Origin of the sequence: Pseudoalteromonas piratica (genome assembly GCF_000788395.1) — a bacterium.
In the GTDB taxonomy this organism is placed as follows: Bacteria; Pseudomonadota; Gammaproteobacteria; order Enterobacterales; family Alteromonadaceae; genus Pseudoalteromonas; species Pseudoalteromonas piratica.
In genome coordinates this window covers 1,757,401-1,815,071 of record NZ_CP009888.1, presented here as the reverse complement: position 1 = coordinate 1,815,071, position 57,671 = coordinate 1,757,401, and the positions used below count along the sequence as shown (strand labels likewise).

Annotated in this window: 48 protein-coding genes (2 of these 48 only partly in view); 29 read left to right on the top strand and 19 right to left on the bottom strand. The window is 40.7% G+C overall.

What is annotated here, in order from left to right:
• On the top strand, positions 1–970 hold the 3' portion of the coding sequence (locus OM33_RS08290) for a sodium-dependent transporter (protein ID WP_038640780.1). It extends 380 nt beyond the left edge of the window; only the last 970 of its 1,350 coding nucleotides appear in the window; the start codon falls outside the window, past its left edge; its stop codon occupies positions 968–970.
• A 72-nt stretch (positions 971–1,042) separates the two neighbouring features.
• Here the strand turns inward: OM33_RS08290 and OM33_RS08285 are convergent, their stop codons facing one another.
• Entirely contained in the window at positions 1,043–1,495 is a 453-nt protein-coding gene (locus tag OM33_RS08285) for a GNAT family N-acetyltransferase (protein ID WP_038640778.1), read from the bottom strand.
• Positions 1,496–1,548: 53 nt separating this feature from the next.
• A complete protein-coding gene (locus OM33_RS08280; RefSeq protein ID WP_038640776.1) occupies positions 1,549–2,292 on the bottom strand; it encodes a sporulation protein in 744 nt (247 codons plus the stop codon).
• A gap of 137 nt (positions 2,293–2,429) precedes the next feature.
• Between OM33_RS08280 and OM33_RS08275 the strand changes: the two genes are divergently transcribed.
• The 5 genes from OM33_RS08275 (at position 2,430) to OM33_RS08255 (ending at position 6,836) form a co-directional block, all read left to right on the top strand.
• Positions 2,430–3,119 (top strand): DUF3313 domain-containing protein, encoded by a 690-nt coding sequence (locus OM33_RS08275; RefSeq protein WP_038640775.1) that lies wholly within the window; start codon positions 2,430–2,432, stop codon positions 3,117–3,119.
• Positions 3,120–3,175: 56 nt separating this feature from the next.
• On the top strand, positions 3,176–4,765 hold the full coding sequence (locus tag OM33_RS08270; protein ID WP_038640773.1) for a cation:proton antiporter family protein: 1,590 nt from the start codon (positions 3,176–3,178) through the stop codon (positions 4,763–4,765).
• Between the two features lie 94 nt (positions 4,766–4,859).
• Entirely contained in the window at positions 4,860–5,111 is a 252-nt protein-coding gene (locus OM33_RS08265; RefSeq protein WP_038640772.1) for a hypothetical protein, read from the top strand.
• 39 nt (positions 5,112–5,150) lie between these two features.
• Complete coding sequence (locus OM33_RS08260) at positions 5,151–5,366, top strand: DUF3820 family protein (RefSeq protein WP_038640770.1); 216 nt, start codon at positions 5,151–5,153, stop codon at positions 5,364–5,366.
• 15 nt (positions 5,367–5,381) lie between these two features.
• The gene (locus tag OM33_RS08255) at positions 5,382–6,836 is read left to right on the top strand and encodes an aminoacyl-histidine dipeptidase (RefSeq protein ID WP_038640768.1); all 1,455 of its coding nucleotides are present in this window, start codon (positions 5,382–5,384) and stop codon (positions 6,834–6,836) included.
• 14 nt (positions 6,837–6,850) lie between these two features.
• Here OM33_RS08255 and OM33_RS08250 read toward each other — a convergent pair whose 3' ends face one another.
• From OM33_RS08250 to ilvY, 9 genes are all read right to left on the bottom strand, one after another.
• Positions 6,851–7,855: a sterol desaturase family protein gene (locus OM33_RS08250; RefSeq protein ID WP_038640765.1), complete on the bottom strand. Its 1,005-nt coding sequence runs from the start codon at positions 7,853–7,855 to the stop codon at positions 6,851–6,853.
• A gap of 54 nt (positions 7,856–7,909) precedes the next feature.
• Positions 7,910–10,117: a TonB-dependent receptor family protein gene (locus tag OM33_RS08245; protein ID WP_081991124.1), complete on the bottom strand. Its 2,208-nt coding sequence runs from the start codon at positions 10,115–10,117 to the stop codon at positions 7,910–7,912.
• 12 nt (positions 10,118–10,129) lie between these two features.
• Positions 10,130–11,413 (bottom strand): imelysin family protein, encoded by a 1,284-nt coding sequence (locus OM33_RS08240; protein ID WP_038640760.1) that lies wholly within the window; start codon positions 11,411–11,413, stop codon positions 10,130–10,132.
• Between the two features lie 89 nt (positions 11,414–11,502).
• A complete protein-coding gene (locus OM33_RS08235) occupies positions 11,503–13,293 on the bottom strand; it encodes a DUF4856 domain-containing protein (protein WP_038640758.1) in 1,791 nt (596 codons plus the stop codon).
• A gap of 174 nt (positions 13,294–13,467) precedes the next feature.
• The gene (locus tag OM33_RS08230) at positions 13,468–14,718 is read right to left on the bottom strand and encodes an ATP-binding protein (RefSeq protein WP_038640756.1); all 1,251 of its coding nucleotides are present in this window, start codon (positions 14,716–14,718) and stop codon (positions 13,468–13,470) included.
• A gap of 22 nt (positions 14,719–14,740) precedes the next feature.
• On the bottom strand, positions 14,741–15,427 hold the full coding sequence (locus OM33_RS08225) for a response regulator (protein ID WP_038640754.1): 687 nt from the start codon (positions 15,425–15,427) through the stop codon (positions 14,741–14,743).
• 9 nt (positions 15,428–15,436) lie between these two features.
• Positions 15,437–15,820, bottom strand: a complete 384-nt coding sequence (locus OM33_RS08220; protein ID WP_052140944.1) for a DUF3019 domain-containing protein — start codon at positions 15,818–15,820, stop codon at positions 15,437–15,439.
• Complete coding sequence (locus OM33_RS08215; RefSeq protein ID WP_038640752.1) at positions 15,810–16,619, bottom strand: MipA/OmpV family protein; 810 nt, start codon at positions 16,617–16,619, stop codon at positions 15,810–15,812. The genes OM33_RS08220 and OM33_RS08215 overlap by 11 nt, the downstream gene beginning before the upstream one ends.
• A gap of 120 nt (positions 16,620–16,739) precedes the next feature.
• A complete protein-coding gene (gene ilvY, locus OM33_RS08210) occupies positions 16,740–17,630 on the bottom strand; it encodes an HTH-type transcriptional activator IlvY (RefSeq protein WP_038640750.1) in 891 nt (296 codons plus the stop codon).
• A 128-nt stretch (positions 17,631–17,758) separates the two neighbouring features.
• Between ilvY and ilvC the strand changes: the two genes are divergently transcribed.
• From ilvC to OM33_RS08190, 4 genes are all read left to right on the top strand, one after another.
• Entirely contained in the window at positions 17,759–19,234 is a 1,476-nt protein-coding gene (ilvC, locus tag OM33_RS08205) for a ketol-acid reductoisomerase (protein ID WP_038640749.1), read from the top strand.
• Between the two features lie 312 nt (positions 19,235–19,546).
• Positions 19,547–20,446 (top strand): Dyp-type peroxidase, encoded by a 900-nt coding sequence (locus OM33_RS08200; protein ID WP_038640747.1) that lies wholly within the window; start codon positions 19,547–19,549, stop codon positions 20,444–20,446.
• A gap of 80 nt (positions 20,447–20,526) precedes the next feature.
• Positions 20,527–21,687: a tetratricopeptide repeat protein gene (locus OM33_RS08195; protein ID WP_038640745.1), complete on the top strand. Its 1,161-nt coding sequence runs from the start codon at positions 20,527–20,529 to the stop codon at positions 21,685–21,687.
• A complete protein-coding gene (locus OM33_RS08190) occupies positions 21,684–22,604 on the top strand; it encodes a M28 family peptidase (protein ID WP_038640743.1) in 921 nt (306 codons plus the stop codon). The genes OM33_RS08195 and OM33_RS08190 overlap by 4 nt, the downstream gene beginning before the upstream one ends.
• Here the strand turns inward: OM33_RS08190 and OM33_RS22325 are convergent.
• Positions 22,543–22,869, bottom strand: coding sequence for a GIY-YIG nuclease family protein (locus tag OM33_RS22325; RefSeq protein WP_081991032.1), 327 nt, complete (start codon positions 22,867–22,869; stop codon positions 22,543–22,545). The two genes, OM33_RS08190 and OM33_RS22325, sit on opposite strands and share 62 nt — an antisense overlap.
• Before the next feature lie 111 nt (positions 22,870–22,980).
• On the opposite strand from OM33_RS22325, the gene OM33_RS08185 reads away from it, so the two are divergent.
• Positions 22,981–23,328: an outer membrane protein assembly factor BamE gene (locus OM33_RS08185; protein WP_038640741.1), complete on the top strand. Its 348-nt coding sequence runs from the start codon at positions 22,981–22,983 to the stop codon at positions 23,326–23,328.
• A 39-nt stretch (positions 23,329–23,367) separates the two neighbouring features.
• Here OM33_RS08185 and OM33_RS08180 read toward each other — a convergent pair whose 3' ends face one another.
• Together OM33_RS08180 and OM33_RS08175 are read right to left on the bottom strand one after the other, a co-directional pair.
• Positions 23,368–23,697 carry an RnfH family protein gene (locus OM33_RS08180; protein ID WP_038640739.1) on the bottom strand — a complete coding sequence of 110 codons (330 nt, stop codon included), beginning with the start codon at positions 23,695–23,697 and terminating at the stop codon, positions 23,368–23,370.
• Entirely contained in the window at positions 23,697–24,128 is a 432-nt protein-coding gene (locus OM33_RS08175) for an SRPBCC family protein (protein WP_038640737.1), read from the bottom strand. Before OM33_RS08175 ends, OM33_RS08180 begins: the two co-directional genes overlap by 1 nt.
• Before the next feature lie 119 nt (positions 24,129–24,247).
• Here OM33_RS08175 and smpB point away from each other — a divergent pair, with 119 nt between their 5' ends.
• Both smpB and OM33_RS08165 read left to right on the top strand, forming a co-directional pair.
• Positions 24,248–24,730 carry an SsrA-binding protein SmpB gene (gene smpB, locus OM33_RS08170; RefSeq protein WP_038640735.1) on the top strand — a complete coding sequence of 161 codons (483 nt, stop codon included), beginning with the start codon at positions 24,248–24,250 and terminating at the stop codon, positions 24,728–24,730.
• Positions 24,731–24,995: 265 nt separating this feature from the next.
• Entirely contained in the window at positions 24,996–27,608 is a 2,613-nt protein-coding gene (locus OM33_RS08165) for a TonB-dependent receptor plug domain-containing protein (protein ID WP_038640733.1), read from the top strand.
• Between the two features lie 52 nt (positions 27,609–27,660).
• Here OM33_RS08165 and OM33_RS08160 read toward each other — a convergent pair whose 3' ends face one another.
• Entirely contained in the window at positions 27,661–28,194 is a 534-nt protein-coding gene (locus tag OM33_RS08160) for a thioesterase family protein (RefSeq protein ID WP_038640731.1), read from the bottom strand.
• 84 nt (positions 28,195–28,278) lie between these two features.
• On the opposite strand from OM33_RS08160, the gene OM33_RS08155 reads away from it, so the two are divergent.
• Positions 28,279–28,764: a hypothetical protein gene (locus tag OM33_RS08155; protein WP_038640729.1), complete on the top strand. Its 486-nt coding sequence runs from the start codon at positions 28,279–28,281 to the stop codon at positions 28,762–28,764.
• 16 nt (positions 28,765–28,780) lie between these two features.
• Here OM33_RS08155 and tyrR read toward each other — a convergent pair whose 3' ends face one another.
• From tyrR to bcsE, 3 genes are all read right to left on the bottom strand, one after another.
• A complete protein-coding gene (tyrR, locus tag OM33_RS08150) occupies positions 28,781–30,328 on the bottom strand; it encodes a transcriptional regulator TyrR (RefSeq protein WP_038640727.1) in 1,548 nt (515 codons plus the stop codon).
• Positions 30,329–30,487: 159 nt separating this feature from the next.
• Entirely contained in the window at positions 30,488–32,098 is a 1,611-nt protein-coding gene (bcsG, locus tag OM33_RS08145; RefSeq protein WP_052140943.1) for a cellulose biosynthesis protein BcsG, read from the bottom strand.
• Positions 32,099–32,266: 168 nt separating this feature from the next.
• The gene (gene bcsE / locus OM33_RS08140) at positions 32,267–33,856 is read right to left on the bottom strand and encodes a cellulose biosynthesis protein BcsE (RefSeq protein WP_199922424.1); all 1,590 of its coding nucleotides are present in this window, start codon (positions 33,854–33,856) and stop codon (positions 32,267–32,269) included.
• 320 nt (positions 33,857–34,176) lie between these two features.
• Between bcsE and OM33_RS22505 the strand changes: the two genes are divergently transcribed.
• Genes OM33_RS22505 through OM33_RS08115 form a run of 6 tightly spaced genes read left to right on the top strand, consistent with a single transcriptional unit; the run spans position 34,177 to position 44,942 of the window.
• Entirely contained in the window at positions 34,177–34,353 is a 177-nt protein-coding gene (locus OM33_RS22505) for a hypothetical protein (protein ID WP_199922423.1), read from the top strand.
• Between the two features lie 30 nt (positions 34,354–34,383).
• On the top strand, positions 34,384–35,097 hold the full coding sequence (gene bcsQ / locus OM33_RS08135; RefSeq protein WP_038640725.1) for a cellulose biosynthesis protein BcsQ: 714 nt from the start codon (positions 34,384–34,386) through the stop codon (positions 35,095–35,097).
• The gene (bcsA, locus tag OM33_RS08130) at positions 35,094–37,721 is read left to right on the top strand and encodes a UDP-forming cellulose synthase catalytic subunit (RefSeq protein ID WP_052140942.1); all 2,628 of its coding nucleotides are present in this window, start codon (positions 35,094–35,096) and stop codon (positions 37,719–37,721) included. Before bcsQ ends, bcsA begins: the two co-directional genes overlap by 4 nt.
• Positions 37,705–40,017, top strand: a complete 2,313-nt coding sequence (gene bcsB, locus OM33_RS08125; RefSeq protein WP_038640723.1) for a cellulose biosynthesis cyclic di-GMP-binding regulatory protein BcsB — start codon at positions 37,705–37,707, stop codon at positions 40,015–40,017. The genes bcsA and bcsB overlap by 17 nt, the downstream gene beginning before the upstream one ends.
• A gap of 3 nt (positions 40,018–40,020) precedes the next feature.
• A complete protein-coding gene (bcsZ, locus tag OM33_RS08120; RefSeq protein WP_038640721.1) occupies positions 40,021–41,139 on the top strand; it encodes a cellulose synthase complex periplasmic endoglucanase BcsZ in 1,119 nt (372 codons plus the stop codon).
• On the top strand, positions 41,130–44,942 hold the full coding sequence (locus OM33_RS08115; protein WP_038640720.1) for a cellulose synthase subunit BcsC-related outer membrane protein: 3,813 nt from the start codon (positions 41,130–41,132) through the stop codon (positions 44,940–44,942). Before bcsZ ends, OM33_RS08115 begins: the two co-directional genes overlap by 10 nt.
• A 45-nt stretch (positions 44,943–44,987) precedes the next feature.
• On the opposite strand, the gene OM33_RS08110 is transcribed toward OM33_RS08115, so the two are convergent.
• The gene (locus OM33_RS08110) at positions 44,988–46,760 is read right to left on the bottom strand and encodes an ABCB family ABC transporter ATP-binding protein/permease (RefSeq protein ID WP_038640718.1); all 1,773 of its coding nucleotides are present in this window, start codon (positions 46,758–46,760) and stop codon (positions 44,988–44,990) included.
• Between the two features lie 40 nt (positions 46,761–46,800).
• Here OM33_RS08110 and OM33_RS08105 point away from each other — a divergent pair, with 40 nt between their 5' ends.
• The 9 genes from OM33_RS08105 to OM33_RS08065 all read left to right on the top strand — a co-directional run.
• Complete coding sequence (locus OM33_RS08105; protein WP_038640716.1) at positions 46,801–47,568, top strand: ATP adenylyltransferase family protein; 768 nt, start codon at positions 46,801–46,803, stop codon at positions 47,566–47,568.
• 264 nt (positions 47,569–47,832) lie between these two features.
• On the top strand, positions 47,833–49,281 hold the full coding sequence (locus OM33_RS08100) for a peptide MFS transporter (protein ID WP_038640714.1): 1,449 nt from the start codon (positions 47,833–47,835) through the stop codon (positions 49,279–49,281).
• Positions 49,282–49,409: 128 nt separating this feature from the next.
• On the top strand, positions 49,410–52,124 hold the full coding sequence (locus tag OM33_RS08095) for a metallophosphoesterase (RefSeq protein WP_038640712.1): 2,715 nt from the start codon (positions 49,410–49,412) through the stop codon (positions 52,122–52,124).
• A gap of 400 nt (positions 52,125–52,524) precedes the next feature.
• Positions 52,525–53,571: a 4-hydroxyphenylpyruvate dioxygenase gene (gene hppD, locus OM33_RS08090; RefSeq protein ID WP_038640711.1), complete on the top strand. Its 1,047-nt coding sequence runs from the start codon at positions 52,525–52,527 to the stop codon at positions 53,569–53,571.
• A gap of 133 nt (positions 53,572–53,704) precedes the next feature.
• Complete coding sequence (fahA, locus tag OM33_RS08085) at positions 53,705–55,018, top strand: fumarylacetoacetase (RefSeq protein WP_038640709.1); 1,314 nt, start codon at positions 53,705–53,707, stop codon at positions 55,016–55,018.
• Positions 55,019–55,190: 172 nt separating this feature from the next.
• Complete coding sequence (locus OM33_RS22020; protein ID WP_052140941.1) at positions 55,191–56,438, top strand: peptidoglycan DD-metalloendopeptidase family protein; 1,248 nt, start codon at positions 55,191–55,193, stop codon at positions 56,436–56,438.
• Positions 56,428–56,814 carry a bactofilin family protein gene (locus OM33_RS08075; RefSeq protein WP_038640707.1) on the top strand — a complete coding sequence of 129 codons (387 nt, stop codon included), beginning with the start codon at positions 56,428–56,430 and terminating at the stop codon, positions 56,812–56,814. Before OM33_RS22020 ends, OM33_RS08075 begins: the two co-directional genes overlap by 11 nt.
• Positions 56,815–57,462: a peptidylprolyl isomerase gene (locus tag OM33_RS08070; protein ID WP_038640706.1), complete on the top strand. Its 648-nt coding sequence runs from the start codon at positions 56,815–56,817 to the stop codon at positions 57,460–57,462. It begins immediately after the preceding gene.
• Between the two features lie 93 nt (positions 57,463–57,555).
• On the top strand, positions 57,556–57,671 hold the beginning of the coding sequence (locus OM33_RS08065; protein WP_038640704.1) for a multidrug effflux MFS transporter. Its footprint extends 1,042 nt past the window's final position; only the first 116 of its 1,158 coding nucleotides appear in the window; it begins with the start codon at positions 57,556–57,558; its stop codon lies off the right edge, out of view.

Sequence of the window (57,671 nt, the reverse complement as noted above, 5' to 3'; positions counted from 1 at the left end):
TGGCGCTACAAGTGTTGCTGAATGGGCTGTAAGTGACAGCATTGCACGTAATATCTTCTTCTGTGCTGTGTTTATGTTTTTAACGGTCATTATTATTCGTAATGGCGTTGAAGACGGTATAGAAAAATGGTCAAAACGTTTAATGCCCGCAATGATTGGCCTGCTAATCCTACTTATAATTTACGTATTAACACTTGATGGCGCTGATAAAGGCTTAGAAGCCTATCTGAACCCTGATATTTCACGTGTTCTTGATCCAGACTTACTCATAAGCGCACTTGGTCAAGCATTCTTCTCATTGTCACTGGGTACAAGTGTCATGGTTATTTACGGCTCCTATATCTCTAAAAAAGAGAACATGGTAACTATCGGTGCGCAAGTGACCTTTATCGATGTATCGATTGCGTTTTTAGCTGGTTTGCTTGTTATTCCAGCAATGTATGTTGCATTAGAACAAGGTGTTCAAATTTTCGCGGAAGATGGTAGCTTGCTCGCTGGCCCTACTCTCGTCTTCCAAGTATTACCTAGCTTGTTCGATTCAATGGGGCAACTAGGTGTATTTGTTGGCTTAGCTTTCTTTATTTTAATGTCGATTGCCGCACTAACATCTTCAATTTCGATGTTAGAAGGCCCTGTTTCTTTCTTAGTAGAACGCCATAATATTGAGCGTAAAACAGCAACAACATGGACAGGAATCGGTATTCTCGCCATTAGTTTCGTGATTATCTTTAACATTGGTACCATGCTTGATTTTGTTGCAACGTTAGCAACAGAATATGGCCAACCAATCATTGCGATGCTGTGCTGTGTATTTGCAGGTTGGATTTGGCAACGTAACTCTCTGATTGAAGAAATTAAACAGGGTAATGAACAGGTTGAATCAACGCTATTTTGGAAAATTTGGCCTTGGTATACTAAGTTTGTCTGCCCATTGGCAATTGCAGCGGTGTTTATTCATTCATTTATCTAAACACAAAGAAAAGCCGATGACGTGCATCGGCTTTTTATGTTTATATCTTAGTAAATTAAAGGTTTCGCATAACTAAACAGCAATCATATGAATATGTGGAATACCATCTTCTAAATATTGTTCCCCAACAATTTTAAAGCCTTGAGCCTCATAAAAGTCAGTTAAGTAGCACTGCGCTGAAATCTCAATGCCATTATCAGGCCAATGACTAACACAAATATCTTTAGCAAGGGACACAACAGCCTGTGCTAAACCTTTTCCGCGATGAGACTGTTTAACCAGTACACGACCAATTGCAGCACTGTTTTCATAACTTGTATTGGGTGCTAAACAACGTGCATAGGCCACAAGTTCATTGTTGTCATAGCCTAAAATATGTTGTGTTTGTTGTGCTGTGTCTAATCCATCAAGCTCTTCATACGGACAATTTTGCTCAACGACAAATACATCCACTCTGAGCTTCATTAAGTTGTATAACTCGAGTGCCGACAGTTCATTAAACGATTTACTGTAAAATTTCGTCATATTATTTACTCACAAAAAAAGGGGCAAGAGCCCCTTTTCAATTCTTAAACTAATTAACCAAAAATATGCTCTAGCTGATCGCAAATTTGGCTTAAATTTACCTGATCGTGCTCAATTGTTAGGTCAACATAACCATCAGAGCCAAACATGCGATCAATTTCAATCAATACATGCGTTTTGTGCGCTTCTGGTACAAATGAAAGCTCCACCTCTTTCGGACCAAATACTTTCAAACCAGCCGGTTTATATTCTAACTCTTGATAGCACCCAGAAGTTGAATTGAAGTTTGAGGTACGCAGGTAGCCTTTTTCAACATCACTTTTAACTAGTTTGTAACCTAGCTTTTCCATTGCCTGCATAAACGCTTTCACGGCCTCGTTAGGATATACATAAACTGGGTCACGATCAGTCGCATCAAGGGCAAAATCAATGTTTAACCCAGTTGCAATCCACACCACACTCTGATTTAAACCCTGGGAGATTTGCGTAATCGGTGTCTCAGAATGAAGGCGTGCTTCAAACGGGATACGCAATTCTTCCCCTGGGGTTAAGGTACGCTGATCAACAATCGACCACTTCTCTAGCACATGATCCGCAAAGTAATCACCCTCGTCCGATTCAACCTTTACCTTGGTCATTAGGGCGAGTTCTAACCCTGAAATATCTTGCTCTACATCACCCGCAGTAATAATTACTTCTGCTGAAAACTTTTGCCCTGGCTGTAAATGCTCAGTATGTAGCACAGTATCCACTTTTGCCGCACCAATACCGATAGATGCGAGAACTTTTTTGAACATATAACTCACCTTGTTCTTTATACTTATAATGCATATTAACCATAATTTTTCATGCTTGTCAGTTAAAATTTTCGTTGTTAAGAGCTGATTAAGTTTGCATTGCTATGATGCGATTTTTGTTCACTCCTAGATTGATTATGTATTCATCAAAACTGTTTATAAAAAGTGCTGTTCTTTTACTGTTAACGGGTTGTTCTCTAACTACAAAAGACATTAAAAATGGCTACTTAGCCAGTTATAGTAACCTGACCACCTTAGCGGATGAAAATACTGGATATCATCAGCGCTGGGTATCTCGAGATATCTCTCGAAAACTGGCCCCTTTCGAACCTGAATCGGTCTACATTGCCCCTGTAATTTACTACCCACAGCTGCAGCATCACGAGCAAATTGATCATCAGGCTGCGACAAAGTTACAACGTTATTTAGATATGCGAATGAAATATATTGTTTCACAATATTTTCCTATCTCTCCTGTAAAAGGTGAGAATGTAATGGTGATTGAACCCGCTATCACGGCAGTAAAGATTTCGTTGGAAGATTTATCTCCACTTGAAGTAATCCCATTTCGTGCTGTTATCTCTGCGGTAAATTTATCCTTGGGTGGACGAGACCGTGATGTCGAAATACGCCTTGAAACGAAAATTAAAAATGGCTTAAACGATAAGTTGCTTGCCACTTCAGTGCTTGGCGGACAAGGTTTACAAATAGAAAATAGTAGTGAAAAGCTCTCATTAAGCCATCTAACACAGTTAATTGAAAGCTGGTGTTTTGCGTGGGATCAACAACTAAAGGCTTATAAGCAGAGACTGGACGAGAATGCATAGCGCGCTACACTGTTTTTAGTTACACTCTGGTTAACTGAGAATTAAAAAAATATCCCATGGAATTATTGTTTTACGCAACCGCCTTCATCTGTGGCTTTGTTATTTTACAGTTTAAGTTACCACCCTTGATCGGTTTCTTATGCGCAGGCTTTATTTTAAACATCGCGGGCTATCAAAGTACCGCTTTACTTGAGCAAATGGCAAACCTTGGGGTTACGCTATTGCTCTTTAGCATTGGTTTAAAACTTAAAATTGGCAACTTAGTAAAAGCCCAAGTGTGGGGGCCTGCCACATTACATATTGTGCTGTGTAGTTTATTATTCTGGGGATCCCTGCTTGGACTAAGCTGGCTAAAATTACCCCTATTTTCGGAGCTATCAACGCAATCGGCCGCAATATTAGCGTTTGCACTAAGCTTCTCATCAACTGTTTTCGCTGTAAAGGTATTAGAAGAACGCGGTGAAATGAGCAGTTTGCACGGAAAAGTAGCCATTGGTATTCTAGTCATGCAGGATATCTTCGCCGTTGTTTTTCTAGCTATCAGCACAGGTAAGATCCCAAACTACTGGGCAATTGCACTTGTTTGCGCACTCCCTCTTGTAAGGCCTGCGTTTTATTGGATGCTTGGCCGTTCAAAACACGGTGAAGTACTGCCTCTTTTCGGCTTTTTCTTTGCACTTGTGGTTGGTTACCATGCATTTGAATTTGCGGGTTTAAAAGGTGATTTAGGTGCATTGATTATTGGTATGATTTTAGCGCCTCACAAAAAAGCAGGTGAACTTTCAAAAGCCTTATTAAGTTTTAAGGATCTCTTCTTAGTCGGCTTCTTTTTAACAATTGGTCTCAATGCAGAGCTAACGTTACATGCGCTGATGGTCGCCACCATTTTAATCCTGGTGTTACCACTTAAGATCCTACTGTATTACGTTCTAACCAATGCATTTCATTTGCGCGCGCGCACATCCCTACTCGGTGCATTTTCGCTATCAAATTACAGTGAATTTGGTTTAATTGTTTGTGCCTTAGCGGTATCGAGTGGCTGGCTCACCGGTGAATGGCTAGCAGTAGTGGCTATTGCGGTATCAATTACATTTATTGCGGCGTCTCCACTTAACAAAAAATCAAATGAGTTGTATGTCAAATTCGAAAACTACTTATTAAAGTTTGAGTCTGAAAAACGCCTCGCTGAAGAAATGCCAGTGAATTTAAATCAAACAAAAATTCTTATTTTTGGTATGGGCCGTGTCGGAACGGGTGCATATGAAACCATTGCACAAACGTATCCGAACTCTGTTGCAGGTGTGGATATCAACCCTGAAACGGTAGAAAGACATACTAATCGCGGTCGATTTGCCATTCTTGCCGATGCAACTGACCCCGACTTTTGGAATCGAATCAATCACTCTGAAGTAGAAATGGTAATGCTTGCAATGCCCAAACATGCTCAGAATATATTTGCTTTGGAGCGCCTAAAAGCATCGGGCTTTACCGGGCAAGTAACAGCTATTGCCAATTACCCCGATCAACAAAAAGAGCTTGAAGATATGGGTGTACACTCAACGTTTAACTTCTATCTAGAAGCGGGTAGCGGTTTTGCAGAGCACGTAAAAGAAAAAGTATTTTCTATACCGAATTCACAAAGGTAATTAAGGTAACTATTACGTTCGTTTACATTTTTGAAACACAACACTAGGTTATTCGGGGTAAAATTTAGACAAATGTACCCTGAACGACCTAGCTATGCATCAAAAAAATAAAAACAAAGCATTCTCCTCTGACTTACTAGAGTACATTAGTGATGAATTGGAGTACCTAGACGCCGATTTTGCCAAGCTTACTTTCTACACCCTACTTCTCGACAAATACGCTGTGCCGCAGGATCATGCGCTTCGCAAAAGCCCCCAACACCATTTACCAGTCGACCAACTGAGTATTTTGTTGCGTGAAAAAGGCTTTACGCCATCAAAACAGATCAAAACTCAGATTCACTAGGGTATACTTGGCTCTGACATTCACAACACTACTTTATGTATGCTTGCAGACAAACAAGCGTTGTTAGACGCTATCAATCAGCCAATGCCATTTGGTAAATATGCTGGCTGTCCTCTCTTAAAACTCCCAGAACCTTACTTAGTGTGGTTCAAACAAAAAGGTTTTCCTGAAGGAAAGCTTGGTCAGCAACTCGCATTAATATATGAAGTAAAACGTAATGGCCTTGAAAAAGTGTTAATGCCATTGCTCAAGTAACAACAAGGAAACACAGTGATGCAACTCTCTCAATTATCGCCACAACCGCTGTGGCAAATTTTCGAAAAAATATGCAGTATTCCTCACCCGAGTAAACACGAACAAAAAATATCAGCATGGATCCAACAATTTGCCACTGACCTTGGTCTTGATGTTAAAGAAGACAAGGTTGGAAATTTAATCATTAAAAAGCCAGCGACAACAGGAATGGAAAATCGCAAAGGTGTTATTTTACAAGCGCATATGGATATGGTGCCGCAAAAAAATAACGATAAACAACATGATTTTGTAAACGACCCTATTGAAGCCTACGTTGACGGCGAATGGGTAACTGCCAATGGTACAACCCTAGGAGCAGATAACGGTATTGGCCTTGCCGCCAGTTTAGCTGTACTGCAAAGTGCAGACATTAAACATGGTCCGCTTGAAGTATTAGTTACTATAGACGAAGAAGCCGGTATGACTGGCGCTTTTGGTTTAGAAGCAGGCTGGCTTGATGGTGAAATTTTACTTAATACCGACTCAGAAGACGAAGGCGAAGTTTACATGGGTTGTGCAGGTGGTATTGATGTAAACATTGAATTACCCGTTGAGTGGGAAACCACAGATGCAACTAAAGCGGCAATTAACGTATCTCTTAATGGCTTAAAAGGTGGTCATTCTGGTGTTGATATTCACCTTGGTCGCGGCAATGCCAATAAGTTGCTTGTTAGAATGTTAAGCTTACTAGATATTGACTATTCAATTGCAAGTATTCAAGGTGGATCGCTTAGAAATGCAATCCCCCGCGAAGCTGAAGTCACCCTAATCATTGATCACCAAGATAAAGCAGCCCTAAACACAGCATTAAACAATATTAATCGCTTATTCCTTGCCGAGTTAAGTAAGATAGAGCCTAATATTTTAATTTCTATTAATGATGTTGAACTGCCTGAAAAGCAACTTGCTAAAGTGTCACAAACTGCGGTAATTAACAGCATTAATGGCTGTGTTAATGGTGTAATTCGCATGAGCGATACCATTGAGGGCATCGTTGAAACCTCAACTAACCTGGGTGTGGTATTAACCAAAGACAATCATATTAGTGTTAAATGTCTTGTACGTTCATTAATTGATAGCGCGCGCACAAATACACAAAATATGATTGCATCGACCTTTACGCTTGCTGGTGCAAGCGTTACCTTCACTGGCGCTTATCCTGGTTGGGAGCCAAAAGACGACTCACAGATTAAAGATATTTTACGAGAAACGTATCAAGGCATGTTTGGCTCATTGCCTAAAATTATGGTGATCCACGCGGGTCTTGAGTGTGGTTTATTTAAAGATGCCTATCCGCATTGGGATATGGTGTCATTTGGCCCAACGATTCGATTCCCTCATTCGCCAGATGAAAAGGTGAAAATCGACACGGTTGAGCCTTTCTTTAACCTATTAGTTGAAGTGCTTGGTAATATCCCAAACAAAGCATAAAACAAAAACGCGCATTAGCCGCGCGTTTTATCCGTATGTTTATTGAGGCGTAATTTAGTTACGCCTTTTTTGACGCTGAGATTTAATGATTTGGCTGATTCAATAAACGGTTTTGTATAAATTGCAAAAAGTGAGTCATGACCACAATCATATTGGCCAACACCTATCGAAATTTTACCCACTTCAGATGCCTTAATTAGGGTCCCAGTCATTCTGTCCCAAATCGCAAGTGCTGAGCCAAGATTAGTATCAAAGTGTTGGGGATTATCACTATGATGAATTTGATGCTGTGCTGGGCTAATAAATATCCCCTCTAGCTTATCACCCCAAGACAACCAAATATGTGAGTGACGTAAATTGGAACCAAATAAATTAAACAAAAAGACAAATACATTGGCGCCAAGCACATCAAACATGCTAATGGCATCGGCAAACAAGTAATACCCTATTCCGACTGCAGTGCCCTGCACGATTGCCATACGACACGCGTATAAATAACTCTCAACAGGGTGCGAACGATAAATGGTAAACGGTGTAAGTACTTTGGCACTGTGGTGTACTTTGTGAAACTCCCATAAAAATGGGACTTTATGTAGCGCGTAATGCAGTAAAAAACGCGTAAAATCGTCGATTATAAAAAGTAAAAATGTAAAAAAGGTAATGATTTGCCATTTCGCAAGTGCTATTGGCTCGATATGACCAAATGACCATTCCAACAAATCACTTAATGCAATAGCAATCGGTGCCATGGTCAATACAATTGGACCAAATAATAATGCTTTTAACAGTTTGTTCGCAACCCAAAGGGCGTAATCTTGCTTAGCACTCTTAGCAAGCCAAACAGATTTAGGAAAAAGAAACTTTAGAAAGCCAACAGGGCTTCGTTTAGTGGAAGCGGCGAAATATACGGGTAATGCCAAAGCCACCGCACTTAATAAATAAATATAAAAAATGCGCTTGTTAGCATCACTAAAATAACTCGGTAATTCGCTTAAACTTTTAGTAAGTAGTTCTAACACAACAGTTCCTACAAAAAAGGGGCAAAATGCCCCTTAATCGCAATGTCAAAAAAGTTAGAATTGGTATTTATATCCAATTACAAACTGTCTTGGTTTGCTTGGTCTTGCACCATATGGGCGACGGCTGACAATATAAGCTTCATCAGTTAAGTTATCAACTTTACCATAGATACGGCCGTATTCGCCAAGATCGTAGCTCGCTGAAAGGTCAATAATGAGACTAGCGTCAGTCTTAACACCCTCTAGAGTATTAACGCCAACTGGTTTATCAACAACTTCACCTGCAACTTCTTTCATTTCACTGACATATTTGAAATTAAGATTGGTTTCCCAATTATTTGCAGCAAGGCCAATTTCAAAGTTCAGTTGATGATCAGGAAGGTAAGGAAGTGAATCTCCCGCTTCAACTTTACCCCATTGCACAAAGTCAGAATTTAAATCATTTTGAAACTCAGATTTTGTATAGGTATAAGTAAAGCTATACGGCATATCGAATTGCGTGCTGATTGGATAGCTTTGCGCAAGTTGCGCTTCCACACCATACACATTCACTTCGCCACCGTTAAACTCTTGGTCAAGTTCCTCATCAATGCCGCAGCTTGATTGTGAGCAACTTTCTTTTAAGTTGCTGTAGTCATTAAAAAAGCTAACAATTTCAAAGTTAGTTGCCCCATCATTAAAACGGCCACCAAATTCGTAATTAATGCTCTTTTCAACTTCAATCTCTGAGTCTTGTTTTGGGCTGCTTGGTACAAAGCCTTGGTGCACACCAAAAAGAACACCTGCATTTTCGGTCAGTTGATAAAACCCACTGACACCCGGTAACCAAATGGTTGTCGATTTACGTTGCCAATCATCTTTATCAACCGTGTCGGTATAGAACATATCCATGTCTTCACCGCGCACACCCGCAGATACCGTTAAGTCACCGAACTTAACCGTGTCTTCAATGTAAATAGATAAAGCTTCTGTACTTTCAATGTTTTGCGTTGTAAATACTTTCGCTTCTTCGGTTCTCACTGCAAAACCGTCCGTCATTGCATATTTTTCTTCGAAGTGCTTACGCTCAATTTCATCTTCGTGGTAACGCACGCCCACTGATAATTGATGATCAAGATTCAATAGTGAGAAATTATAATCTGCATCAATTTGAAGACCTTGCGAATAGTATTCACGATCATTGGTGCCCATCACCAAAAACATGGCATTAGAGCCTGCTTCAACAGAATTTTGCTGGCCCGATATCACGTTGTATTCACGTTCGTAATATAGCGGATCGGTCATAATATCTGATAAACTTGCATTTGAGCCTGTTAATTTTCCAAGCTTACGCCATGCACGCTCATAATCGTTACGATACAAACGTGTGGTCATTGAAAACACATCATTTGTTACATTATGAGTAAACATAAACTGCGAATGCTCAGTATCCATATTGGCAGGCTGTGATGCAGCATAGCGACGGTAAGGGTTCGCTTTAAAATCAGCGTCAGTTAAACCCAAATAGGTTTCATCTGAGTTTTCATCGGCATACGAAAGCTTAAATTCAAAACTTTGATCAAACTGTTCACCATCAAGTAAATATTTGGTTTTGAATAAGAAGTCATTTTTTTCAAAGCCTGAATCGCCACCATTGTCGATTTCTTTAAAGCCATCCGCTTGCAGGCGTACTGCTTCAACTAACACACCTAAATTTTTACTGACGTCAGTGCCAAAATAACCATGCGCTTTAGCATAACCATCACTGCCCGCGGCAATATCAATCCCTGCAGTAAGTTCAAAAGGTACTTGGCGTGTTACCATATTTAGCGCGCCTGCCACAGTTTGCGGCCCATGTTTAATTGCTGCAGGACCTTTAAAGACCTCTACAGCCGTCATACGCGTGGTAACAGGGAAATAATATGCTGCTGCGGCTGAATATGGCGCCGGGCCAATTAACACACCGTCTTCTAAAATAGTTACTTTTTTACTGCGCTCTGGTGTTACACCACGAAAACCAATGTTTGGACGTAAGCCATAACCATCTTCTTCACGAATATTTACACCCGGTACTTTAGCCAAAATACGGTGAATATCATCGTATTCATATTTTTCTAATTCGACTTCGGAGAGCAGTGTTGCAGAGCCTGACTCAGTGCGAAGCTTATCACCATGACTAATTATTGTTATGTGCTCAATATCATCTTTATTGGCTTTTTGCTCATCAGCTAAAACAGGTGTGGTGCAACTTGCAATTGCTAATGCTAATAGTGTTTTTTTCATGTTCATAAAGCTCTAGTCATTATCACCAGCGGAAGATTTTGGTAGCTCAAGGGCAAGCTTATTTATAAAATCATGTTTAAGTTGATCGGTCACATCCTTTACTTTGGCATGTGTCTGTTCAACTTTTTCTTTTTCACTTACTAGCGCTTGCTGAAGTGAACCATTAATTGACTCAATTACCTGATTAGATTCTTGTAGGCCTGTTAACATCGCATCTTTGGTGTCCGCTCCTTCTTCCTCAACAAGAAAATCATCAAAGCCTGTGGTGTTACCTTCAACCGAACCATTGCCTGTAAAGAGTTTTTCAAAAGCCGCTAAATTTGCTTGGATATTAGCTAATGACTGCGCAGCGATTGGCGATTCAACGTCCTGAGGACACGCTTCTAAACCACATGAGTTACTCTCATAACCAAGAGGAATCCCTAGCTTTTTATCTTTTACTTCTTCTGTTAAGTAAAATAATGCGTCAGAGATTACATTGACCGCCTGGTGAGCAGAATCGAAGCTACTGCCAACCTCGCCTGCATTTTTAAGCGTCATTGCATAACCCGTGTCACCATTCCATTTGTCTAAAAGCACTTGGCTGTTATCAACAAGGTCACTTGCCACTTCAACAGCGAATTCACAACGTGCAATACGACGCTCACTATCCGTTCTGTTATTCCAATCAGCAAGTGCATCATTAGCAATCGAACAGCTGTGATTTAATTGTTCAGAGAAAAGGAGGTGCTCGAGACTTACCAGGCCACGGCGAGTTGCCGTGCGCTGCTTAATATCATAAGGCCTGTTTGAATCTAAATTAATTACACCATCTTCAAAATATGCCGTATCTTGATCGACGCCACATAAACTTTTCGCAGGCCATGAATAAATTAAATTACGCAGCTCACCTTCATTCTCAACCAGCGGACCCATTTGCATCACTTCTGCATGTTGCCAAAGGGTTGTGGTATCTCGCCAACTAGTTTGCGCATTTGTTAACGCATCAAGTCGTTGCTCTTCTGATGCTTCGCCGAGTGCAGCTGCTTTTTCAACTGAACAATACTGGCTTAACGTTGCATGATTTGCAGTAGCTTGCTGGTTAAAGGCTGTAAATGTTGGAGTAATTACATTATCAACTAAATTGGCAACCAAGGCTTTTTCGTCAAAATTGGTACCACCGCCATTACCTGGGTCAGTTGTGCCACCGCCGAAATTTGGGCCTTGCGTACTTGTTGTGTCTTCAGAGCATGCAGCTAAAGTGAGAACTAAAGAGGTCGCAAGTGCTATCGGTTTAAGTTTTGCGGATATCAACATAAATTTATCCTAAAATCTCGAATAATAAATACAGCAAAAGGTTAGTGACCTAAGTCACTAACCTTTTATTAATTTAAGCGTTTTTTAAATTACCAGTTTTCAGAGTTCGCGTCTTCAAAATCAAACGCATCATCTAAAATATCGCGCGCTGCAATTAATTGTGCTTTGTACTGTGCAAATGCATCAGCGTCAGCAAGTACTGGCATGTCGCCGAATAAGTCATGCATTTCCACAAATTTTGCTTCACCTACAGTATCTTTCTTCGGATTCGACTCATGATTTGCAAACGGTGAATATGGGTTGAATTGGAAGTTAAGAGCAAAGCCTTTCATTTCACCCCAATGCTTTGCATAGTTTGCAAATTCTGCCGAGGTATATTCACCGTCTTCAATGTTTTCAATATCAGCAATCACGTCGTTAATGTAATGAACAACTGTTGCAGCAATTGCTTTTTCCCACGCATTTACAGCTTGGAAAACATGCTCGCGGAATTTAGCTTGGTCGTCAGCTGAGAACTCGCTTAGGTCTGAACCATGGTTATCAGTAATCATTTTACGACCAGCAATAAAGTGAAGCATTGCCTGCGCCGTTAGGTCAGTTGTTACCGTTGCGCCAAGGTCACGTTTTGCTGCATTTGAAGAGTTGCCCCATACAAACTCTGACGCCAGATCGATTACACCATCAAGGTTCGTGTCGTTTTTGCCTTGGTAGTCTTCACGGCCACCTTTTTTCGCAATTTCTTCATCTGAGTATTCAAGGTAGTTTCGCGCAGCGCCAAAGTAGCCGAAACCTTCATCAAATTGGTGCTCAAGAGCTGTGTATTTTGCTGACTCTTTCTGCGCTACTTTATTGTCTGTCTCAAGACCTTCACCAAGGTAGTCATCAGCACCTTGTGAGAACATTAGTGCACCTAAGGTATGCTTTTGAACTAGTTGAACTAAATCTAAACCTTCAGGTGTGATGTAGGCATGCGCAATTGCTACGCCATTTGCATCAACTAATGCTTCACCTGCGTTTACTTTTTCAATTTGAGCAATAAATAAATCAAAGTAATGCTCAACTAAGCCTTCAGGCGTTGCAGCGCGTGTACCGAAATCATTCCAGCCTTTGAACGTGCCAGCTACTAACCAATCCTGATACATTTTGCTTGCATCATTACCTGCAATTTTGCCACTTAACTCTTTGCCTGTGCTTGAAATTTCAGAAAATGACTTTTGCTTATAAGCTGATAAATCTGAGCCTAGATGAGAAATAGATGAGTCTGCAACCGCCGCATAATCACCCCAAAGTGCATCTAGTTTAGCTCTTACATCAGCAGCCATAATGCCATTAGTCTCGATGTACTCAACTGACATTAAACCCATGTAGTGTTTGATTTCTGCCGAAAGTGCATGACGCGCAGTTTGACCTGTGTAAGAAACTGAAGAACCCTCACCTAGTTTTGAATTAAATTCATAGGTATTTACGCCAGCAACCGCATCAACATCAGCTACATTAAGCGTTAAGTCTTTTGTGAAAGTTAAGCCATCTGCATCAGTTACAGTTACGCTCACAGTAACTTCTGTTTCTTGTTCAAAGTTAATCGCTAAATGATTTTTAACTTTAAGTTCACCATCAACAATTTCAAAACGTTCATCAGAAACAGTGAATGTATGTCCGCTTGTTGCATCATCAGTTGCAGTTAATGCACCAACAACTACACCCAGTGTATCTTCAGTAATCATAGATGTAGAAACTTGAATATCAGTAGGTGCTTGATTTGTAGGAGGCGTTACCGGTGTTTCACCAGAGTCTTTACTATCACTACCACCACAACCAGTTAAACCAATTGCCGCTGCAAGTACAGCAGATGCTAATGCAGATTTGCGAAGATTAATCATTGTTAGACCTATTAAATAATTTTTATTAGTGAAGATTTTTAAACTAACGCTATTATAAACCTCAAATCCAATGAGAATCAATCTCATTTAGTTTATTTTAATGTTTTATTTACGCAATCGAAATTTAACAATAATTAATCGTCCACACTGTAAGCTGGATCAAAAAAACCTAGGTTACTTGATTAAATTTTCTTGGGGGAGCCTCATCACAAAGCAAGCACCACCTAACGGGCTTTTTTCTAAGTAACAACAACCGCTATGCCAAGTGATAATTTTTTGCACAATCGCTAATCCTAAACCAAATCCTTTGATTTTTTTATTGCGGCTTTTATCTAGGCGCGTGAACGGTTTAAATACATCGTCCCATTGCGATTGCTCTATGCCAATGCCATCATCAGCAACTTTCAACACAACACTGTCTGCTTCTTGAATGATGGATATGCTAATTTGCTGTTCGGCGTATTTCAATGCATTACCAATAAAGTTTTGCATTGCTCTGCCAATAAAATGTGCATCTGCCGTAATCAGAAGTGTTGGTTTTGCCTCGATCTTTATATTGATATCACTGCCAAACCCCAGTTTATTTGCAAGTACAGTGACTTGCTCAACCACATCATAGTGTTCTAAGTTAAGTGTTGGTTTTTCCCGCTCTAACTTGGCGAATTCCAGCATTTCAGTCACCAAAGATTCAAGCTCCTGAATATCTGACTGCATGCTCTCTAAATACGGTTTACTTTTTTCATTACTATGCAAATCATCTAGCATAGCGATGGCAAATTTAAGCCTTGCTAGCGGCGTTCTAAATTCATGTGAAACCGATGATGTCAGGTCACGTTGGCTATCAAGTAGGTGCTTGATGCGCTCTTTCATTGCAATTAAAGTTTGCTTAATTGGCAACAGCGCTGATTTATCATTACCGTTTAATTGCAAATCTTCAGGTGCATTGATGTTATTACATGCATGCTCAAGCTGATTAAAATCGCGCCACAGCCAATAACTCCATGCCGCAACGGGAACTCCGATTACCATTAGCATGATGATAAATGGCCAAATTGAATCGTAGCTATTACTGTCAAAGCGATAAGGGCCAATTTTAAGCAGGTGTTGAGGGTTCAATTGAAGATACCAAATCACTTGCTTTGGTCCATCAAACACGGGAACCGCCTGCCCCTTCTGCAAATTGGTTAATTGTTCAGGTAAAAATGCAATTTGGTCGGTAGGAATGACTTGGTTTTGATAAATTCGTTTCAACTTATCAATACCTTGAGGTGTATCAGCTAATGCTGAAATTGATGCACTCACTTGCGGCGCAAGCGGCAACGCTTCAATGCCCGTTGGTTCCGGCCATAGCTTTTCAAGCGCGCCACTTAAAATAAAAATAGATATGATTATGTAGGCATAGAGGCTAAGAAATAACTTGCCCATCTAATCTCCTAGGGAGTTATAACTAACCCCAAGCATCTGACACAAATAAATATCCTTGTCCCCAAACCGTTTTAATTCGATATGGTTTGTCACTGTTGTCACCCAGCTTTTTACGCAGTCGTGAAACGCGTACATCAACGGTTCTATCAAGCCCATCATATTCACGACCAATCATTTTTTCATGTACAAAGTCGCGACTTAATACTTGACCAGCACTGTTAGACAGCAGCCATAATAATTCAAATTCATGAGAGGTCAGACTGACCTCATTGCCCATCAATTTGACGATTCGACTATTTTTATCAATAGTCAGTGTGCCAAAACGCAATTCATCAGTACTTTTTTCTACCGCGCCACGACGCAGTAATGCTGAAATACGTGCCAGTAAAACACGTGGTTCTGCAGGTTTGATAACGTAATCATCGGCACCAAGTTCTAAACCGATAACTTGATCAAAGTCTTCACCCTTCGCAGTTAGCATCAGAATAGGTAACTGATAGCGGTCACGCACTTCTCGGCACACGCTAAAGCCATCTTTACCGGGCAACATCACATCTAAAATCATTAAGTCAGGCATATTTGTTTCAAGTGCCGCCATCACATCAGCGCCATTACTCAAAACATCGACCGTCATACCATTATGCTCGAGGTAATCTTTTGTTAGTTGTTGTAAGGCTAAATCATCTTCTACTAATAAAATGTGTGCCATTAGTATCTCCTAGAAAAAACTCCATGGGGTACGAAGTCGTTTACGTTGAAATTTGCTATTACTGCTTTGCACTTTGACTTTAGCCGTTGCAATTTTTTCACCGCTTTTACGATTCACTAAGGAGTATACCGTGCCAAACTGAACGTCCGCTTTATAACTAAAATTACCATTTGTTGCATCTTGCCAACATTTTAGTGGGGTTTGGTCACGCAAAATACACACATTGGCAGGTGTTTCTATTTCCCACTCAAAATTAAGTTTAATCTGACAAACATCATCACTGTTTTGCACCATGCATACCGCTGGGGTTAACTGAAACACTGTATTTTCAGCCGCAGAAACAAAACAGGTACTCAATAAACATACTACCAGCATACAATATTTAAAAAACATGAGTCACCCCAGTAAATATTGTCACGCTCTCATCACTCGAAAATAAAGGACTATCACTTAAAGAACCAAGATTGTGGTATTTTATTTTTGCAAGCAAACCAAAACGCTCATTAATAGGCATTTGCCAACTGAGTTCAAGTGCCGGCAAAAATGCGGCATCTTGCTCAAAAATTAGATCAACGTTATCGTCGGCCTGAATACCATAATAATAATCTGCGAGTTTGTGAGATAAATAATCTAGCCCCAAACGCACACTCAAAACCCCTGAATCAAAATACCAGCCCTTGGCAAGGCTTAATGCCACACGATGACCTGAATGAACTCCGCTAATATCATGCAGAACATCGGCAGAAAAACGCCATGATTCTGCGATATACTGATAATTAACCCCCCCATCCAATGCCCAGTCGGGACGATTTATTTCAGAAATGGATATCCTGTCTCGTGATGCTGGTTCCGTGAAAGCGTTTCTATTAATAAATACGTTGGCAGGGTGCCAAGTAACAAAAAAGCGATTTTCGGGGTTAAACTCGGAAACAACACTCACTACATGGCGATTTTTTTCTAAAAATGTGAAGCCTAATTGGCCGTTATCGAAATAAAACCGCTCGCCATAGTATGCAATATCAGGTATTAGCACTAATGGAAAGTTATCGCCATCATGTAATGGGTTGGTAATTGTGCCCATGCCAAATGCTATTCCCAAGCGCAGTTGCCCTGGGTTAATCAGTTCATTCGTTTGTCTAGCATTTGAACATAAGCTAAAACACACTATCGCAATGTAAATAAGGTGCTTCAATATTACCTATCTCCGAGAAAACACGCGCACTTTACCAAGTCATGTAAATCCTGCAACAAAAATTACAATTACTTACACGTCCTGACAAAATCTAGTCAACTTATAGTACTTTATTCCTAGCTACTTAAGCAATTGCCATATAGCATTCATGATTGGCTGCTGTAAATGTGCTTTTTTTGTAACTAAGCCAACATCAAAAGCTGGCACAGGATCGGGCATTGCCAAAATCTGTACTTTATCTTTAATTGGACTATTATCGACAACAACTTTCGGAATAAGTGCCACACCAAATCCTAAACTTACCATCGAAACAGCCGCCTCGTTGCCAGCAACTTTAGAATAAATCAGTGGATTAATGCCATTTTTATGCCACCAATCTGCTAAACGCTTCCGACTAAGCCCCTGATCAGGCACGATAAACGGTAATTTTTGCCAAGGTATATCTGCACGAGCATTGATTGCATCATTGATCATTGAGCCTAAAGGCCCATCATCATTGGGCGCAATAAACACAAGTGGTGAGGACCCGAGTGAATAAAAAGCCAAACTTTCGTGTAATTTATCAGGTCTTGCCGCAATGGCCATATCTTCAAACCCTTTCATAACGCGTTCGATAGCAAGGGCGGGATCCCCTGTATTTAACTTCACTTCTATATGAGGGTGAGCCAACCTCACCTTTTTCAGTAAGTCATATAAAAAACTATAGGTGGCCGTAACGGAACTAAACAGTTGCACTTCACCTGATAAGGCTTCACCCGCTTCGTTTAAAGAAGAACGAAACATTTGCCACTCAGTGACCGTTGTGCGCGCATAACGTAAAAAAGATTCTCCTTGTTTAGTTAAGGAGACACTGCGTTTATTGCGATTAAAAAGGATTGCCCCGACTTCATCTTCTAACTGTTTAATATTGCGGCTTAAAGTTGGTGCACTGACATTGGCAAGCTCACTCGCTTTTGCAAAATGAAGTTGCTCAGCCAATAACAAGAACAATTGCAGGCGTTTTATATCCACATCAACCCTTTATTTCATTTTTTGTAATACAATAATTCAAATATATCATTTTACGCAATTAATAAATTCTTTTAAGGTTAATTCAATGCTGCAAAACGCAGCGCACAATTGATTATTAGGAATTAGACATGGCAACGAATTATTTTAACGGCTTACCGTTACGCGAGCAGCTTGCACAGTTAGCGCAATGTGAATTTATGGATCCATCAGAGTTTAACGATGGGGTTGATGCGTTAGTCGGTAAAAAACTAGTTGTAGTGGGCTGTGGCGCACAAGGCCTTAACCAAGGCTTAAACTTACGTGATTCAGGTTTAGATGTATCTTACGCATTACGCGAGTCAGCAATTGCTGAAAAACGTCAATCTTATATCAACGCAACAGACAATGGCTTTGTTGTAGGTACATACGAAGAACTTATCCCAGATGCCGATTTAGTACTTAACTTAACACCAGATAAGCAACACACCAGCGTAGTTAAAGCGGTTATGCCACTAATGAAACAAGGTGCAACGCTTGCTTACTCACACGGTTTTAATATTGTTGAAGAAGGCATGCAAGTTCGTGAAGACATTACCGTTATCATGGTTGCTCCTAAGTGCCCTGGTACTGAAGTTCGTGAAGAATACAAGCGTGGCTTTGGTGTTCCGACACTTATCGCTGTTCATCCAGAAAACGATCCTGAAGGCAAAGGCCTTGCACAAGCTAAGGCATATGCGGCAGGCACCGGTGGTCATCGTGCTGGCGTGTTACTTTCTTCTTTTGTTGCAGAAGTAAAATCAGACCTTATGGGTGAGCAAACTATTCTTTGTGGCATGCTACAAACTGGCTCTCTACTGTGCTTTGACAAAATGGTTGAGCAAGGTATCGATGCGGCATATGCGTCAAAACTACTTCAGTATGGCTGGGAAGTAATCACAGAAGCACTTAAGTATGGTGGTGTAACCAACATGCTAGACCGTTTATCAAACCCTGCAAAAATTAAAGCGTTTGATTTATCTGAAGAGCTAAAAGTGATTATGCGTCCACTTTATAACAAGCACATGGACGACATCATGAGTGGTGAATTCTCGTCAGGTATGATGGCGGATTGGGCTGAAGATGACGCAAAGCTATTAGGTTGGCGTAAAGAAACAGGCGAAACCGCCTTTGAACAACAAGTAAACACCAGTGACGAAATCACTGAACAGGAGTTCTTCGATAAAGGCATTCTAATGGTTGCTATGGTTAAGGCTGGGGTAGAACTTGCTTTTGAAACCATGACAGCGGCAGGTATTAAAGAAGAATCTGCATACTATGAATCACTGCATGAAACGCCGTTAATCGCAAATACAATTGCGCGTAAGAAGTTGTATGAGATGAACGCAACAATCTCAGATACGGCAGAATACGGTTGTTACTTGTACAACCATGCATGTTTACCATTATTGAAAGACTTTATGGGTACTGTAAACACTGATGTTATCGGTAAAGGTCTAGCAACTGAGGATAACCGTGTTGATAACGCGCGTTTAATTGAGGTGAATAAAGCACTTCGCACTCACCCAGTTGAAGTCATTGGTGAAACGCTGCGTGGTTATATGTCAGCTATGAAGCCAATAGTTTAAGATAAACCCTGAGTAAACTGCCCGCCTAAGCGGGCTTTTTTTTGTCTTGGTTTTAGGGTCTATTGATCTTTGCTGTTCTCTTTTTGTTCTCTTTGAGCGTGCTTTTATCGCGTCGCTTGATGTGTGGCCTAGCAATCTAAGCGAATATCGAGCAAAGCTTCCGCGTCCTGCTAACGCCCCTTACCTACACCCATGTAGGCAACAATGAGAAAAGTGCGCTCAAAAAAACTAGTCAAACTGCTGCAAAAACGAACTTGAAAGATCAACAGACCCTAGGTTAATGTAGCCAAAACAAAATAAGGGGTATTAGATATGGAACATGCGCAGCCAGGCATTTTTAATGAAACTAATCGACACAGCTATTTCTTAGAGTATGTCATTACAAACCGCGATGCTGATACGCTATCCCAATTAACCGACGCGCTTAAAACCATCACTCAAACCATTGACTGCAGTTATGTTGTTGCATTTGGTAAACGTCTTTGGCAGCACCTAGATAGTAAAGCTGATTCACTCACCTTTGACGATTTTGCTACCCTCTCGGGCCCGTTTGGTCATACTGCACCAGCTACCCAACATGATCTACTTATTTGGTTATATGATAATGAGGTAGATAATGTGTTTGATGCGATGCAACAGTGTCAAATCCAGCTTGCTGAGGTTGCGATATTAGCCCTTGAGTGCCCTGGGTTCCGCTACAAAGACAATCGAGATCTCACTGGATTCGTTGATGGCAGTGCTAACCCTAAAGATTTAGCAGCAAAAGCGGAAGCTGCGCTTTTGCCAAGCACACACTCACATGCTGGCGGCAGTTTTGTTTTAACCCAAAAATGGGTTCATGACTTAAGTGAATTCGCAAAAATGCCAACGCAAATGCAAGAGAAAGTAATTGGCCGTACTAAACCTGATTCCATCGAGTTAGAAGGTGATGATATGCCTGAAAACTCACATGTGAGCCGTACAGATGTCAAAGTAGATAATGTTGCGATGAAACTCTATCGCCGTAGTGTGCCATTTGGTAACGCCAACGAAAAAGGGCTTTACTTTTTAGGGTTTGCCTGTGAACAACAACGCTTTCAAATTCAACTTGAGCGTATGTTTGGTCTAACCGATGATGGTATTTATGACAAATTAATTGATTTCTCAAAAGCTGTTAATAGCGCCTATTGGTTTGCCCCATCACAGCCACAGCTCGAAGCATTGTTTAAGTAATAAACTGTAACAATTTTACCAAGCAAAGAGTGCAAAACTTTACTATCTTTAATCAATAGGTTAGTGGTTTTGGAGGTCCTATGCGTGTCTTCTTTTGCTTGGTAATAATTTGTTTAGCTGGGTGTAACTCTACACCAGATACAGTAAAACCTCCCGCTCAGCTGCTGACTGACCACTCCTTTACTCCTGTTACCATTGAATCAAAAAACGATGTCTTTGCCTTATCCGAAAACTCGATTGCCAAAATGGAAGCAGAAATATCTCGCTCTTTAGATAAACGCCTGACAACACGATCCTTAATAAAATATATTTTTGCTCCGGAAAACCAAAGTTTAAACTACCTCACCGGTGCAACCCTTACTGCTGAAGAAACATTCAATAGTAAAGATGCAAACTGTTTATCGCTGTCAATTATGGCGCACAGTATGGCAAAACATTTTGGCCTCGAGTCTCGTTTTCAACAGGTATTTATTCCTGAGTATTGGGCAAGTGAAAATGGTTATAGTTTATTAACGGGGCACGTAAATTTACGCCTTAAGCGACCAAGTGCGAGTAATGTTGCGCTCACTTCCACTGTCTACGACACAGTTGGAGACTTAATCGTTGATTTTAATCCAAGTAGTTTTAGACAAAAGTTCCGCACCCAGATAATTAGTGAAGACGTTATTCTCGCGATGTTTTACAACAATAAAGGTGCTGCAGCAATGATCAACCGTGAATACGATCTTGCCTATTCTTATTTCAGTGCAGCAATTGAAAGTGCGCCACAATACAGCTCTAGTTTTGGAAACCTTGGCGTTCTGTATCGCATTAATAACCAATTAGAACAGGCAGAGTTGGCCTACAACCACGCCTTGTTATTAGATAATAACAATAATACTGCCAAAGGAAATTTGGCACGCCTTTATGACTTAACTGGCAGAGAATCAAAGGCGGCTGCGATTCGTACTGCACTTGAGCACAAACGCAGTCAAAACCCTTATTATGCCATTGCCAAAGGGAATGAAGCGCTCTATCAAAAGGACTTTGAACGGGCGATTAAACTATTTAAAAAATCAATTCGACTAGATCGTACGCTGCATGAAAGTCATTTTGGCCTTGCTAAAGCCTATTTTTATATCGGCGATATTAGTGGGGCGCTAAGTGAGTTAGAAGAAGCAGAAAAACATGCTTATTTTGATAGTGAAAAACAGCGTTACCGCGGTAAAATCATGTCACTCAGTGCGCAATTAGTGCAATGATAAACATCGCTTTAATCGCGTTAACACTTTCGCTCACCCCAAAGTCACAACTTACGGCACATTCCCATCTGGTGTTTTTAAGCCATGACAAACTTTACGGCAGGAAAACAGCAACTCAGCACGCCACTATTGCGGCTAACTACATTGCCCAGCAATTCGAACACACAGGATTGTTACCCTTCAGCGAACACTTTATTTCGTCATTTGAATACAAAAGTGGCTTTTTTAGCAATGGCATTGGTCACAATGTGTTGGCATCGACCCCTATTAATCCTGAGCAGCCATTCGTTGTGATAACCGCCCATTATGATCACTTAGGCAGCAAAGGAAGTCGTATTTACAATGGTGCTGATGATAATGCCTCGGGAGTATCAGCGTTGTTAACACTCGCAGAGTTAATAACTAAAAGCCCCAACAGACAACTTAATTACATATTTCTCGCAACCGATGCGGAAGAAGCAGGACTTTTCGGTGCACGTGCGTTTATTCAAAATCCCCCCGTTTCGCTTAACAAAGTGTTAATCAATATCAATTTAGACATGTTAGGCGTAAGTAAACGAAAGCGTTTGTTCGCGCTTTATAATACACCTTCGATGGCACTTGTTGACTCTCTAAGAGACGCAAACTGGCACCAAAATAGTCGTATAAAATTTACCAAAGGAAATGGATTTTATAATAGCTCAGTGAAAAACCAACGCCGCCGTATTATTGATGCGGGAGATCATCGCGTGTTTTACCAAAAGAAAATTCCGATTATGTACTTTGGTGTTGGTGAACATGATAATTACCATACAGTGCAAGACACCTATGAAAATTTAGATCACTCATTTTTTGATGCTAATTTAAGAAATATTGCTAAAGTGATTTCAACATTGGATGCAAATCCGCACCTTCTAAGCCGCTCTTTACCCAATTAATCTTTTGCTGCTTAGTTAGCTTTTTCACGCGATACTCTAATTGACTGGCTTCACTTCGTGTACCAACGAGAGTCTGAAAAATAAGTGTTAAAGGTCCCTTGCCGATTAAGGCTTTTGCTCCTTTACCAGCATTGTGTTGCGCAAAGCGGCGAGCCACGTCAGTCGTAATGCCCGTGTACCAATGACCATATTTATTTTCAACAATATAAAGATACCAAGGCGTTTCTATCAATTGGGGTGCCGTGCAGTGAACTTCTTTTGACATAAAAACAGCGATTTGGGAACTTCATTGATTAATTTAAGTCAAATTTACACTTTTATAACCTGATAGCAAGAGGTATCATGATGCGATTAGTAGTAAGGATTAAAGAATTCAATGAATTGGTTTAAGTATATTTTTCTCTGTGCTGTATTAGTTATCACCTCTGGATGTTCGTCTTGGCTTTATAGAATGCCAATTCCGCAAGGAAATTTCTTAGAGCAAACAGACATTGATAAATTACGAGTAGAGATGTCACGGGAACAAGTTTTATACGTTCTTGGTCAACCAATTGCAAAAGATGCGTTTGATGAGAGTACTTGGTATTACCTTTACCTTTTCAACGCAGGAAGAAAAAACGAAGTACGAAAAGAGCTAATTGTCGAATTCGATGGTGATAAATTAAAAGCACTTAGCGGTGATTATGAAACACCGGAAACCTTCAATACACCTCTCGATCAGTAAGCAAAAATTTAAAAAAAGTCATGCAACAGCATGACTTTTTTATGACTGACGTCGCCCTGCGCGGCCACCTGTTATTTTATTTGCTCGACCTTCATCTTTCGCTTTTTCAGCACGACGTCTGCGCGCCTCTTTAGGGTCAGCAATCAGCGGACGATAAATCTCGATACGATCGCCATCCTTCACCATTTGATTCAGCTTACATGTTCGATTCCAAATACCAACAGCGGTTGATGCTAAGTCAATTTCCGGACACTTTTGCAAAATACCACATTGTTGAATGACTTCTTCAACATTAAGCTCATCATTGGTTTCGAATGTAATGGTTGTGGCAGAGTCTGGCAATGCATAAACAATATCAATTGTTTTCATTATTGATACACCTGTTTTGCTCTTTGAGTGAAAGCTTTCACCATATTATTTGCAACTTCATTAAACACTTTGCCAAATGCCAACTCGACAAGCTTGTTAGTAAATTCAAAGTCCAGCTCTAAACTCACTTTACAGGCTTTTTCATCTAACGGAGTGAATCGCCAGCCACCAGCGAGTGTTTTGAAAGGGCCATCAAGTAATTTCATCTCAATTGCTTGTCCGTCGGTTAAAGTATTTTCTGTGGAAAACCATTTCCGCATACCTGCTTTCGAGATTTCAACCGATGCAGACATACAATGTGCAGTGTGATTATGTATTTTCGCCCCAGAACAGTTTGGTAAGAACTCGGGGTACTTAGAAACATCATTAACTAAATCATACATTTGCTGCGCACTAAACATGACAAGCGCAGATCGACTAATTTGCGGCATATACTCTCCAGAATTAACATCGCGAATTCTACCAAGGTTTAGCCAAGAAACAAAAAAAGAAGTCTCAGAATGTCAAAAAAGAGTGTAAAACCACAACGGATAAGTATAATGACGCCATTATGGCAAAACACAAAAAACCAAAAGCACAAAGCAACACCATCGCGTTAAATAAAAAAGCGCGTCATGAATATTTGTTGCAAGATAAATTTGAAGCTGGAATGGAACTACAAGGCTGGGAAGTGAAGAGTATTCGCGCCGGCAAAGTAAACATTACCGAGACATTTATCCAAGTTAAAAATGGCGAGGCGTATTTACACGCGAGCCAAATCACACCTTTACTTCAAGCGTCTTCACATGTTGTATGCGACCCAATGCGTCCGCGTAAATTACTACTGAAAAAGCGCGAAATTGACCGTTTAATTGGTGCCGTAGAACGAGAAGGCTACTCACTTGTTGCAACGGCAATGTATTGGAAGAAATGTTGGGTGAAATTAGAGTTTTGCCTAGCTAAAGGTAAAAAGCTTCATGATAAGCGTGCTGACAGCAAAGAAAAAGATTGGGCACGTGAAAAAGAACGAACAATGAAACACGCTGCTCGTTAATAATGGCCACGCAATCGCGTGGCTTTTTTGTCTTCAAACACGCTTATTCCCCGCCCTTCTCTTCACACTAAATACGCTGCTATAAAGAAATTATTACCCAAGCGTTTCTGAAACTATTTCGTAAAAAATATTTGATTACAATTACTTTGATGCATTAATAACCTGAATTGTTAATTTTTTGTTTGCATGATATTAATATTGTTGGTTAGTTAATGGACGTAAATTAACTACTTAATTTTAATAATAATTAAACAAGGAATTTACTATGAACAGCGCTACAAAGTTCAAGTTAAGTACTCTCGCTTCAGTTATTTCATCTTCATTACTTTTCTCTACTTTTATTGCAAAAGCTGATGAAGAAAAACAAGTTGAACGCATCGAAATCACAGGCTCTCACATTAAGCGTACCGACCTTGAAGGTCCCTCACCTGTTGCTACTCTAACAGCTGAGGACATTCAAAAATCAGGGGTTACAGATTTAATCAGCTTATTCACTAAATTACCTATTTCCGGTCAAGGTACTTTCTCAACCCAAGCAAACAGCAGTGATGACACAGCAAATGGTGGTTCGTCAGTATCATTACGTGGCTTAGGTGCTGATTCAACACTTATTTTGATTAATGGCCGACGCGTTTCGGTGTCACCTTTTGCGAAAGGAATTGATACATCATTTGTTGATATTAACAATATTCCATTATCTGCAATTAAACGTGTCGATATCTTAAAAGATGGTGCCTCAGCAACGTATGGTTCTGACGCCGTTGCTGGTGTAATTAACATTATTTTACGCGATGATGTTGAAGGTGCTGAAGTGTCAGCAAAATTCGGTACGACTGCCGATGGTGGCGGTGATGAGCAAAGCGTTAACTTAGTGTTTGGTAATCAAACTGATAACTCAAGCCATACCTTTATTTTAGAGTACTTCAACCGTGAAGAAGTGTTGTATGCCGACAGAGACTATTCAAGAACCGCTAACCAAGCATTAAGAACAGGCGATCCTTTAGCTGAAGATTTTAGAAGTACTTCAGGTATCACCGGTTCTATAATGTATGCTGACGGCAGTGGACGAATAGCTGATACTTTCGGTGTTGATACCTGCCCAGAAGATCAAATTACTCCAATAAATGATGGAAACGGAAATCAAATAGGTAGTAATTGTCGTTACGATTATGCCCCTCATATGACAATGATCCCAGCTGCTGAGCGCTTCAGTTGGAATTATTTAGGTAAATATGAAATCCAAGATAATCTTCGCGCATTTGCGGAGTTAAATGGTCAAAATTCAAAGTCGACCGTTCGTGGTGCAGGTAGCCCTAGCTTTAATGAGTTAACGATGGCGGGCGATAACATTAACCACCCATTTGCCAATATGCCAGATCATAAATTCCATGGCCAAGACCTAACAATGCGCCGTCGTACTGTAGACATCGGTAACCGTGAAAAGCGTGTAGATTCGAACTATCACCGTGCAATTATCGGTATTCAAGGTGAATTCAAAGATTGGAACTGGGAAGCGGCATACAGTTATATTAAAAGTAGTTCAACTGAGCGCGGTGTGGATGGTTTCCCTAATAAAAGACGTATGCAAGAAGCGATTGATTCGGGTGCGTATGACCCGTTCGAACCATCAACAAATGGCCAACAAGTTTTAGACTATGTTGAAACAACCACAACACGTATTGGTAAATCAACGATGAAATCGCTTGATTTCAAAGCCTCTGGTTCAATTTTTGAAATGGAACACGGCGATTTAATGCTGGCATTCGGTGGTGAATATCGCGAAGAGTCAATTAGTGATAACCCTGATGATCAATTCTTGCGTGGCGAGGTATTTGGTACCGAAGCGACACAAGCTAATGGCTCACGTGATAACATGTCTGTTTTCGGTGAAATGTCGATCCCAGTACTAGATTCACTAGAAGTGCAACTTGCTGCACGATACGAGGACTACAGTGACTTTGGTGATACCACAAACCCTAAAGTGTCTTTCTTCTGGTCTCCAATGGATGATGTGAGCCTACGTGGTTCTTGGGGCACCGCATTTAGAGCACCATCATTGCACCAACTCGGTTTAGGCCGAACTGATGAGTCGCCGAATTTGATCGATACAAAAAGATGTGAGTTAACAAATGGTGCGGATAATTCTTGTAGTCTACAAGAATATACTGCAATTTTTGAAGGTAACCCCGATTTACAGCCAGAAGAATCAGAAAGTTATAACCTAGGCTTAATCTATAATATTACAGAAAACCTGAATTTCTCAATCGATTATTATGATTATGATATTACTGATATCATTGATGCTGATACGCAATTTGTAATGGATATGCACGGTTTAGATCCTAATATTGTTGAACGTCGTCCAACTACTATTCCAAATGATCCCGGTGAAGTGATTCAAATTAATGACTCTTACCAAAATATTGGCGATTTACAAACATCAGGTATCGACTTAGACGTTCGTTATAACTTGGATACTAAAGTTGGCCAGTTTAAATTTGGCTATGTGCTTAACTATGTTCTGAATTTTGAAGATTACAAAGGCACCAAAGAAGGTGGTTTTGAACAACCTCAAATGCGTTGGACTACATCTGTTGATTGGGTTAAAGATGACTTTAGCGCAACAGCCGCACTGAACTATATCGATTCATTCGAACAAAAAGCCTCTTTAAATCTAAATAAAGATGTGGATGCAATGACTACGCTCGATGCGTCAGTTAACTATTTTGGTTTAGAAGATTTAGTGCTAACAGTGGGTGCTACCAACCTAACCAACGAAGAACCACCATTTGCCTATCATGACTTTATGGGCTTCGTTGTTAACGTTCACAGTGGACAAGGTCGATTTGCCTATGTTCAAGCAAGCTATAAGTTTTAATTAAACTAAAAGCAAAAAGCCCCAAACTGGGGCTTTTCTTTTTAAAGATTAATTAAATATGGTCGCGCTGTTTTTTACACTCCAGCATTTCTTTCCAATGCACTATTTCTTCGTGTAACTCAGGTGCTTCTCCATCAAAACCAGCCGCCTCAAGTAATTCTTCTACCGTTACAATGCCACCTTTTTTCTTAAACACACCGCGCACATAGGCCACAGCATGTAACCCGCGCTCAGATTTAAAGGTTTGTTTAATATAAAAATACTTATGATCCCAACCGACTAACTGCGTAGCAACAGTGAACTCTTGAAGCGGTTTAATGTCGCGAATGTAGGTAATGGCAGTTGCATTTACGATTGGAAACCAGCGGTTTTTCATGACAACAGGAAATAATCCTAGGCGTTCTGTCATCCAAGTACGGGCAAGGTCCATAAAGGCAAGGTAACGTGAATTAGTCAAATGCAGGTTAATATCGCAATCGCTAGGCAAAGCGCGGTAGTTTATTTCAACCTCTTCAAGCAATGGTTGGTAAAGTTTATTTCGCTTTATCCGATAAAAAAGTAATAGTAATCTAAAATATAAGTTCATAGTCTTGAGTGGTCATACCAGAAAACATCATTTTCTCAGGTTTAATAATAAACTCAAGCACAAAACGATACTTTTAAGGTGTTTATGAAGTCGTACTTACTCATTTTGTTATTAAGCTGCATCAGCTTCGTTTGTCAGGCGAGCTTTGAATTACCAGGAAGTGGTACCGTTACCTACCCATCTGGTATGAAGAAAGAATTTGACTTTGGTTTTAAGTGGGATAAAAAGAACAAGCAATTTACCATTGGCTCACAACAATACCCGATGGATCAGCTACCCGATTCTTATTCTTTGGCGATTACCCTTGCCGGTGATGACCAAGCCGTTTTTGTACAAGAGTTTGCCAAAGGGTTTATTTCTGAATTTGAATGGCAAATTGGCCCGCACACCATCAAACTTGTAAAAGAAAGGCTCGATTATCCTGTTAGAGGTGATTACATTCTGTGGGTAGACCAGTACAACTATTTTCTAAAAACGGGTAACCCAACTATCAAATTTGTGTTTAATAAAGACGGCATTAATTACATTCTTCCCAGCGGTATTACCAAGGATAAAGGGAGAAAACGCTAGACTCGCTAGCGTTTTTTTATACTTTAATGGTTTTACGATTAATGCCGTATTCACGTAATTTATTGGCAATTGCAGTGTGACTTAACCCTAAACGTTTCGCTAGCTGTCTTGAGCTTGGATACGCAGGATAAAGCTTTCTTAACAACGTTGACTCAAAACGCTTAACGGCTTGGTCAAGTGTGCCCTCAAAATCAGACTCAAGATACCCTAAGTCATTAGTGAAACTCGGTAACTGTAAGTGCTCAATGCTTAACTGCTCATCATCTAATAATGAAATGGCACGATATAAGGAATTTTCCAATTGGCGTACATTGCCAGGCCAAGGGTATTGCTGTAAAAATGACGCAATAGTTTCGTCTAATGCAGGCGCTTTGCGACCAAGTTGATGTGAATATCGACTAATAAAGTGCTCAGTCAGCGGCACAATATCCGCTTTGCGATCGCGAAGTGGTGAAAGCTCTAAACTCAATACATTAATACGATAATACAAATCTTCTCTAAAACGCCCTTCTTGTACCATTCCAGGAATATCCTTTTGGGTGGCAGCAAGAATACGCACATTTACTTTGACTTCATTCTCACTGCCTACACGCCTGAACGTACCATCTTGTAAAAAGCGTAATAGTTTCGTTTGTAATTGTGGCGACATTTCACCTACTTCATCGAGGAAAACTGTACCACCATCGGCTTGTTCTAACACTCCTCGGCTCTCTGCATTTGGTAATGCACAACCAAATAGTTCAGGTTCTGCAGCATCATCTGGCAATGACGCACATGAAAGTGTGACAAATGGCTTGTTTGCCCTATTAGAAGCATAGTGACACGCTTTAGCGAGTAGCTCTTTACCTGTTCCTGTTTCACCTGTAATTAGAATAGGTGCTTCAAGTTGCGCCATTTTGCGCGCTTCACGAACCACTTTGCGCATTGCACTGCTGTGGGTATGAATTGTTGCAAAACTTTCGTTTCCTTGACGCCTAAAGGCACTTACTTGTTCGCCTAAACGACTCTGCGATTTGATGTTGACAACCGCGCCAACAAAGGTGAAACCATTTTCAGAGTCAGGTACTGAGATAGGTAAAATATCAGCAATGAAATCTTCGCCACTCACTTCAACGCGCGTGGTTTGCGCCAGGACTTCATCACTTTCAAGCCAACGCGAAAAGTTAAACCCTTTTAACTGTGTATTAATGTGTTGCCCGATAACATCCTCGGGTGTGGTATTTAAATCTCGGCAAGCAGAATCATTACACTGTCGGATAATGCCTTTAACATCGATTGAAATCACACCATCAGGCAGTGCGCTTAGTAATGTTGTTAATTCATTATGCTCTCGTTCAGAAGGTAAAAATGCCGTTGTTCTAACATCTTCAACACCTTGAATCAGACGAATTTCAGGCATAATTTTTTGAAATTGTTCAAACTCAATTGGTGGAAATGACACATACATTCGGCAATTAACCGAATCAACTTCAATGCCTTTTAAATCAACTTGATAACTCACCAAAATATTGAGTATTTCCTGAGCGATACCTATTCGGTCCGCACAGTGTATTTCTAAGCGCATAATTTCCCCATTACCAGCTTAAGCACGTTGAAGTTGATAATACTGGAAAAACAACAGATTGAAAGCAAATTTGTAAACATAAATGAACAAAATAGCTATAATCAATAACTAATTTTTCAGATATGAAAAAGGGAGCATTCGCTCCCTATTCAAATTCCCTTAATAGCCTGGATAAACCATCCAATCACCATCATCTAATTGAATGTAGGGTTTGCCATTAAACATTTGCATTCGGGTGCCGGAATTTTCTCCCACCATAGGGGTTTTTGGCAGGTCAGCTACCAGTGCGGCAAGATCTAAAGTACCTTCAAATTGATTCTGGCGCGTTGCACGGGCAATTAATTCTGAAATAGCTAGATAGCTTGAGGGGTCAGAAATCACTTTTTGTGCACTATTGGCTTTGACTTTAGGGCCAATAAACTTAACGCCAACAGGAATATCTAAAATTGCAGGGCTTGGTATGTCGCGCATACCCGCGATTTGCATTTTATCTCCAGCTAATGAGGCTCCGTGTTCTGGCACCATCACCACCATATAATTTCTACCGCTTTGTGCTAAACGTTTAAAGAATCGGTCAAACTGTTTAAACAGCATTTCAGTACGGGTTCCATAGCTTTTTAAACTACTGCCGAACTTACTGCGGCCTTCAATAATATTACCGTCGTGTAAGCTAATGGTGTTGTAGTAAAGGGCTGCACGTGGTTTAGATGACGTTAACCGTGATTTAAGCCACTTATTTAATACTTGCTCATCATCAAAAATCGGTGTGCCATCGAACGAGCGTTGGGCGATTTTTACCCCTGAAAGTGATTGAAGCTTTGCATCAACGCGGCCTTGGCTCTCAACCATTCCTAAGAAGTTATCGAAATTACCGTTATGGTTCATCGCAAAATCATTGTCAAAACCTAAGCTTGCTAAATTTTCAAACAAATAACACTGATTATTAGCATCGCTGTATAGGCCTTGATGCGAGGTTTGCCCACAGCTCGCTTTTAATAATCTAATCCCTGCGGGGCCACTGTAAGACGTCGCTGAGCTGAAGTTATCAAATAACAAGTCAAACTGATTAAAGAGCGCGTGTTTTGCTAGATTAACACGCTCTAAATCGTCCCAGCCAAGTGAACAGACATTAAGTAACACGATATCAAAATCACCACCTAAGTTTGTAGCAGGAAACTCTGTACGCAAGCGCGATTGCTGTTGATAAAATGTTTGTATCGCTTGTTCAGGATCCATTGATGTGGGCTGCGATTGTGAAGGCGATGCATGGCGCGCATTATTTACCAATGTGGCATCAGTGTTAACCACAGTTTGCGTGGCAAAAAACTGAACTAGGCCAATATACAATATCCCTGCGATGCTGACTGTTGTAAAACGCACCCAGCTCACCAAATAGATATATACAATCAACAATACCAATGCCATCGCGACAAATTGCCACGATAAGAATCGTGATAATAACTCGATAAGATAAGGGAAACTAAAATCACTGAGTAAGTCGCCACTTTCAAGTAAACGACCTAGGGGCGGTAGATAAGAATCATAATGCAGTAAGAACGCAGCAACAAAAACAGCACTAACATGCTTTGCCTTATGTAAGATAACATTTTTAAAGGGCAGTAATAAAAAAGCGATAAACGCCAAATTTTCTAACACATGTAAACTAATTACATCACTAAAATACAAGCCTAATTTAACTAAGAAGTATAAATTCCATCGCCCTAATGGATCATAACGCAAGGGATCTTTATCGGGGTGTGTAATGCTCATAAATTAGTCTTTATCCTGTGGCTTGTAGGGATGAATTGCTTTGTGTTTAAACGTCCACGTTTTATAAAATTTGCTAACAGTGTGTTTAAGCTCTTTAAGGTATTGAGTGAGTACCATACCAATAACCACCCCGAGCAGGAACGCAATAATAATATAAGTTAAATACATTTACTCTGAATCCACTAAGGTTAAGGTATAAGGAGTACAAGGCTTTCTAGTTGGTAAACGTGAAATATCGTTGATAGAGGATGTTCTGCCGGATGTACTCATAGTGGGCACTTGTTCTTCCACTGCAGACTCCAACAAGCCAATAGAATAATCTTCCAACTCTTTATTTTCATCATCACGCTTTAAATTTCTGCAAATATCTTCAATGTACAAGTCTTGCGAATAAATGGAGTGTGCAGTAAAGAACTCACTAATAGCTAATCGAAATAAACGCTCTAACGCATTTGTGACATCGTTCTCTCGGCAACCATGCAGATACAACAACACCTGATTTCGGTTAGCAGTATAAAAATCGCCATTTCGTTTAACAGAAAAAAGTCTTAATGCATCAATAGGGTCTAAGCCTTTAATTAGGTCCAAAACCACTAAAACACCACTTACCCCTGTGGACAAGCTCGACGCTCTCTGCTTTTTAACCGCGTCAGTAAAATGCGTTGGGGTTAAATACCCTTTTTCTTCAACACCATTGGCATGTGCCAATACAGCTTTATAATCTTTTGGTAATACCCGTGCGAATTTAACGCCTTGTAACGCCTGCACTTGTGACATCAGGCGTGAAATATCAGTCGTTGTATGCAAAATAAGGTTGACACCTAAGGTTAAAAACACACATTCATCATGATGTCGTAATACACCATCTTTGTTTTTGATAACAATTTTTAACCAGGGGCCACATAGCTCACGTAATTTGTAACACTGGGCTGCTAGTTGTGCTTTTTCGACATCTCTTGAAGCATAAAGAACAACGGTTGCGCCTTTATTTGTTTTAGCCTTTTCTAAAACGCTTTGGTTGTCATCGCACACATGGTAATTAGGTGGCAGTTTAGTCTCACTAGGCAACAATTCTTTTGCAATAAACACCTGTTCAAGGTTTTGCTGATAAAAGGCATTTTCTTCATCTTGTTGTTGCTCAAGCTGAGCCGAAGGACTGTCATCAAAGGATAACTGGTATTTAACTTTTGAGCATACGCCATGTGAATGCCGCCAAAAATCAAAAATCAGCGCGTGATTCATTAAGTGACTATTTAAATGGGCAACCCCATCAAGTAACGCACTGTACTTAACAAAATGGGTCAGCTTTTCAAGTGCACTTTTCCCAGTCATTAAAAACACTAAACTGGTCTTGTATTTATCACTCAATCGTTTTGTTTTTTTCAATAATTTTTTAACAAAGTTCTCATCAAAGCGAGCGGCAAGCGTTTCTGAAAAATGCACTATTATGTGGCTGTTTCGAAAACCAGAATAAAAACTTAGTTCTTCAAATATTTGGCTAATAGCGTTTAGTTGATTGTCGACAAAAAAGGTATGGTCTAAGGTAAATGCCTGACAACGTGCTTGGGACTGTCCATCCGTCTTTGTCAAAAAGCGCCCTGGCTCTTGTGAAATAACGAAATTATTATGTTGCCCGTCGAGCGAGCGTAAGGCCAATTCAATACCAAACTCTTCACTGTTAGCAAACATTACATATGTTGCAGATTTAGTGATCTCAGCTTGCTCGTTTTGAATACCTAAAAAGTTTAATTTATGCACATTTAGCCCAGTTTTGCAGTATAAGCGTCTTATTACCACATAACGCTTAGATATAAAAAAGTAATACTTTCTATTTAGCTCAAAATATGATTCTATATACAATCATTTAGCTAAGTCCAGCGCCATGTTTGAGAAAACGGCTAAATCCTTATTTGTTTAAGTTAATTACAATTACACCTGCTTGAAGAAGCTTATGAATTTAAAGGGATATAAGGGGAAATAGGTAATTTTGAATTTATCTTCCGCGTAATAGAATGTAATAGTTTAACCGAATCTAACCGTCTAATAATAGAACTGTTTTTACCTGAGAGGTTAATTTTGTGACTGAAAATCAAAACGCACAAAAGATTGAAAATGCTTACAACGCGCATGATATTTCTAAACTAGAATCTAAAAGCAACATCGCTGTCGCGGATTATGTTGAAATTACCGAAAAGCAGAAAGAAAGCAAAATTATCGCTAAATACGATCTTTTAAGTGAAATCGAAGAAACTTAACAATTCCATTAGAGCACAGCATTTATTTGTATGAATCGAGTTTTTTTTAGGGGCATTAAAGGCGGTACAGGTACCACCTCAATTGTTGCCAATATTGCAACACTATTAGCTCAAAGCAAACATAATGTGCTTTGTATTGACCTCGACCCTAAAAATGAATTGTGTTTGCACTTAGGCCACCACTGGCACGACCAAATTGGTTGGTCTAATAAAATAAACGACAGTAATTCGCAATGGACAGACGTCGCTTTTGTTAACGAAGACAGTGTAAAGTATGTGCCTTATGGTTCAGAGGCAACAAATAGTTTTTCATTAAATACCCTATTAAACCAATCTAAACGACTGTCATCAGAAGTGAATAGCTGGCTATTTTTCGATGTACCGAGTTATATATCGCTTGATGAGTTACCGCTCGATGAAAACGACATCGTAATAAATACTGTAACCTGTGACCCTAGCTGCTATAGCCAAATCAAAAAAGGCAACTTTGGTGAAAACACCTATTTCCTGATTAACCGCTTTAATGCCAGCAATCCTCTTGAACTTGATATTTACCAAATCTGGCGTGCTAACCTAGCTCAGCTTGCGCCGTTTTTTATGCATTTTGATAGTGCTGTACCTGAAGCGTTAGCGGCAAAAAATGTACTTATCAATTGTTTCCCGCTAAGTGTTGTGAAAGAAGACTTTCATGCCCTCGCTAGTTGGTTGAATAACAAACGTCACGCGCAGACACAGTCCTCATGAGCGAGAACAATTCAACACGCCAAACCAGCGGCTTTAAACTTATCAAATCACGTTATGACTATTTTTTCGTCGATAACAGTTATAGTGTGTTTATGTCGGGGCTGTTAACCGTTATTTACTTCCTTTTCTTTGCTTTAATTAAGTTAGAGCGGATAGATTTTGATAACGCTTTTTATCGTTACTTTCCTCAGTTAAAGCCAAATCGCTTTCGCCTAGGTGACCCACTTCGTTTTATCATACAGCTGATATTCCTGACGCTAGTAAAATTTAAGCGTGGCCAAAAAGACAACCAAGAGAAACAAGCCAAGTACTCTATTTTCAAAATTTTGCCGCTATTTATAGAGTGGGCAAATCAATTTGATAAATGGTTTACGTTAAGAGTTCGTCAATCACTTAATAAAGAAATTAATGAAAACTCGCAAACGGGTTTGCAGAAATTAACCAATGCAGATTTTTGGGAAAAGCCTCACATTACCAAGATACTGCTCGCAGGCGTGCTTTTTTTACTTGCTATTTTTATCACGGTACCCTTCTCACTCGAAGCACAAGCCATCTTTATGAGCTTAATCTTATTTATCGCGTATTCCCTTCGCGGTATCAAAGGCCCCTTACCGACCATTGTTATGATAACGCTGTCTGTCACGACTTCTACTCGTTATATTTGGTGGCGTTTTAATGAAACACTTAACTGGGGTGACCCAATCGCATTATTCCTCGGGTTTGGTTTGCTTGCAGCCGAAACCTATGCGTGGTTTATACTTATCCTCGGTTTCTTTCAAACTATTAGACCGCTAAAACGAAAACCCGTTAAATTACCCAAAGATACCAGCACTTGGCCGACAGTTGATGTCTATATTCCAACCTATAACGAACCTTTGAGCGTAGTTAAACCGACGACTATTTCTGCCCTCGCATTAGATTGGCCTGAAGATAAATTGAATGTCTACATTCTCGATGATGGTAAACGTGATGAGTTCAAGCAATTTGCTGCCGAAATCGGTGTCGGTTATATTGTTCGTCCTACTAATTTCCACGCGAAAGCGGGTAACTTAAACCATGCTATGCGTTACACTGATGGCGATCTAATTGCCATATTCGACTGTGACCACGTCCCTGTTCGATCTTTCTTACAGATGACAATTGGCCAATTTGTTGAAGACCCTAAAATGTGTTTGGTGCAAACACCCCACCATTTTTTCTCAGCCGACCCGTTTGAAAAGAACCTCGGTAATTTTGCACAAATTCCAAATGAAAACATGCTGTTTTATGGCCTAATCCAAGACGGAAATGATCTTTGGGATGCGACCTTCTTCTGTGGCTCTTGCGCTGTTATTCGCCGTAGTGCAATTGAGGAAATTGGTGGATTCGCTTTTGAAACCGTAACTGAAGATGCCCACACCGCACTTAAAATGCAGCGTAAAGGGTATCGCACTGCATATATCAATATTCCGCAAGCTGCTGGCCTTGCAACAGACAGTTTATCCACCCACGTTGGCCAACGAATACGATGGGCACGAGGCATGGCGCAAATATTCAGAGTTGATAATCCCCTACTTGGAAGAGGCTTGTCATTAAGTCAGCGTTTTTGCTATCTCAATGCTGCGATGCACTTTTTCTCAGGCATTCCCCGTATTGTTTTCTTAACGGCACCGCTCGCGCTTATCTATTTTGATGCCTACATCATATATGCACCTTTTTTAGCGATTTTATTGTATGTGGTGCCGACCTTGATGCAGGTAAAAATAACGAACTCCCGAATCCAAGGTAAATGGCGTTATTCATTTTGGGGGGAAGTGTATGAGGCTGTTCTTGCCTGGTACATTTTAAAACCGACTACTGTCGCATTATTTGCACCTAACAAAGGTAAGTTTAACGTAACAGAAAAAGGTGGATTAACCGACAAAGATTTCTACGATTGGGAAATCTCAAAGCCTTATTTATTTTTAGCAACAATTAACTTAATCGGTCTAGTCGTTGGTGTATTTCGTCTTTTCTTTGGTGACCCTGTTCAAATCGGCGTATTACTGATTAGTATGGCGTGGGCACTTTATAATTTTATGATTTTAGGTGCTGCCATTGCTGTTGCAGCTGAAGCAAAGCAAGTCCGTCGCTCTCATCGTATTGCAGCTGATTTTCCTGCGGCAGTGCGTGATAGCCAAGGTAAAACATACAAAGTGCGAGTAACTGACTTTAGTGATGTAGGTGTAGGTGTACAATTGCCAGCGGAGGATCTACTGAAAATTGAAAGCGATATCGAATTAATAATGTCTCGCGGACGTCGCCAATTTTCGTTTCCATGTAAAGTCATCAATGGCCGCAAAAACCGTGCTGGTTTGACGCTTAACAACCTTACTCTTGAACAAGAAAAAAACTACATTGAATCAACGTTTAGCCGTGCCGATGCATGGCTAACTTGGCAAGAAAATTTCACACATGATCTACCCTCTGAAAGTTTTAAACATGTGCGAGAAACCAGTGTGCGTGGTTTTAAAAGTTTAATTTTACATGCACCTGACAATGCGAAGAAATACATAACTAAAATTGGTAATATTTTAAATTTGGTTGGTTCGTTTATGCCGCGAAAGCCAAAGCTGGGAAATTTAAATTATGAAAGTGCTAACTAAAATAGCAGGAAGCATATTAGCGCTCTGCACGCTTCACAGCGTGAGTGGCTCTGCAACCACGAGCGATAATAGTCTATCTGGTAACTTTGCTCAAAGTGCAATAAAAATTGCTGAGAACAAAGAAATTTACAAAGACGGTTACCCTGAAGCGGGTCCGCGCAGCACCTTATCCTATACGTTTGAACAGTTAAACCGCCCAGATATGCGTCTGCGCGGGGTACAAGCCAGCCGAACCGTTGATTTTACCAACCGTGTTGACCATATCATTACGGATCTAAGCCTCGATTTTGCCTTTACCAGTTCACCTGCATTAATCCGTGAACTATCACATATTAAGGTCTACCTGAATGAAGAGGTAATGGCGACGATTCCAGTGGTTGATGCAAGCCATGAAACTGTTAACCAAGGCATGCAAAGACACAGTATTAAACTTGAACCAAAGTTTGTTGAAGATTTTAATACCTTACGTTTTGAATTAATTGGTCACTATACACGCGAATGTGAAGACCCATTCCATTCGAGTATTTGGGCCGACATTAGCCGTACCAGCCGTATTACGTTTACTGAGCAGCAATTACCTTTTGAAAGCTTATTGGCGCAATTCCCAGAACCATTTTTTGATGAACGTGATTATTCCCAGTTAAATTTACCGTTTGTATTTAATCAAACGCCTGATAATACAACCCTGCATGCTGCCAGTATTTTAAGTTCATGGTTTGGTGCAAAAGCAAACTGGCGCGGTGCAACATTTCCTGTTAATTACAATGAGCTACCAAGCTCACACAGCGTAGTTTTTGCGACAAACGATAATCGTCCTGACTTTCTAGCTGACTACCCTGATGTGGAAGGGCCTGTTGTTGAGGTGATTGCCAACCCAGAGCATCGCTATCAAAAATTATTACTTGTTCTCGGACGCAATAGTGACGATTTAAAAGTAGCTGCCGAAGGCCTCGCCTTAGGTTTGCCAATGATGACTGGACGTACGGCTAAAATTAATAAAGTGGAGTTTATTGAACCACGCAAAGCCTATGATGCGCCGCGCTGGATCCGCTCAGATCGCCCTGTTCGCTTTGGTGAATTAGTTGAATACAAAAATCAATTACAAGCTATAGGTTACAGTGCACCACCAGTTAAATTAGACGTGCGCGTCGCTCCTGATCTATTTACTTGGTACACAGATGGGTTACCCATTGAACTCAAATACCGTTACACCCCCCCAACGGACAAAGGTGTGTCTCGGTTAAATATGTCAATTAACGAAGAATATGTGCAGGGTTACAAACTTGACCCAGATGAATATTCAACCCTTGTTGATGAAGATATTCGCATCCCATTGTTATCAACAGATGATACGGACAAAGAGCGTTATTTTACTGTTCCCGGCTTTAAAGTAGATATCAAAAATGATGTTGCTTTTGAATTCTTATTCTCTACTGAAAAAGAAGGTTTCTGCCAAACGACCGCGCCAGAGGGAACAATTGGTGCCATTGATGAAAACTCAACCATCGATGTTTCGGGGTATCATCACTATATCGCCATGCCTAACTTACATGCTTATGCACAAGGTGGCTTTCCTTTTACTAAATATGCAGATTTAAGTGAAACTCTGATTGTGCTTCCAGCATCACCAAATCGCGATGAGGTAGAAACATTACTGACCGCAACCGGTCATTTAGGGCAAACCACTGGTTACCCATCTCTGAAAGCAACCATTCTAACTGACAATGGCGCTGACATAGACTTTGATGACAAAGACATTCTATTAATTGGTTCTCAAACAGGCGCAGAAAGCTTTTCGCAAAGCGAACATATGTCTGTGCTTATTAATCAGTCACTGCGTGAAATTAAACAAGCTATATATGAAACACAGCCTTATAAGTATGCTAAAAGCAATGAAGATGCGGCCACCCATGTTTCATTAGAGAGCTATGGCTCGCTTGCTGCTATCGCAGGTTTTCAATCGCCATTCAACGATGAGCGCAGTGTTGTAACCATCATGGCGGCAAGCAGTAACGACCTTCACTTAATCAATGATACTTTAATTGACGGTGCAAAATTAATTGAAGTGCAAGGTACTGCAACCATCATCAACCCGTATAAAGTGCATCAATCACACCTTGGTGAACGTTATTATGTGGGGTCACTGCCGTTACACACGTTAATCTGGTTCCATTTATCTGACCACCCGTTACTATTAGCATTTATGACCATTATTACATTACTCATTTTATCTGTTATTTTATGGCGTGTACTCAATACATTAGCGCGTAAACGTGTTGGCGATAAGGAAGACTAAATTATGAAAAAGTTAATACTATTGCTCATTCTTCTGATGCCAACATGGTTGAAAGCTGAAAGTTGCTTGGTGTGGCCTGAATGGCAAACCTTTAAAAACAACTTTATTTCTAAAGATGGGCGTGTCATTGACTTAGGCTCAGAGAAAAACATTACAACCAGTGAAGGCCAGTCCTACGGAATGTTTTTCGCGCTCGTTGCAAACGACCAAGAAACCTTTGATAAGCTATTAAACTGGACAGAACGTCATCTTGCCGAGGGCGATTTGAGCGCACGCCTACCTGCGTGGCTTTGGGGCCGAAAGACACCGACCAGCTACAGTATTTTAGACTCAAATCCTGCGTCAGATTCCGATTTATGGATTGCCTACGCACTCGCGGAAGCAAGTCGTTTGTGGAATGAGCGTCGCTATGCCGTTTTGGCCGCGGTAATGGCAAAGCGTATTCTTAAAGAAGAAACCGAGTTTTTACCTGGACTTGGCTTAACCGTATTACCAGCCCCTTATGGCTTTAAAGTTGACGATAGCACTTGGCGATTAAACCCAAGCTATCTACCTCCTTTTATCTTCCAGCGTTTTATAGAACTCTACCCAAGTCAGCCTTGGCAAGAAGTACTGAATTCTTCACTTGTTGTGCTTTCTGAAAGTGCGCCAAAAGGCTTTAGCCCAGATTGGGTGCTTTACAATCCGAAAAAAGGCTTTCATTTTACTAAGAAACATAATGATGAAGGTAACTTCAATGCCATTCGCAGTTACCTTTGGGTAGGCCTGTTAGCCGATGATGCGAGCTATAAAGAGCAGTTACTGTTCAAATTCGACCCGATGGCACGAAAAGTAAGTACCAATCGCGCAGTGCCGCTAAACACTTATGCTAAAACTGGCCGCACTAATAAAACTGGACCTCTTGGCTTCCAAGCAGCGATACTACCCTTTATGAAATCATTTGGTGACCGCGTAACTGCCAGCATGATAAATCAAAAAATCAATGCCAATATTGATTATGAGCTGCGCAATAACTACTACAGCAGTGTATTAACGTTATTTGGTACTGCTGCAACAAATGCGCGATTTGAACTGCTAAATGACGGTTCATTAGTACCTGCATGGAGCACCGAATGCAACTAAGAGCCTCGGCACTATTAGTTAGTTGTTTACTTACAACACAAGTGCATGCCAGCGATGGGCTAGATGCACAACCTATTAGTTGGCTTTTAGAGCAAGTTGAACTCGGCGAAGCGCAACAAAAACCACAGCTAGTGATTGATAGCCTTGCGCGTCTAGAACAAGTTGAGCCTGGCAGTCTTGATATCAGAGCGGCCTGGATCCGCTATTACTTTGAACAAGGCGAAGTTGAAAAGGCTGTAGAGGAGTTAAAAGCGTTTAAAAAGGAAGAGCCCTTTTATCCTTATATTCAACGACTAGACAGTATTGCATATATTCATTCGCCTGAAGGCAAAGAAAAATTACAAGCCATTCGACTGCTTGCCCGTGCAGGTCAATACAAGGAAGCTGCAAAACAGTTTAAAGCTTTGTTTCGAAGCGAGATCCCAACAGCACGTTTTAAATTCGAATACGCCAATATGCTATCAGCAGATCCTGACAGCTGGCAGCGAGCAAAAAAACTCTTCACAAAGTTAACTCAGCGTTACCCTAATACGGCAGAATTTGAAGTCGCATATGCTCGCCATATTTTAAAACGCAAACCAACTGACCGAAAATCTCTCGCCATCTTACGAAAGTATGCAACACACTCGCAAATGCGTATCGAAGTTGAACGAGTATGGTTAAATGCGCTAGAAGATATGCCTATCAGCACTTTTACACGCTCACAATATAGTTATTTCTTCAGCCTCTACCCAAATAGCGATTTAGGCAAATTACAATACGATGTATTCAGCGAAAAACTTGTTGCGCAATTAAAACTTGAAGCCGATCCAAATTACCAAGCTTGGCAACGTGGCAAACGTCATATGGCCAACGAAAATTATGCGCTGGCAGAAAAATTGCTGCGAAAAGCTGCTGCAGGTCGTCCACAGGATGCTGATATTGTTGGTGACTTAGGGCGCGCTTTAATGGCACAAGGTAAGCATACTGATGCACAACAATACTTTAGAAAAGCAGCCTCATTGGCTGATAGCAGTGATAAGTCGATTTGGCTTGGTTTACTCAATACCTCAAAATTTTGGGGACTAATCGCACAAGCACGTACTGCAATTGACGCCCTTGAGCTGACTGAAGCTGAAACGCTTCTTGCCAGTGCCTTAAAGCTTAACGAAGATACCAACACTGTACTTATCTATTCATCCCAAATTGCCAAAGCAAAAGGGAATACCCAGCAAGCAATCAAATACTTGCAAACAGTGTTACGCAATGATCCTAACAACAGTTATGCCTTATCTTTACTCCTCGGCATTGTGGAAGAGCAACAAAGTATTGCTTCGTTAGAGCGCTTTGAATCCAGTTTGACAAAAAAACAACGTCAAGCGGTTGCCGCAGAAATCAATGCTGCGAAAACATCTATCTATCGTGAGCAGGCCGATGATTTATCGAGCCGAGGTGAACCAGAAGCAGCCATCGCATTGCTTGAAAAAGCGATAAAAACCTCTCCGACCAATGGCTGGCTTTATTATGATCTTGCCTTTGAGTGGCGTAAGTTAGGCGATATAGACGCCAGTAAGAAAGTCTATAACCAAGCGCTGTGGCGTTTCCCGATGAATCCTGAAATACGCTATACACATGCCCTTTATATGCGTTCTCTCGGCGATTACCGCGCAGGCTTACAAAGCCTATCTTATATCCGTGTGAAAGATTACACACCGCAAATTAAAGAATTAAAAGAAACACTTGCGCTCGGTGAACAATTCGAACAAGTTGACTTGCTAATTGAAACCGAACAAAAAGCGTCAGCCCTAGCGCTATTGCAAGAAATTGAGAACCAAAACGAGTTAAGCAATTTGCAAAATGCGCAAATTGCAGCCCAATGGCACAAGCTTGGTATGCATAACCGCGCAACAAAACAGTTGCGCACTGCCCTAGATAGCACACCAAAACTCGATTTTTACTGGTACCAGCTCTACAGTGAGTGGTTACTCAACTCAGATGACACAGTCGCATTAGACAACTGGTTTGCTAATTTACATATGGCGCCAGCCAGTACGCAAAGTGAAAAACGCGAAATTGAAAATTTAAAAGTGCGCTATCAGGTTAAAAAGCAACCTGAACGTGAAGAACTGATTTTAACATCGTATTTAAGTAACAACCCTTCAAGTATTCCAGCTAATTCACGACTTTTGCAGTTTGCACTTAATAAAGGTGAATTCGAACAGGTTGATTTACTTTATGAAAATGCTCACAAATATGGTGAGCTTGAATTTGAAACTGAGTATCAAGTAGCGCAAAAGGCATTATTCAGTAATAAGCATACACTCGGCGAAAAAGTGGTACGGCACCTTGTTTATCGCTTAGCTGCCGATGAAAACTACAATCAACGCCGCTTAATGGCACTTTTGTTAGATTTCAACGATGAAAGCAATGCGTTAAGGTACAAAAAAGATTTACTAGCTCTGTCACCAGCGGATGCTGAATTACTTAATCTTGCAGGTCAAGTAGCGGATAAATTTGGCCAAAGCGATCTCGCTATTGAGTACTATCGCCAAGTGCTAACAAGTCAAAACCTAGACACAACCGATAAAAAAATACTGCATGAGCTCACGCAAGACAAAGAAACGGATACTTGGTATATGCGCTCTGCCCGTTCCGGTATTGCCAAAATTCAAAACCGTACTGATGGCCACCTTGCAATTGCTGGGGATTTCAGTGGTCAAACAAGCACGCAAAACGATCATGAATTGGGCCTTGGTGCAGCTTTGTTTGAAGGCTACTTTCCTTTTATGGACGGGCAACTTTTTGCAAAGGCCGATGCGGTGAGTATTTCGGCACAGCAAACAAACTTTACTGAACGTTTTTCGGCAAGCCGCTATGGTACGGGCGCACTTTGTTATGACACCTGCTCATTATTCAGTATCACTCCTCGCGATCAAGGCATTGCCCTTGGCTTTGGCTGGCAAAATGAAAACTGGCGCGTGGATATAGGCACAACGCCTCAAGGTTTTTTAATCTCGAATATAGTGGGTGGCTTGCTCTATCAAAATAGTCTTGGTGATTTTAGCTATGACATTGAAGTTGAGCGCCGAGCACTGACTAACAGTGTGCTTTCGTATGCAGGTCTGGAAGATGTCAATCAAAATGACATATGGGGCGGTGTTACGAGTAATGGCCTAACCCTTGGGCTTTATCATGACCTCGGACTTGAATGGGGCTTTTGGGCAACACTCGATTATCAGTATTATGAAGGTCAGAATGTACTTGATAATGACCGCAAGCGAGCCATGACAGGTGCCTATTATCGCTTTATCCAACAGCCTGATTTTGAACTGTCTGTCGGCACTAACTTGTTGTATTGGGGCTATAAGCATAATCTTTCTGAAGAAACCTACGGCCACGGTGGTTACTATAGCCCGCAAAAATACATGGGGGTCTCTGTACCTGTCACAGTAGATGGCCGCTTCCAAGATGATTTAGTTTATCGCCTAAAAGTAAATGGTGGTTATTCACGCACTACCACGGATGCCATCGATTTCTATCCCAATAACCCTGAGTTACAAGCGATTGCAGAGTTAAAAGCAATTGAAACAGGCATCGACCCAGTATTTGCAGCTGATAAAAGTAGTGGCTTTTCATGGGGTATTGAAGGATTGGTTGAATATCGCATACAGCCACAGTGGTTAATTGGTGCGAGCTTTAATATTGACCGCGCTGATTTTTATGAGCCAAATTACGGACAGATCTACGTGAAATATCTATTTAACCCTATGTACGGTGAATTACCATTGGTACCAAGGTTAATTGTGCCTTACGCCAACTATTAATTAAGCAAATAAAAAGGCAGCTTTCGCTGCCTTTTTATTTGCTTATCATTGACTTTGACTGCGCCAAAGTGCTGCATAATGACCATTTTTTTCCAGTAACTGCTGGTGTGTGCCCTCTTCCACCAGCTGACCTTGTTCCAAGTAGAAAATATGATCGGCATCGGTGACAGTTGATAAGCGATGGGCAATCATAATAGCGGTATGATGACGCGCTACTTGCTTAATGGTACGCATAATGGCTTCTTCGTTATGGCTATCAAGTGCTGAGGTAGCCTCATCAAAGATCATAATGGGCGAGTCTTTCAATAATGCTCTCGCAATCGCAACGCGTTGTTTTTCACCACCTGAGAGTTTTAATCCTCGTTCACCAACATGGGTATCAAAACCCTCTTTAAGTGACTCAACAAAGGTTTTGAGATTGGCAGCTTCGCTTGCAGCAATAACCTGCTCCTTAGTTGCAGCTAAATTACCATAATGAATGTTATCAAAAATACTGGCGTTAAATAGCACAGTATCTTGCGGTACCACTGCAATTACTTTGCGCAATGAGTCAAGTTCAAGCTGAGAGATGGGTTGCTCATCAATTTTTATCTCGCCATTTGTCACATCATAAAAACGACACAGTAACTTAGTCAGTGTACTTTTACCGGAACCACTTGGTCCTACAATAGCCACTTTGCTACCCGCTTTAATGTTGAGAGATAAGTTGTTTAGAATTGTGCGCTCTTTAGCATATCCAAAGGTTACATTTTCAAATGCTATCGCACCATGGCTTACATCAAGCCTTTTGCCATCAGCATTACGTGAAACGGATGTCTCTACTTTCAGCAGATCAAACATATTTTCAATATTGGTAAGCGAGCCTTTGATTTCACGATAGACAAACCCCAAAAAGTTGAGTGGCATAAATATTTGCATCATAAAGGCATTAACCAATACAAAATCACCGAGCGTCATCGCCCCTGCTTCAACATCTAATGCAGCAAATAACAGCATGGATGTCATGGCTGTTGCAATAACCAGTGCTTGCCCACCATTTAACGCAAATAATGATAAGCGATTTTTGCGACGTGCTTTCTCCCATGCGGCAAGCTCTACATCGTATTCTTTTATTTCGTGATCTTCGTTATTGAAATATTTGACCGTTTCAAAATTTAACAGGCTATCAACGGCGCGAGTATTTGAGCGATTGTCAGCCATATTGGCTTCACGGATAAACTTTAATCGCCAATTAGTTACATAAACAGTGAACGTGATATAAACCACCACAGACGCAGCAATCACTAACCCATATTTGGCACCATATTTGGAAGTTAAAATACCAATCACCAACATCAACTCAATTAACGTTGGTCCAATATTGAAAACAAAGAAACGCATGACAAAGCTAATGCCTGATACGCCTCGTTCAATATCACGGGCAAGGCCTCCGGTTTTGCGGTCTAAATGAAATTTAAGGTCGAGGTGTTGTAAATGGCTAAAGACTTTCATGCTAATACGACGCATGGCACGTTCAGTCACCCGACCAAACAACATGTCGCGTAACTCTGACAACACCACATTGGCAAGTCGCAACACACCATAGGCGGCAATTAAACCTATCGTACCAAGTAGCACCACACTCTGTTGTTGATCTAAGGTATCAACGGTGTATTTAAGTACAAAAGGCAGGTAAACACTGGCAAGCTTAGCAAGTACCAAACAGCCAAAGGCGACAATAATACGCGTGCGAAATTCTAATAAATAAGGTACAACTTGTTTAAAGACGCGTATATTGAAACTATCATTTTCATTTGGCACAGAAAAACCGCGGCGCATAACTCACTCGTGCTCATTAAGATCAAATATAGGATGTATTATGTATTGGCAAGCAGTTGAACAGCAAATAGAAATCGCATTAAAAAATAAAACACTCCAGCCTCTCTCGACACAAAGCCAATCATTTTTAGATAACGATATTCATTTCACAGTACATCTTCGTGTTGCGAAAAAAGTGAATAAGCCCCATCAGACAACGCAAAAAAGTAATCCATTTTTACCTCATGAAGATGCCATGTTTGTTAAAGCATGCCCCCCTTCACACAAACTACTGTTAAATAAATTTCCTGTATTAAAACCCCACGCACTTTTGTGTAGTAACGATTTTGTCTCACAGCAAAGCCCGCTTTGTGCCGTGGATTTTTCAGCTTGGTTAGCGCACTTAAATTCACCTCATGATGTAGGGTTTTATAATGCAGGGCCTACTGCGGGTGCCAGCCAAGGGCACCGCCATATGCAGTTAATTCGCCTTGCACACTCTGATACTGTGTCTGCCATTGCGAAACAGCTTGAATCAATTAGCTTTGTGCGTTTTGGCTTTCTTACCGCAGAGCTCTGCAATGAGTATTACCAACAGGCCCTCACTGAATTTAAGTTGCATCACAGTGAGCATGAAACCGCTGCATACAATTTAATCCTGCACAAAGATTTGTTCTGGTTAGTCCCCCGTAAGACCCCACACATTGAATCGATATTTGCTAATGGGCTAAATTTTTGTGGACATTTTTTAGTAAAAGACGAAACAAAACTAAACTGGCTAAAACACTATGGCTTCATTGATTTTTTAAAAGGCCTCGTATCTGAGTGAATAATTAATCGACGAAATTGCATACAAACAGGTCAAATCTGTTAGATAAGGGCTTTTGTTTAAAAAACTCTCTAGGTATACTGGCCGGATGCAGTTTGTATTAATAACCTTATTTTACCCCTCGTTCAGTATGTTTATTAACACAAATCTGCCTTCTGGGTAACTGTTACCCAAACACACATATTGGCCACCCGTTCAGACCGAAAGGTAGTAACAACAATAATAATATTGGCCATAACAATAATTTGAATTAGGAAGCATACGATGAATTCAGTCCCTAAAGCAGGTGAAATGTTAGGCCACCCGAAAGGCCTATTCCTGCTATTCACTACAGAACTTTGGGAGCGCTTTAGCTACTATGCAATGCGCGCAATCTTAGTACTTTATCTTGTTGACCAAGTATATTCTGAAGGCGGTAACGGTATGGGTTGGACCCAAGCCGATGCACTTTCGATGTACGGTACATTTACTGGTCTAGTATACCTTACGCCATTAATTGGTGGTTGGTTAGCAGACCAATATTTAGGCCAACGTAAAGCAATTTACATTGGTGGTTTCTTAATGGCCGCAGGTCAATTTATGCTAGGTACACCGCACGCATGGGTACCAGGTATGGAAACCGAAGCTTTCTACGTAGGTTTAGGTTTATTAATTGCTGGTAACGGTTTATTTAAGCCAAATATTTCAACCATGGTTGGTGACCTTTATGAAGAAGGTGATAACCGACGTGACGGCGCATTCACAATTTTCTACATGGGTATCAACGTAGGTGCCGCACTGTCAGGTATCGTTGTAGGCTCAGTAGTTGCGCATTATGACGGAAACTATCAAGCTGGCTTCATCTGTGCAGGTATCGGTATGGTACTTTCACTTATCATTCAATTCTTATTTGCACAAAAACTTCTTGGCAACATTGGTACTGTACCAGCAGCTAAACTTGAGAAAGAAAAGCAAACTGAAGTTCGTAAAGAGCCACTAACGGCTGTTGAACGTGACCGTATTAAAGTAATCATGGTACTTGGTCTATTCACTGTTGTTTTCTGGGCAGGCTTTGAACAAGCTGGCGGCCTAATGAATATTTTCACTAACGAATACACAGACCGTAATATCGGTAGCTTTGAAGTACCAACCACGTGGTTCCAATCATTAAATGCAATTTTCATCGTTGTATTTGCGCCTGTAATTGCGTCTATCTGGATCCGTCTTGGTAACAAAGAGCCTAACTCACCAGTTAAATTTGCACTTGGCCTTATCTTATTGGGTATTGGTTTTGTATTTATGATGGGTGCAGTTATGGAAATGGACGGCGACCCTACAAACAAATCAAGTATGTGGTGGTTAGTTGGTGCATACTTCTTCCACACTATGGGTGAATTATGTTTATCGCCAATTGGTTTATCTATGGTGACTAAACTTGCTCCACTGCGTATTGCATCATTAATGATGGGTGCTTGGTTCCTATTTATTGCAATTGCTAACAAAGTTGGTGGTATCGTTGGTTCATTCATTGGCCACGGCGAAACAACTAAAGAAGAGCAACTTGCAAATGCAATGTCTATCTTCGGTGGTATCTTTATTACTGCGATTGCTTCAGGTGTTCTACTTTACTTTATGGCAGACAAATTAGTTGATTGGATGCACGGTGCAGAAGATCACAACCACACTGAAGAAGAAGTACTTGAAGAAGAATTAGAAGTAACAGCAACACGCTAATACTTATCAATTTTCATAAAAGGGCTTATAGATTGCTATAAGCCCTTTTTTTATGTCATCAAGTGTAATTGATGCCTAACCATCAGATATGGTATTTTCATGCTCAAATTAATTCTTTTGGGTGAATTGTGAAAAGTTTCAAGTTACTGAGTTTTGTTCTGTTATCGCTAGCACTTAGCGCTTGTGGTGGTGGCGAAACTGAAAAAGTGTTCGTTCCCGATCTAGAACAAGGTGGAATTATAAGCCCAACGATGAGCTTAAATGCCAACTTTGATAACGGCTTGATGAGCCTTCGCATTCCCGCTGGCGTTTCCGACAGTGACTTCACCTTGAAAGTCAGCTCTTCATCGAGTGGTTTAACCAATGATGATTACCAAATCATCTCTAATACTTACACACTTGCCCCAACTGATAAAACACTCAACAACCCAATTCAAATGGAAGTGTTTGTAGATTTAACTGACTTTCAACAGGGTAAAGTCTATATCGCGCGATTAGACAATGGCGTGTGGAATCCTGTCACCAGTAGTGTAAGTGCCGCAAGTGTCAAAGCGGACCTTATTCAACTGGGTCAATATGCCGTTATTTTTGAGCCTAAACGTGAGTTAGTAATCAGTAAAACAATTGGCCCAGCTTGTGATACGAGTTCACCTTCTCAAACTTTGCGCTTTATCCATGTTGCCGATTTACATTCTCGGTTTGGTTACAAAGAGCAGCTGTTTAGTCGTATCAAAGGTTACTACCAACAGGCAAAAGCAGAGCAACCCTATACTTTGTTTACCAACGGTGGCGATGACTACGAAAAAGGCACGGTTGCTGAACAAATTTCAAAAGGGCTGGCCACAGTTGATGCAATCAAAGCAATGGAGTTCGATGTGCGCGTAGTGGGCAACCACGACTATGCCTGGGGACCAGCACAACTATTGGATTATGCAAACGATGATCATGCCATTGTTTTAGCCAGTAATACCCGCTATGTTGGCAATGATGAGAATGGCTTTGCGGCAGTTGATTTTGCTGCTGTGCAAGTCGGCTGTTTGAAAGTCGGCTTTTTTGGCATGACCTCAGTGCCATGGAATGAATTAGATGAACCGCTACAAACTGCCCCTATTCCGGATTTTATCCCTGACTTTAGCATGAATTGGGATTGGACATCCGTTGCGCAAAGTATTGTTAATACTTATCGTGAAGATGTTGATTTTATGGTGATGTTAAGCCACATGGGCGTAGGTGGCGATACCCGTATTGCTGAAAACATCTCGGGTGTTAATTTGGTCTTGGGTGGCCATACTCATGGTGGTGAAAGTATTCAAGCACTTGATAATAATGCATTAGTAATACAACCAAACTTTTTTGCCCAGGGGTTAACTGACTTATCACTCACAATAGATACAAACACCAAAACCCTAATTGAGTATGACTACAAAACACATCTAACGAGCACAATTAGTAGTATTGATCAGCAAATGGTTGAGCGTGTAGACCAAATAATGGGGCGTTACGCGCCAGATGCTAATACAGCCATTGCCTTTTCTGAAAATTACCCTGACGAAGCCGAAACAGCTGAAATTTTAGCAAACGCCACCTTTTTTACGCACAGTGTCGACGCCGCATTATTTGATCCAATTCAAGTACAAAACCGCTGGACACCTGGCAAGCTGACTCAAGAAAAGTTTCATGAAACTTACTATGTTGAAAGACAACCTTCCGATACTCCTGGCTTTAACGCGCTTTATCAAGTATCAGTAACAGGCAGTGAATTAAACCAAATGCGTTTAGCGCAGCCTACTTGGGTATTTAAACTGGCGACAGATAAATCAATCGATAACGATAAAACCTATCGCGTTGCACTGCAAAAAGGCCCTGCTTTTAATGGCAGTCAGTTTTTCTCTGGAAACACTCTACCTGCACCTGTTGAATTATCAGAGTCTTGGTGGGCACTTGATCAATATGCCCGCCACCGCACCAGCCAATGTGTTCATATCGATACTAACCAGCCACTCAATAGCTGTCTGCGAGATGACAATATTACTATTTGGAATTTTGATGACTTAGACTCTCCATTTGCATCGGATTTAGGGCCTGCTGAGTTAAATTATTTTGACCCTCTGGTCAATAACTGGGGACCAGAGCGCAGCCCTTTTACGACCACAAGTAACGCTGACATCACGCCTTTACCTGATGGCTCATCAGGGGTACTCGCTTTTGGGCGTCACAGTCCATCGCAAGGGCTTTCACTTACACATAACGCACCTGCAAATGGCGACTTTTATTTCAGTAGTAAAGTGTCGGATTATACCCTTGTTATGGATATCATGTGGCCAGAGAGCAGTATTAATGAGTTTAGAGGACTTTTACAAACTGATCCGCTCAACAATAATGATGCTGATCTATTTGTTGATAGAGATACCAATGGGGTTGGCATCACAACGCGAGACAGTGGCTTTTTTGGTAATTTAGAGGCGAATACTTGGTATCGCGTTGCCATTGTCTTTTATGCCGCGCCACAAAACGGCGTGTTAAAAGTATTTATCAATGGCGAACTGGCGGGTGAAAAAGATGAGGGCGAAATTGGTGAACGCTGGGCATTGAGTGATACCTTATTGCTACTGACCGATGATACTTATGAGACTGAACCAGGCTTTTTAAACGCGTTACTTTTTGCTGGACGCAGCCTTGATGCAGATGAAATTGCATCTCTCGGTGGACCCAGTAAAACAATGCGTTTTACTCAGCAAACACGATTATTAAATGAAAAAGTCGAACGCCATAGTGAAAGTGTTGCAACGATGGCGTTAAATCCTTGGTTATTGCAGCGCCAGAAGTTCTTCAAAACAAAGTAACATCGCACTAAATTATTCGGGGCATTTTGCCCCCTTTTTTATTGCAGCGTTATCATTCGTTTAATTTTGTAAATATAACAGTACAAAAAAGCTCAATTTTTAAACTCATCATATAGAGAAAATCTCTACGTTATTTTTATGATTTGCTTATTTAAGCCGCAAAAATCAAAATTTTGTTCTCGGTATTTTGCTGCTTTTCGTTTTTATTATTCATTATTAGGTTAAACTTCCCTTGAAACCCCTAATTTTGTATTTAAAAGTTTACAAAATAGACCTCTAAGCAAAAGCTCCTCCCCTCTTTCCCTTGGCTTTATTTTGGATAATTATCTACCCAATTCGTGTTTAAAGAGTTGGCCACTCCAACTAACTAAGCCATCTCTCACTCTTTAGGGGACTAAAAATGACTACTGCAAATAACCCACTCGGTTTATTAGGTATTGAATTCACAGAGTACGCAACACCAGATGCAGACTATATGGACAAAATCTTTGCTGACTTTGGCTTTTCAAAGCTAAAGAAGTTTAAAGGTAAAGATATTACTTATTACAACCAACATGATATTCATTTTTTACTAAACAATGAGCGTGATGGCTTCTCTGCTGAGTTTGCTAAATCACATGGCCCTGCAATTTGTTCTATGGGTTGGCGTGTAGCAGATGCACAAAAAGCATTTGATGTTGCTGTAGAGCGCGGCGCAAAACCAGCGACTGATTCAGCAAATAAAGACCTACCATACCCAGCAATCTATGGTATCGGCGACAGCTTAATCTACTTCATTGACGTATTTGGCGACAAAGGTTCTATTTACGCAAATGACTTTGAAGATTTAGCGGAGCAAAACATTGTTGAAGATAAAGGCTTCCTTCGCATTGACCACCTAACTAACAATGTTTACAAAGGCACAATGGAAACTTGGGCTAACTTCTACAAAGACGTATTTGGCTTTGAAGAGGTACGTTACTTCGACATTAAAGGTCAAAAAACAGCGCTACTTTCTTATGCACTTAAATCACCGTGTGGCACATTCTCTATTCCAATCAATGAAGGTAAAGACGATAACAACAACCAAATTGATGAATACCTAGATGAATACAACGGCCCAGGTGTTCAGCACTTAGCGTTCTTAACAAATGATCTAGTTGGTTCATTAGATAAGTTAGACCAAACGAACATTGCAACACTTGATATTGTTGACCACTACTACGATACAATCTTTGACCGTGTTCCTTGGGTTAAAGAAGACAAAGACAAAATTAGAGAACACCAAATCTTAGTAGATAGCCAAAGCGAAGATTGCTACTTACTGCAAATCTTCACTAAGAACTTATTTGGTCCTATCTTTATTGAAATGATCCAACGTGTTGATGACGGTGGTTTTGGTGAAGGTAACTTCCAAGCACTGTTTGAATCAATTGAGCGCGACCAAGAGCGTCGTGGTGTAATTTAAGTAATAAATACACAGTCAAGTTAAGCCCAACAAGCAGCATGTAATTTTATATGCTGCTTTTTCCACTTAAAGTCTTTAAAAATAACTGTTGCGTAGCAATATAAGTAAACAGTTACAATTATAAGGGTGCAATATGAGCGCAATTAACAAAACACATGACGTTAACCTTAAAAGTTGGGTGGCGTCTGCTAATGTGAGCGGTACTGATTTTCCTATTCAAAATTTACCTTTTGCAATTTTCCGCAAAGCAAACAGCAATCAAGAGTTTCGTGGCGGTGTCGCCATTGGTGATCAGGTGCTTGATTTAGACGCTGTGGTTGCATCTGGTGTATTAACTGGATTAGCACTTGAAGCGGCAACGGCTGCCAATGCACCAGCACTGAACGAATTTATGGGTATGGGTAAAGCCTATTGGTCAGCCCTTCGTCTTGCGTTAAGTGATGCTCTTGCTGAAGGCTCTGCGCATCAGTCAGCGCTTGAATCAGCACTTATTGCACAAGCCGATGTTGAATACGCTCTGCCATGTCATATTGGTGACTATACGGACTTTTATACGTCAATTTACCACGCAACAGCAGTAGGAAGCTTATTCCGCCCAGACAACCCATTATTACCGAACTACAAATGGGTACCAATTGGTTACCATGGCCGTGCATCATCAATCGGCGTATCAGGGCAAGCTTTTCCGCGTCCAAAAGGTCAAACAAAGGCTCCTGATGCAGATGTACCATCATTTGGCCCTGCAAAACGCATGGATTACGAATTAGAAGTGGGTATCTACCTTGGTAAAGGCAATGAATTAGGTGACGCCATTAACATTAATGATGCAGAAGATCACGTATTTGGTTTCTGTCTATTTAATGATTGGTCTGCACGTGATTTACAAGCGTGGGAATACCAGCCTCTCGGCCCATTCCTTGCGAAAAACTTCGCATCGACTGTTTCTCCTTGGATTGTAACCACGGAAGCACTTGCACCATACCGTACACAATGGCATCGTGATGAAAACGATCCTCAGCCACTTGAATACCTAGAGTCATCACATAACCGTGAAGCAGGTGCAATTGACATTCAAATGGACGTGTTACTTGAAACGGAGAAAATGCGCAACGAAGGCATGGAGGCGAGCAAGCTTTCAGAGTCAAGCTTTAAACACAGCTATTGGACAGTCGCGCAAATGGTAACGCACCATACAGTGAATGGTTGTAACTTTGTACCAGGTGATATGTTAGGTTCAGGCACACAATCAGGCCCAGAACACGAAGAAGCAGGTTCAATGCTTGAGTTATCTCGTGGCGGCAAAGAAAGCATTAAACTTAACAACGGCGAAGAGCGTAAGTTCCTAGAAGACGGTGACAAAGTTATTATGCGTGGTTGGTGTGAGGCAGACGGCTTTAACCGTATTGGTTTTGGTCGTGTAGAAGGCACGGTATTACCTGCTAAGTAAGCTTCTTAGCTGTTTAGGTGGCAAGCAATTTGCCACCTTATACTCCCCCTTAAGTACCATTTCAAAAATTTCTCTGGATTTTTTAAACTATCTTGGTATCTTGTACCGGTTAACCTGCCTGCTCAAAAAATAATAATTCACGGCAGTACACTTAACTACATCGGTTGTCATAATGTTAAAAGCACTTTTTCCAGATAAACAGTTATTGGTCCGCCAAAATGGTGATGTTAAATACATTACATTACCTAGTTGGCTACAAGTAAGCTTATTTGCTATTGGTGTGACTGTATGTGTTGTTGCAGGCGCTGGTAGTTATCAATATGTTGAGCTCAATAAAGTGATCGCAACACAAGACCAAATTATCGAGCAAAAGCAAACCGAGCTTGATGCCCTTCATTTATCTTATCGCGAAAAACACAGCGAACTATCAAACCGAATTTCTCAAATTGATGAAAAATCTCAGCTGATGACGAATATGTTGGAGTCATTACCTGAAGCACAACAAGCAGAATTCCAAGCAAAACAAGCTGAAGTGACGAAAGACACTACAAATACTCCAGCCGCTGAGCCAAAAGTAAAAGCAGATAGTGTCGAAGCTGAACCTGTCATTGCAGCGGATGATGCTGACAAAGGCGAGCAAACTACTCAAAAAGAGACAACCGAATCAGCTGAAAAAACGGATAAGGCTGACACAAGGCCTACCACTGCTAAGCCTAAGACGGAAGAAAAACAAACTGAGGCTGAAAGCATCGAAAGTGATATTGAAAAAGAAAATCAGCAACTCGATGCCAACTTTGCAATGCTATCGCAAATTGTTGACGAACGTACAGCGAGTTTACATCAAGCTTTGGAAAAAGCGGGTGTTGATAAAGGTTTCATCATTCAGCAAACGTTAGACACGACTGCTCAAGGCGGGCCATTTAACGCCATCGACACCTCAGTTTTGACAATCAAGCAGCAAAGCTTGCTAGATAAAATCGTATTATTGAACCAACTAAACGGCAACCTTGCGCTATTACCAACTACTCTGCCTGCAAAAGATTTTTATGTTTCAAGTGCCTACGGCCTTCGTACCGATCCTATTTCAAAACGCCGTGCAATGCATCGCGGCATTGATATGGCTGGTTGGCATAAAACAAAAATATTTGCACCCGCAAATGGCATCGTCAAGCGCGCAGGCCGAAACGGTGGGTTTGGCAACTTTATCGAAATAGAACATAAAAATGGATTCGTTACACGTTACGGCCATTTAGCAAAAATAAATGTAAAGCGTGGACAGCAAGTACAAAGAGACCAAGTTATCGGGCTAATGGGTAGCTCAGGACGCAGTACAAGTACCCATTTACATTACGAAATTTTACACAACAACAAGTATATCAACCCGTTAAAACTAACTAAGGCATTTGAGAATGTTCTCTAACAAGAAAAAAAGCCCTTTCCCTTCTATTATCTCTTCAGACGTTGAAATCACCGGGCAAATTAATAACGCAGGCACCATACAACTTGAAGGGTGCATTAATGGCGAAGTAAATGTACAAAGTTTAACTATCGGAAGCGATGGCCGTGTTGAAGGCGATATTAATGCCCAAGAAGTGATTGTAAAAGGCACTGTGAAAGGCACAATTAAAGCTAAAAAGGTCGTTTTAGAACAGTCTGCAACGGTAGTTGGTGATATCTTCCACGACACCATCAGCATTCAAGAAGGTGCATCGATTCAAGGTTCGATGACACAAACAACTAAGCCCGTTGCACCTATATCAGAAAAAGAAAATAAAAAAGAAAAGAAATCTGCTTAAATGAACATGTTACGAAATTCACTGTTATCCGTTTCAGCGGCATTATTGTTATCGGCTTGTTGGTTTCAAGACCCTGCCATTAAACAAGTTGAGCAATTTATCACAGAACAAAAAGTAGATAAGCAAACTGAGGGGTGGCGTACCAAACTAACAATGCCGCCCAAGTTAACATTTGCAGAAGACGCTACTTACTATTGGGTGCTTCAAACTACGCTTGGTGAAATGAAATTTGAGCTTTTCCATAAAACAGCACCTATGCATGCATCAAGTACCATTTATCTCACCACCCTAGGGTTTTATGACTCATTGATTTTCCATCGTGTAATCAATGACTTTATGGCTCAAGGTGGCGACCCTCTAGGCAATGGCCGTGGCTTTCCAGGCTATCGCTACGCGGGGGAATTTGAACCACTGGTACCGCATGATCAAAAAGGCTTATTGAGCATGGCAAATGCCGGCCCTAACACCGACGGCAGTCAATTTTTTATTACTTTTCGTGCTACGCCTCACCTTAATGGCAGACATACTGTGTTTGGTAAACTAGTGAGCGACGAAAAAACCCTTGATTTATTTAATGAAAATGGCAGCCGAAGCGGTCAGCCAAAACAAAAATTAGAGATTCTCTCAGCTAAAATTTTGGTAGAGTAACTTAATGACAGCCAAGCCTTAACATCGGTTATAGGCTTGGATCTCCCCAGCAGAACGTATACAATTCTCTCCCCTGAAAAATGTGTTGTAACTATGCTGAAACTCGCCCTTGTATTGCTTGTTATCTTTTGCCCTTTAGCAATCGATCTTTATCTACCTGCCATGCCCCTCATGGCCACAGAACTGAGTAGTTCAATTACTCATATCCA

Excerpts from the sequence above, each read along its gene's own strand:
- OM33_RS08285 (WP_038640778.1), bottom strand. The coding sequence starts at position 1,495 with ATGACGAAATTTTACAGTAAATCGTTTAATGAACTGTCGGCACTCGAG.
- OM33_RS08280 (WP_038640776.1), bottom strand. The coding sequence starts at position 2,292 with ATGTTCAAAAAAGTTCTCGCATCTATCGGTATTGGTGCGGCAAAAGTG.
- OM33_RS08275 (WP_038640775.1), top strand. The coding sequence starts at position 2,430 with ATGTATTCATCAAAACTGTTTATAAAAAGTGCTGTTCTTTTACTGTTA.
- OM33_RS08270 (WP_038640773.1), top strand. The coding sequence starts at position 3,176 with ATGGAATTATTGTTTTACGCAACCGCCTTCATCTGTGGCTTTGTTATT.
- OM33_RS08265 (WP_038640772.1), top strand. The coding sequence starts at position 4,860 with ATGCATCAAAAAAATAAAAACAAAGCATTCTCCTCTGACTTACTAGAG.
- OM33_RS08260 (WP_038640770.1), top strand. The coding sequence starts at position 5,151 with ATGCTTGCAGACAAACAAGCGTTGTTAGACGCTATCAATCAGCCAATG.
- OM33_RS08245 (WP_081991124.1), bottom strand. The coding sequence starts at position 10,117 with ATGAAAAAAACACTATTAGCATTAGCAATTGCAAGTTGCACCACACCT.
- OM33_RS08240 (WP_038640760.1), bottom strand. The coding sequence starts at position 11,413 with ATGTTGATATCCGCAAAACTTAAACCGATAGCACTTGCGACCTCTTTA.
- OM33_RS08235 (WP_038640758.1), bottom strand. The coding sequence starts at position 13,293 with ATGATTAATCTTCGCAAATCTGCATTAGCATCTGCTGTACTTGCAGCG.
- OM33_RS08230 (WP_038640756.1), bottom strand. The coding sequence starts at position 14,718 with ATGGGCAAGTTATTTCTTAGCCTCTATGCCTACATAATCATATCTATT.
- OM33_RS08225 (WP_038640754.1), bottom strand. The coding sequence starts at position 15,427 with ATGGCACACATTTTATTAGTAGAAGATGATTTAGCCTTACAACAACTA.
- OM33_RS08220 (WP_052140944.1), bottom strand. The coding sequence starts at position 15,820 with ATGTTTTTTAAATATTGTATGCTGGTAGTATGTTTATTGAGTACCTGT.
- ilvC (WP_038640749.1), top strand. The coding sequence starts at position 17,759 with ATGGCAACGAATTATTTTAACGGCTTACCGTTACGCGAGCAGCTTGCA.
- OM33_RS08200 (WP_038640747.1), top strand. The coding sequence starts at position 19,547 with ATGGAACATGCGCAGCCAGGCATTTTTAATGAAACTAATCGACACAGC.
- OM33_RS08195 (WP_038640745.1), top strand. The coding sequence starts at position 20,527 with ATGCGTGTCTTCTTTTGCTTGGTAATAATTTGTTTAGCTGGGTGTAAC.
- OM33_RS08190 (WP_038640743.1), top strand. The coding sequence starts at position 21,684 with ATGATAAACATCGCTTTAATCGCGTTAACACTTTCGCTCACCCCAAAG.
- OM33_RS22325 (WP_081991032.1), bottom strand. The coding sequence starts at position 22,869 with ATGTCAAAAGAAGTTCACTGCACGGCACCCCAATTGATAGAAACGCCT.
- OM33_RS08185 (WP_038640741.1), top strand. The coding sequence starts at position 22,981 with ATGAATTGGTTTAAGTATATTTTTCTCTGTGCTGTATTAGTTATCACC.
- OM33_RS08180 (WP_038640739.1), bottom strand. The coding sequence starts at position 23,697 with ATGAAAACAATTGATATTGTTTATGCATTGCCAGACTCTGCCACAACC.
- OM33_RS08175 (WP_038640737.1), bottom strand. The coding sequence starts at position 24,128 with ATGCCGCAAATTAGTCGATCTGCGCTTGTCATGTTTAGTGCGCAGCAA.
- smpB (WP_038640735.1), top strand. The coding sequence starts at position 24,248 with ATGGCAAAACACAAAAAACCAAAAGCACAAAGCAACACCATCGCGTTA.
- OM33_RS08165 (WP_038640733.1), top strand. The coding sequence starts at position 24,996 with ATGAACAGCGCTACAAAGTTCAAGTTAAGTACTCTCGCTTCAGTTATT.
- OM33_RS08160 (WP_038640731.1), bottom strand. The coding sequence starts at position 28,194 with ATGAACTTATATTTTAGATTACTATTACTTTTTTATCGGATAAAGCGA.
- OM33_RS08155 (WP_038640729.1), top strand. The coding sequence starts at position 28,279 with ATGAAGTCGTACTTACTCATTTTGTTATTAAGCTGCATCAGCTTCGTT.
- tyrR (WP_038640727.1), bottom strand. The coding sequence starts at position 30,328 with ATGCGCTTAGAAATACACTGTGCGGACCGAATAGGTATCGCTCAGGAA.
- bcsG (WP_052140943.1), bottom strand. The coding sequence starts at position 32,098 with ATGAGCATTACACACCCCGATAAAGATCCCTTGCGTTATGATCCATTA.
- bcsQ (WP_038640725.1), top strand. The coding sequence starts at position 34,384 with ATGAATCGAGTTTTTTTTAGGGGCATTAAAGGCGGTACAGGTACCACC.
- bcsA (WP_052140942.1), top strand. The coding sequence starts at position 35,094 with ATGAGCGAGAACAATTCAACACGCCAAACCAGCGGCTTTAAACTTATC.
- bcsB (WP_038640723.1), top strand. The coding sequence starts at position 37,705 with ATGAAAGTGCTAACTAAAATAGCAGGAAGCATATTAGCGCTCTGCACG.
- bcsZ (WP_038640721.1), top strand. The coding sequence starts at position 40,021 with ATGAAAAAGTTAATACTATTGCTCATTCTTCTGATGCCAACATGGTTG.
- OM33_RS08115 (WP_038640720.1), top strand. The coding sequence starts at position 41,130 with ATGCAACTAAGAGCCTCGGCACTATTAGTTAGTTGTTTACTTACAACA.
- OM33_RS08110 (WP_038640718.1), bottom strand. The coding sequence starts at position 46,760 with ATGCGCCGCGGTTTTTCTGTGCCAAATGAAAATGATAGTTTCAATATA.
- OM33_RS08105 (WP_038640716.1), top strand. The coding sequence starts at position 46,801 with ATGTATTGGCAAGCAGTTGAACAGCAAATAGAAATCGCATTAAAAAAT.
- OM33_RS08100 (WP_038640714.1), top strand. The coding sequence starts at position 47,833 with ATGAATTCAGTCCCTAAAGCAGGTGAAATGTTAGGCCACCCGAAAGGC.
- hppD (WP_038640711.1), top strand. The coding sequence starts at position 52,525 with ATGACTACTGCAAATAACCCACTCGGTTTATTAGGTATTGAATTCACA.
- fahA (WP_038640709.1), top strand. The coding sequence starts at position 53,705 with ATGAGCGCAATTAACAAAACACATGACGTTAACCTTAAAAGTTGGGTG.
- OM33_RS22020 (WP_052140941.1), top strand. The coding sequence starts at position 55,191 with ATGTTAAAAGCACTTTTTCCAGATAAACAGTTATTGGTCCGCCAAAAT.
- OM33_RS08075 (WP_038640707.1), top strand. The coding sequence starts at position 56,428 with ATGTTCTCTAACAAGAAAAAAAGCCCTTTCCCTTCTATTATCTCTTCA.
- OM33_RS08070 (WP_038640706.1), top strand. The coding sequence starts at position 56,815 with ATGAACATGTTACGAAATTCACTGTTATCCGTTTCAGCGGCATTATTG.